This is a genomic window from Paraburkholderia caledonica, from assembly GCF_000383275.1.
Lineage (GTDB): Bacteria > Pseudomonadota > Gammaproteobacteria > Burkholderiales > Burkholderiaceae > Paraburkholderia > Paraburkholderia caledonica.
On record NZ_KB911054.1, the window covers coordinates 1 to 57,671 of the forward strand.

Annotated in this window: 47 protein-coding genes and 6 pseudogenes (1 of these 53 running past the window's edge); 30 read left to right on the forward strand and 23 right to left on the reverse strand. The window is 58.7% G+C overall.

The annotated features are described in order from the left end of the window. A partial coding sequence (locus tag H281_RS0132895) for an NIPSNAP family protein (RefSeq protein WP_020071204.1) occupies positions 1–524 on the forward strand: 524 nt, incomplete at its 5' end. Positions 525–822: 298 nt separating this feature from the next. Here H281_RS0132895 and H281_RS35520 read toward each other — a convergent pair. From H281_RS35520 to H281_RS37135, 6 genes and pseudogenes are all read right to left on the reverse strand, one after another. After that, positions 823–2,015: pseudogene (locus H281_RS35520) on the reverse strand (acyltransferase family protein). Next, positions 2,012–2,884: a class A beta-lactamase gene (bla, locus tag H281_RS0132905; RefSeq protein WP_027805148.1), complete on the reverse strand. Its 873-nt coding sequence runs from the start codon at positions 2,882–2,884 to the stop codon at positions 2,012–2,014. The pseudogene H281_RS35520 and the gene bla overlap by 4 nt, the downstream one beginning before the upstream one ends. A gap of 46 nt (positions 2,885–2,930) precedes the next feature. Beyond that, positions 2,931–4,691: a M56 family metallopeptidase gene (locus H281_RS36300; RefSeq protein WP_020071382.1), complete on the reverse strand. Its 1,761-nt coding sequence runs from the start codon at positions 4,689–4,691 to the stop codon at positions 2,931–2,933. Further along, the gene (locus tag H281_RS0132920; RefSeq protein WP_020071383.1) at positions 4,688–5,071 is read right to left on the reverse strand and encodes a BlaI/MecI/CopY family transcriptional regulator; all 384 of its coding nucleotides are present in this window, start codon (positions 5,069–5,071) and stop codon (positions 4,688–4,690) included. Before H281_RS0132920 ends, H281_RS36300 begins: the two co-directional genes overlap by 4 nt. A gap of 375 nt (positions 5,072–5,446) precedes the next feature. Continuing rightward, positions 5,447–6,466, reverse strand: a complete 1,020-nt coding sequence (locus H281_RS0132925) for a LacI family DNA-binding transcriptional regulator (RefSeq protein ID WP_027805149.1) — start codon at positions 6,464–6,466, stop codon at positions 5,447–5,449. A gap of 190 nt (positions 6,467–6,656) precedes the next feature. Continuing rightward, positions 6,657–6,851, reverse strand: coding sequence for a hypothetical protein (locus H281_RS37135; RefSeq protein ID WP_206362287.1), 195 nt, complete (start codon positions 6,849–6,851; stop codon positions 6,657–6,659). Positions 6,852–6,954: 103 nt separating this feature from the next. Here H281_RS37135 and H281_RS37140 point away from each other — a divergent pair, with 103 nt between their 5' ends. From H281_RS37140 to H281_RS0132955, 6 genes are all read left to right on the forward strand, one after another. After that, the gene (locus H281_RS37140; protein ID WP_020071385.1) at positions 6,955–7,488 is read left to right on the forward strand and encodes a tetratricopeptide repeat protein; all 534 of its coding nucleotides are present in this window, start codon (positions 6,955–6,957) and stop codon (positions 7,486–7,488) included. An 812-nt stretch (positions 7,489–8,300) separates the two neighbouring features. Next, the gene (locus H281_RS0132935) at positions 8,301–9,245 is read left to right on the forward strand and encodes a 50S ribosomal protein L11 methyltransferase (RefSeq protein WP_020071386.1); all 945 of its coding nucleotides are present in this window, start codon (positions 8,301–8,303) and stop codon (positions 9,243–9,245) included. A gap of 77 nt (positions 9,246–9,322) precedes the next feature. Further along, the gene (locus H281_RS35165) at positions 9,323–10,294 is read left to right on the forward strand and encodes a hypothetical protein (protein ID WP_020071387.1); all 972 of its coding nucleotides are present in this window, start codon (positions 9,323–9,325) and stop codon (positions 10,292–10,294) included. Between the two features lie 15 nt (positions 10,295–10,309). Further along, positions 10,310–12,133: a class I adenylate-forming enzyme family protein gene (locus H281_RS0132945; RefSeq protein ID WP_020071388.1), complete on the forward strand. Its 1,824-nt coding sequence runs from the start codon at positions 10,310–10,312 to the stop codon at positions 12,131–12,133. Between the two features lie 322 nt (positions 12,134–12,455). Next, positions 12,456–13,370 (forward strand): adenylyl-sulfate kinase, encoded by a 915-nt coding sequence (cysC, locus tag H281_RS37400; protein WP_408735254.1) that lies wholly within the window; start codon positions 12,456–12,458, stop codon positions 13,368–13,370. A gap of 8 nt (positions 13,371–13,378) precedes the next feature. After that, a complete protein-coding gene (locus H281_RS0132955) occupies positions 13,379–14,239 on the forward strand; it encodes a DMT family transporter (RefSeq protein ID WP_164701975.1) in 861 nt (286 codons plus the stop codon). Positions 14,240–15,129: 890 nt separating this feature from the next. Here H281_RS0132955 and H281_RS0132960 read toward each other — a convergent pair. Further along, positions 15,130–16,056 (reverse strand): hypothetical protein, encoded by a 927-nt coding sequence (locus tag H281_RS0132960; protein WP_206362288.1) that lies wholly within the window; start codon positions 16,054–16,056, stop codon positions 15,130–15,132. Here H281_RS0132960 and H281_RS35175 point away from each other — a divergent pair. Next, positions 15,991–16,434, forward strand: a pseudogene (locus tag H281_RS35175) (zinc-binding dehydrogenase); the annotation flags it as partial. The gene H281_RS0132960 and the pseudogene H281_RS35175 sit on opposite strands and share 66 nt — an antisense overlap. Positions 16,435–16,755: 321 nt before the next feature. On the opposite strand, the gene H281_RS0132970 reads toward H281_RS35175, so the two are convergent. From H281_RS0132970 to H281_RS0132980, 3 genes are all read right to left on the reverse strand, one after another. After that, positions 16,756–17,805: a PDDEXK nuclease domain-containing protein gene (locus H281_RS0132970; protein ID WP_020071393.1), complete on the reverse strand. Its 1,050-nt coding sequence runs from the start codon at positions 17,803–17,805 to the stop codon at positions 16,756–16,758. A 325-nt stretch (positions 17,806–18,130) separates the two neighbouring features. Next, a complete protein-coding gene (locus H281_RS0132975) occupies positions 18,131–18,604 on the reverse strand; it encodes an RES family NAD+ phosphorylase (protein ID WP_020071394.1) in 474 nt (157 codons plus the stop codon). Further along, positions 18,601–19,029, reverse strand: coding sequence for an antitoxin Xre/MbcA/ParS toxin-binding domain-containing protein (locus H281_RS0132980; RefSeq protein ID WP_027805151.1), 429 nt, complete (start codon positions 19,027–19,029; stop codon positions 18,601–18,603). Before H281_RS0132980 ends, H281_RS0132975 begins: the two co-directional genes overlap by 4 nt. Before the next feature lie 464 nt (positions 19,030–19,493). On the opposite strand from H281_RS0132980, the gene H281_RS37080 reads away from it, so the two are divergent. Next, positions 19,494–19,649 carry a hypothetical protein gene (locus H281_RS37080; RefSeq protein WP_020071396.1) on the forward strand — a complete coding sequence of 52 codons (156 nt, stop codon included), beginning with the start codon at positions 19,494–19,496 and terminating at the stop codon, positions 19,647–19,649. 854 nt (positions 19,650–20,503) lie between these two features. After that, entirely contained in the window at positions 20,504–20,974 is a 471-nt protein-coding gene (locus H281_RS0132990; RefSeq protein WP_020071397.1) for a hypothetical protein, read from the forward strand. Positions 20,975–21,449: 475 nt separating this feature from the next. Here H281_RS0132990 and H281_RS36310 read toward each other — a convergent pair. Then, positions 21,450–21,711, reverse strand: a pseudogene (locus tag H281_RS36310) (transposase); the annotation flags it as partial. Between H281_RS36310 and H281_RS35180 the strand changes: the two are divergent. Further along, positions 21,697–22,971 carry a methyl-accepting chemotaxis protein gene (locus H281_RS35180; RefSeq protein ID WP_084690244.1) on the forward strand — a complete coding sequence of 425 codons (1,275 nt, stop codon included), beginning with the start codon at positions 21,697–21,699 and terminating at the stop codon, positions 22,969–22,971. The pseudogene H281_RS36310 and the gene H281_RS35180 sit on opposite strands and share 15 nt — an antisense overlap. A 797-nt stretch (positions 22,972–23,768) precedes the next feature. Here the strand turns inward: H281_RS35180 and H281_RS35685 are convergent. Further along, positions 23,769–23,993 carry a hypothetical protein gene (locus H281_RS35685; protein ID WP_164701977.1) on the reverse strand — a complete coding sequence of 75 codons (225 nt, stop codon included), beginning with the start codon at positions 23,991–23,993 and terminating at the stop codon, positions 23,769–23,771. Positions 23,994–24,137: 144 nt separating this feature from the next. On the opposite strand from H281_RS35685, the gene H281_RS0133015 reads away from it, so the two are divergent. After that, a complete protein-coding gene (locus H281_RS0133015; protein WP_020071400.1) occupies positions 24,138–24,344 on the forward strand; it encodes a DUF6494 family protein in 207 nt (68 codons plus the stop codon). 54 nt (positions 24,345–24,398) lie between these two features. Here the strand turns inward: H281_RS0133015 and H281_RS0133020 are convergent, their stop codons facing one another. Then, a complete protein-coding gene (locus H281_RS0133020) occupies positions 24,399–25,376 on the reverse strand; it encodes a LysR family transcriptional regulator (protein ID WP_051121065.1) in 978 nt (325 codons plus the stop codon). Between the two features lie 729 nt (positions 25,377–26,105). On the opposite strand from H281_RS0133020, the gene H281_RS35195 reads away from it, so the two are divergent. Then, positions 26,106–26,495, forward strand: coding sequence for a DUF1345 domain-containing protein (locus H281_RS35195; RefSeq protein WP_084690246.1), 390 nt, complete (start codon positions 26,106–26,108; stop codon positions 26,493–26,495). 333 nt (positions 26,496–26,828) lie between these two features. Here the strand turns inward: H281_RS35195 and lon are convergent, their stop codons facing one another. Continuing rightward, positions 26,829–29,207: an endopeptidase La gene (gene lon / locus H281_RS0133035; protein ID WP_027805154.1), complete on the reverse strand. Its 2,379-nt coding sequence runs from the start codon at positions 29,205–29,207 to the stop codon at positions 26,829–26,831. A 33-nt stretch (positions 29,208–29,240) separates the two neighbouring features. After that, positions 29,241–29,645, reverse strand: coding sequence for an Hsp20/alpha crystallin family protein (locus H281_RS0133040; protein WP_027805155.1), 405 nt, complete (start codon positions 29,643–29,645; stop codon positions 29,241–29,243). Between the two features lie 832 nt (positions 29,646–30,477). On the opposite strand from H281_RS0133040, the gene H281_RS0133050 reads away from it, so the two are divergent. The 5 genes from H281_RS0133050 to H281_RS0133070 all read left to right on the forward strand — a co-directional run bounded on the left by H281_RS0133050 (position 30,478) and on the right by H281_RS0133070 (position 37,646). Beyond that, positions 30,478–30,903 (forward strand): TOBE domain-containing protein, encoded by a 426-nt coding sequence (locus H281_RS0133050; protein WP_020071408.1) that lies wholly within the window; start codon positions 30,478–30,480, stop codon positions 30,901–30,903. 747 nt (positions 30,904–31,650) lie between these two features. Beyond that, positions 31,651–33,927, forward strand: a complete 2,277-nt coding sequence (locus tag H281_RS0133055; RefSeq protein WP_027805156.1) for an FdhF/YdeP family oxidoreductase — start codon at positions 31,651–31,653, stop codon at positions 33,925–33,927. Positions 33,928–34,190: 263 nt separating this feature from the next. Then, positions 34,191–35,579 (forward strand): cytochrome ubiquinol oxidase subunit I, encoded by a 1,389-nt coding sequence (locus tag H281_RS0133060; RefSeq protein WP_020071410.1) that lies wholly within the window; start codon positions 34,191–34,193, stop codon positions 35,577–35,579. 4 nt (positions 35,580–35,583) lie between these two features. Next, positions 35,584–36,591: a cytochrome d ubiquinol oxidase subunit II gene (gene cydB, locus H281_RS0133065; protein WP_020071411.1), complete on the forward strand. Its 1,008-nt coding sequence runs from the start codon at positions 35,584–35,586 to the stop codon at positions 36,589–36,591. A gap of 143 nt (positions 36,592–36,734) precedes the next feature. Further along, complete coding sequence (locus H281_RS0133070; protein ID WP_020071412.1) at positions 36,735–37,646, forward strand: bestrophin family protein; 912 nt, start codon at positions 36,735–36,737, stop codon at positions 37,644–37,646. A 52-nt stretch (positions 37,647–37,698) separates the two neighbouring features. On the opposite strand, the gene H281_RS0133075 is transcribed toward H281_RS0133070, so the two are convergent. Then, a complete protein-coding gene (locus H281_RS0133075; protein WP_123282732.1) occupies positions 37,699–39,339 on the reverse strand; it encodes a methyl-accepting chemotaxis protein in 1,641 nt (546 codons plus the stop codon). A gap of 437 nt (positions 39,340–39,776) precedes the next feature. Between H281_RS0133075 and H281_RS0133080 the strand changes: the two genes are divergently transcribed. Next, positions 39,777–40,700, forward strand: coding sequence for a bestrophin family protein (locus H281_RS0133080; RefSeq protein WP_020071414.1), 924 nt, complete (start codon positions 39,777–39,779; stop codon positions 40,698–40,700). 18 nt (positions 40,701–40,718) lie between these two features. Then, positions 40,719–41,585 (forward strand): formate dehydrogenase accessory sulfurtransferase FdhD, encoded by an 867-nt coding sequence (fdhD, locus tag H281_RS0133085; RefSeq protein ID WP_020071415.1) that lies wholly within the window; start codon positions 40,719–40,721, stop codon positions 41,583–41,585. Positions 41,586–41,589: 4 nt separating this feature from the next. Here the strand turns inward: fdhD and H281_RS0133090 are convergent, their stop codons facing one another. After that, positions 41,590–41,883, reverse strand: a complete 294-nt coding sequence (locus tag H281_RS0133090) for a helix-turn-helix domain-containing protein (protein ID WP_020071416.1) — start codon at positions 41,881–41,883, stop codon at positions 41,590–41,592. 130 nt (positions 41,884–42,013) lie between these two features. Further along, a complete protein-coding gene (locus H281_RS0133095) occupies positions 42,014–43,441 on the reverse strand; it encodes an aminotransferase-like domain-containing protein (protein ID WP_020071417.1) in 1,428 nt (475 codons plus the stop codon). A 201-nt stretch (positions 43,442–43,642) separates the two neighbouring features. On the opposite strand from H281_RS0133095, the gene H281_RS0133100 reads away from it, so the two are divergent. The 7 genes from H281_RS0133100 to moaD all read left to right on the forward strand — a co-directional run bounded on the left by H281_RS0133100 (position 43,643) and on the right by moaD (position 51,994). Then, entirely contained in the window at positions 43,643–45,970 is a 2,328-nt protein-coding gene (locus tag H281_RS0133100) for an FdhF/YdeP family oxidoreductase (RefSeq protein WP_020071418.1), read from the forward strand. A 72-nt stretch (positions 45,971–46,042) separates the two neighbouring features. Then, complete coding sequence (locus tag H281_RS0133105; protein WP_020071419.1) at positions 46,043–47,437, forward strand: cytochrome ubiquinol oxidase subunit I; 1,395 nt, start codon at positions 46,043–46,045, stop codon at positions 47,435–47,437. A 42-nt stretch (positions 47,438–47,479) separates the two neighbouring features. Further along, positions 47,480–48,466 carry a cytochrome d ubiquinol oxidase subunit II gene (gene cydB, locus H281_RS0133110; RefSeq protein ID WP_020071420.1) on the forward strand — a complete coding sequence of 329 codons (987 nt, stop codon included), beginning with the start codon at positions 47,480–47,482 and terminating at the stop codon, positions 48,464–48,466. 143 nt (positions 48,467–48,609) lie between these two features. Beyond that, positions 48,610–49,824, forward strand: a complete 1,215-nt coding sequence (locus H281_RS0133115; RefSeq protein ID WP_020071421.1) for a molybdopterin molybdotransferase MoeA — start codon at positions 48,610–48,612, stop codon at positions 49,822–49,824. 189 nt (positions 49,825–50,013) lie between these two features. After that, the gene (gene moaA, locus H281_RS0133120) at positions 50,014–51,117 is read left to right on the forward strand and encodes a GTP 3',8-cyclase MoaA (RefSeq protein WP_020071422.1); all 1,104 of its coding nucleotides are present in this window, start codon (positions 50,014–50,016) and stop codon (positions 51,115–51,117) included. 42 nt (positions 51,118–51,159) lie between these two features. Next, on the forward strand, positions 51,160–51,717 hold the full coding sequence (locus tag H281_RS0133125) for a molybdenum cofactor biosynthesis protein MoaE (protein ID WP_020071423.1): 558 nt from the start codon (positions 51,160–51,162) through the stop codon (positions 51,715–51,717). 19 nt (positions 51,718–51,736) lie between these two features. After that, positions 51,737–51,994 (forward strand): molybdopterin converting factor subunit 1, encoded by a 258-nt coding sequence (gene moaD, locus H281_RS0133130; protein ID WP_020071424.1) that lies wholly within the window; start codon positions 51,737–51,739, stop codon positions 51,992–51,994. 76 nt (positions 51,995–52,070) lie between these two features. Here the strand turns inward: moaD and H281_RS37085 are convergent, their stop codons facing one another. Next, the gene (locus H281_RS37085; protein WP_020071425.1) at positions 52,071–52,229 is read right to left on the reverse strand and encodes a hypothetical protein; all 159 of its coding nucleotides are present in this window, start codon (positions 52,227–52,229) and stop codon (positions 52,071–52,073) included. A gap of 94 nt (positions 52,230–52,323) precedes the next feature. Here H281_RS37085 and H281_RS37710 point away from each other — a divergent pair. Continuing rightward, positions 52,324–52,534 (forward strand): annotated as a pseudogene (locus H281_RS37710) (IS630 family transposase); the annotation flags it as partial. A gap of 202 nt (positions 52,535–52,736) precedes the next feature. Here the strand turns inward: H281_RS37710 and H281_RS0133140 are convergent. Both H281_RS0133140 and H281_RS0133145 read right to left on the reverse strand, forming a co-directional pair. Continuing rightward, entirely contained in the window at positions 52,737–53,195 is a 459-nt protein-coding gene (locus tag H281_RS0133140; RefSeq protein ID WP_027805157.1) for a phosphate-starvation-inducible protein PsiE, read from the reverse strand. Between the two features lie 94 nt (positions 53,196–53,289). After that, positions 53,290–54,207 carry a LysR family transcriptional regulator gene (locus tag H281_RS0133145; protein ID WP_027805158.1) on the reverse strand — a complete coding sequence of 306 codons (918 nt, stop codon included), beginning with the start codon at positions 54,205–54,207 and terminating at the stop codon, positions 53,290–53,292. A 253-nt stretch (positions 54,208–54,460) separates the two neighbouring features. Between H281_RS0133145 and H281_RS36315 the strand changes: the two are divergent. Beyond that, positions 54,461–54,896: pseudogene (locus H281_RS36315) on the forward strand (aminotransferase class I/II-fold pyridoxal phosphate-dependent enzyme); the annotation flags it as partial. Between the two features lie 90 nt (positions 54,897–54,986). Here H281_RS36315 and H281_RS37405 read toward each other — a convergent pair. Next, a pseudogene (locus tag H281_RS37405) lies at positions 54,987–55,188 on the reverse strand (PLP-dependent aminotransferase family protein); the annotation flags it as partial. Between the two features lie 227 nt (positions 55,189–55,415). Here H281_RS37405 and H281_RS0133155 point away from each other — a divergent pair. Then, positions 55,416–55,631 carry a hypothetical protein gene (locus H281_RS0133155; protein ID WP_020071428.1) on the forward strand — a complete coding sequence of 72 codons (216 nt, stop codon included), beginning with the start codon at positions 55,416–55,418 and terminating at the stop codon, positions 55,629–55,631. A gap of 39 nt (positions 55,632–55,670) precedes the next feature. On the opposite strand, the gene H281_RS0133160 is transcribed toward H281_RS0133155, so the two are convergent. After that, on the reverse strand, positions 55,671–57,671 hold the 3' portion of the coding sequence (locus H281_RS0133160; protein ID WP_020071429.1) for an ATP-dependent Clp protease ATP-binding subunit. The gene runs 777 nt beyond the window's last position; only the last 2,001 of its 2,778 coding nucleotides appear in the window; its start codon lies beyond the right edge, outside the window — the gene reads right to left on this strand; it ends in the stop codon at positions 55,671–55,673.

Below are 57,671 nucleotides of genomic sequence, written 5' to 3' on the forward strand. Positions count from 1 at the left end.
CAGGCAGGCTGCTCGGAGCGTGGCGCACGGAAATCGGCGAACTGTCGCGCATTATAGTGATGCGCGGCTTCAAAACGATGGATGAGCTGCAACATGATCGAAATCGCGCATTGACCTCCGAACAACCCTTCGGAATTGAAAGCGCGTGCGTTCAGTTCACCATGGAAAGCTACGCTCTTTTTCCCTTCTTGCCGGATATCGAGCCGCCGGCGACCTTTGGCAGCTTCTACGAAATTCGCCGTTATTGGCTAAAAGCCGGAGGGGTGGCACCGACCATTACCGCATGGGAACGCGCGCTGGGTCCGGCCGAAGCCTACACATCGCATCTCATTGGCAACATGTACGCACTCGATGGACCACCGCGCATTGCGCATATCTGGGGATTCTCTAGTCTTGAGGAGCGAATGACCTTGCGAAGGCAGCATTACGCTGAAGGCCTTTGGCCGCCCAAAGGCGGTCCGGAACAGATTACAAACGCAACTTCGGCGATTTGCCTGCCGGAGGTGTGGTCGCCTCTGCGTTAAATGCTCGTTGGCGCAGCGCTCCTGAGCGGATGGACAGCTTCACGACGCACCAAACGTGTTCTCACGCCTTCGGCTTGGCGTAAAACCCACACGGCATGTGTTGGCCGTACAAGAGAGGCATAAATGTCCGCTCCGGAGGACGACGACCGACCGTTTCGGGTCGCGTGCCGCCGGTCGCCAGATCGTGAGGTTCGAGCCAAATATGCACCTTGCATGAGGCGGCACCCGGCCAAACTCGCACATTGGTGCGGTAACGGGACCGGTCGCACCCCGACCAGAAACCAGTCGCTCAGCCTCTTCACCCGATTCGAGATGGCGGGTGTTCGACGTCAGGTTGGTCCCGCTCGCAGTACTCGCTTTTAGTTTGAGATCTTCTCGGAATCAGCCAATGGCGCACAATGCGACTCGACGGCTCAGCGTACATTCTCGCGATGAATAGGCTCAGACAGGTAGAAAGCAACAGATAGCCGCCCAGAACCACCAGTTTCTCGTCACCCTCCACGCCGGAAGGTGGGAAAATCGTGCGCAGCAGGCCCAGCACGATAAGGTGAAACAGATAGAGTTCATAGCTAAGCCTGCCGAACCCTTTCAGCACTGTGAACACACGCGTGCCTCGTACTTTTGATTCGTCCAGCCGATCACTCGTGCCCAGTAGCAAAACCGCAGTGCCGAAGGCCATTGCCGTGACACCGAACACGTTGCTTTCGCGGATCGGCCAGGACAGATAGACAAACGTCATGGCCAGCGCCGTCGGCCACGCCAGCACGCTCCACGCGCGGCCACGCCACACGCCGCGTCTTGCTAGCAGCGCCGCGCAACAGCCGGTGACGATTGCGTCGAAGCATGCGAAATACGCGTAGAGATAACCACCCTCGTCGCCTTGGTGCAGGAGACGGTAAGCCGGACCAACGAAAATGCATGCCAGCCAGAAAGCAATCAGCTGCGCCTCCCTGCGAAACGCGAGACAAAGCAGAGGAAACGAAAGGTAAAACACCTCCTCGACGGAAGCGACCACAACACGCCGAGTGCATAGTTGGTCCATCCGTGCGTCCCGATGAGCACGTTCATCCAGAACGTCAACGAAGCCAGGTTCACAAGCCAGAATGAAACCGGTGTGCCGGCCGGCGAGTGGTTCTGGAAGATGACAATGCCAGCCATTGCAAGCGCGTTCACCACAGCCAGCAGCAGCAACAGGCACGGAACGATGCGCGCGATGCGCAAGCCGTAGAACACCCTGACATCAACATGACCGAGTTCGGACCAGCGGCGAGTTGCGTTCGCCGTTATCAGATATCCCGAGATCACAAAAAACATCGTGACGCCATAGTTGCCGTTTCGTGCAACAGCCCGGACCGCTTCCCAGCCGAATACGCGCGACAGAAAAGTGTCGTCGAGCCGATAGGCGATATTGAAGTGGTGAAACAGCACGAGCAGGATGGAAACGCCACGGAGTACATCGATCTTCCGGTTTCGCGTGGGGGCCTCGGTCATGCCGCGCTCGTGGCCCACTGCACGAACGCCGTGCCCGCTGCGCGCAAAACGGCCTCGCGCGCTTCCATGCTGACTCCAGGCGCATCGTAGTAGGCAGCAACGAGCAACGGCGCGCGCCCGGGCGGGCGCACGAGCGCGTAGTCGTTGGTCTCGCTTTCGACGCTGGTGCCGGGCCGGTCGGCGGCCTGCCAACCTGCGGGCAGCACGGCGCGAATCCGGTTGAGCCCCGGCTTGCAGTCGGCCATGCCGCGCTCCAACTGTGCGCGAGAACTGGCGCTCAGGGCATCGCCAAGCAGAAGGCGCTGCGCCGTGGTGGCGATGGCCGTCGGTGTCGTGGTGTCGAGCACGCCGCGATAGCGGTTCGATTCGGGCTCATAGCGGTCCGAGCGCGTGACTGTATCGCCGAGTCCGCGCACGAACCGGGTCAACGCCGCGGGACCACCGGCGCTGCGCATCAACAGGATAGCGGCCGTGTTGTCGCTCTCGACGAGGACTGCCCGGCAGAGCGCGTCGATCGGCAACGCACCCCGCGCGACGTTGGCCTTGGTCACAGGCGACGTGAAAACAAGATCCTTCTCCGTGTAGTGAACGAGTCGATCGAGCCGCTCCGCGCCGCGATCGACGCGGGCCAGTATCTGCGCTGCGAGCAATCCCTTGAACGTGCTGCACATCAGGAAGCGCTCCTCGGCGCGGTGGCTCAGTGTGCGGCCCGAGCCGGTATCGATCGCAAACACACCGAGGCGGCCTCCATTGCGCCGCTCGATATCGGAGAACGGTGAATCGGCTGCCCGCAATGCGGGAGCCACGCCCATGCCGGCGAGCAAGGGCAATCCAATCAACAGCTTTCGACGCGTGATCGAGTGAGTCAAGGTCAGGTCCAGTCAGAGTGAAAAAACGCGGTGCGCGCGACTAACGTCAAGCCAGCTTGTGGGCAAGCAGGAGGCGACGGATGTTGATCGCGTCACGCGCAGGGAACGCAGCGGGCCCGGCATCCAGAAACACCATCGTGACGCTGTCCCGAACCGAGTGCAGCCGCATGATCAGGCAACGTCCGGCCGCGTCGGTAAAGCCGGTTTTCGACAAGGCAATGTCCCAGCCTTTCTGCCCGACGAGCGGATTCGTGTTCTGGTACGCCACGAGCTTGCCGTCGATCGGGACGACGCTGCGGGGGGCAGTCGTGGCGCGCGCGATGGCCGGATAGCGGGCCGCCGCGTTCACCATGACCGAGACGTCGCTTGCCGTCGACGTGTTGAGCGGCGAGAGGCCGGTTGGCTCGTCGATCGTCGTGTGCTTCAGCCCGAGCGCGGCGATCTTGGCACGCATCGCAGCCTGGAACGCCGGGAAACCGCCGGGATAGTCATGCGCCAGCGCATATGCCGCGCTGTTATTCGACGACATCAGAGCGAGTTGCAGCACCGCATGGAGGGGCAGACTCGCGCCGGCCGGCAACCCCGTGCGGCTTGGCCGAAAAGCTTCGGCGTCGCTGTCGTCGATGCGAATGGTCCGGTTCATATCGGGCCGGGCATCGAGCACGACCATGGCCGTCATCAACTTCGTCAACGATGCGATCGGCACGACATCGTCGGGGCGCTTCTGGAACAGGACCTGACCGGAGTTGTCGTCGATCACCACGACGTGGTTCGATGCGAGCAACCCGACAGGCACGATGCCCGCTGCGTGTTGCGACACGGGCGCGTGCCACAGTGTCTGCGTAGTCACGTACAACGCGACGACGCAAACCGTGATAGCCGGGACGTACGCGACCCAGTGGGGCGAAGGCGGGACGGGGTGGCAGAGGCGCTTGATGCGGTCTAGCAAGTGACCACCCCGCGCCGATTGCGCGACTGGCGCGTATCCAGCACTCGTCGATTGAAGAGCGTCGAGCTGCTCGAGCGCAAGTGCCAAACGTCGTGGGTTTTGAATAAGCGTACCGGCGATTTGATCAGCGACGCATTCGCGCTCAATACGAATTTGTTGCGACAGCCACCACACTGCTGGATGAAAAAAGAGCAGCGCCTCGATCACGCTTTGCAGGAGGTTGACCAGATAGTCGGCGCGCTTGATATGCGCAATTTCGTGCGCAAGCACCGCCTCAAGCAGATCGGCTGGCATGTGCGTCAGCAACGCAGCCGGAACGAGCACGAGCGGTCGCCACCAGCCGATCGTCAGCGGGCTTGCGAGATGCGTTGGAACGCATAGCGTTACCGGACGCGACAGCCCGCAACGCACGGCCAGCGCCGACACGTAGTCCTGGCACCGGGAATCTGGCCAATCGGGAAACGCGTGTCCGATCCGACGCACCCACAACAAGCCGGCGGTCAGCCGGCACGACATGGCGGCGACACCGACCAGCCATGCCGCAACCAGCCAAGGCAGGACGTTCTCAATCGTGAACGCTTCGCGTGTGTGTTCCGTTGGCACGATCAGGGAGTCGGTCGCGCGAAACCAGCCAGATGGCCGCGACGCCGTTTCGATACCGCGGTACGCATCGAACACTGGTATCGCGAGACACAAAAGAAGCGAAAGGCAGAGGAGCGCATAGCGACTTTGCGGACTGGCGTTACGCATTAGCCGCAACGAGAGCGCCGTTGCCACGCCGATCAAGGCACCTTTCCATGCGAAACAAATGAGCGCCCAGCCCAATGCCTGAACAAGCGTCCAGGCAAATGGGCTCATCGCTTATCTCCATGGAGAAATTTGCGAATTTCCTCTCGTTCCTCCTGACTAACGTGCTTGCGCAAAGCGGCCATGACAAGTGCCTTGCCCGAACCCGAGAACGCCTTGTGGATCAGTTCCTTCAGCAGGCTGGTTTGCAGCATGTTCTGGCTTTGCGCAGGCGCGTAGACGTGGGAACGTTCACTTTCGTCGCGCGTAAGTAGCCCCTTCGCATGCATGACCTGCATCTGGCGCAATACGCTGGCATAGGTAACGTCCGCACGTTCCTCATGCATGGCCTCATGGACCTGCTTGACGGTGGCGGGGCCGATTGGCCATAGAACCCGCAGGAGTTCGAGTTCAGCCGCGGTTGGCCTCGTCGCGGGAGTGGCTTTGGTCATGACGACACCTTCGTGCAGAGACGGGATGATGTAGATTAATTTGTCTAGACTGAATTGTCTACATTGACGTGATCGTGTCCTCACTGCCGACGTCTGTTCACGGCTTCCCTTGCGTCATTCGAGTCGCGCTCGTGACCGACGCTTCAGGGTCTCGTCCTGCCGATCGCGTCGGCAGCAGTCGGCCATCAACGGCCGTTGGGCGAACTTGTCGGAGTGTCCGCTCGCAGATTGTCAAGAGACGACCGATGAAAGCTGACCAACGCGTTTCCCAAGGTGCGGCGGTCAGTGCGCGACAGCGTATTTTTTCGGAACAAGTGCGACGCGCAAGACTGAAACGCACGGAGGAAGCTTGCTGCGCACGGCACAGGTTTGCTACTACAACGAGTAGCGGGAATAGGTCTCGATTGGAATAATTGCCTGAGCGGGAACGTCGCCCCCAGCGCGGGCCGTTCTCAAATGTTCGACCGCGGTGCGAAGCAGGAGCCGAAGATCCTGTGTGAGCAAATAGTCGATGGTATCGGCACGCAATAGCGGCTCTGTTATCCGGTTCACTTCGTGCGTGATATACACCGTCCGGCCCACAAGATCATGTTCGCGCAGCGCCGCAGCCAATCCTTCGTTGCCGCCCGCCACGTTGTAGATGGCGTCGAGCTTGCCGTGTCCCTGTAGAAAGCGCATGGTCGCCTCATAGGTCGCAGCGCCGGAATCTGCGCCTTTGATCACCTCCACGAGGTTCACGTTCGGGAACCGTTGTCTTAGCAACGAACGGAAGCCAATCTCGCGGTCCTCGTGGCACGTATAGGAAAACGTGGCGACGACCACTGCGACGTCGGGTGCGGTGTGCGCCTGCAGATGTCGTCCAATGAGGAACGCCGCAGACTGACCCGCCGCGCGGTTATTGACGCCGACATAGGTGTGACGGGCGTCGGCATCGACGTCGGTGATCAGTGTCACGACCGGTTTGCCGGCAGCCATGCATTTGCGCAATGCTGCGGTCGTTGCAGCCGTGTTCGTGCAGATGATCGCGATACCGTCTGCCTCATCGGCAGCCGTGTGTACCCTCGCTGCGACTTCGTCGTCAGGTACCCCCACGCAACCCTCGACCTCCAGGCGTACGCCCGACGCCGCGAATTCCGCTTCGAGTCCGGCCGCGCTGCGCGTCAACTCCTCCGTGAACGCGTCGCCTGCCTGCGACAGCAACCTGAACACGCAGCTGCGCTGTCCCACCGGAGATGCCGGGCGCACCGGCGTCTCCGAAGCCAGTTGCCTTACCGCTGCATCGATAGCACTGCGCGTGCGCGGATGCACCCCGGGTCGGTTGTTCAGCGCGCGATCGATTGTCGCCCGGCTGAGCTGCGTCATTTCCATCAGTTGTTTCAGTGTCGGCTTGCCCATCGTCGCCCGGTCCTGGTCGTCGCAGCGCGGCATTGCCGCGCAGGCATCATTTTGCCTCAAAAATGAGTCTTTTGAGGCTTAACCGGCGGTGCACCGTCAAATCCGGCAAAGACTGGCTTTCGTCTCGGGGAATACCCTTTATGGCTCAAAATGAGGCAATTTGGCGTTTGACCATGGCTCAAAAAGAGCCTTAAATGCGCTCAAGGATGATCAATGCATCACGCAGCTCATCACGACGGTCAACATCAGGCACAGGGTGCGATTCATGTCCAACCAGCAAGACAGCAGACAAACGATCACCATGGACGACTGGTATAAATGCCGGCTCGACAGGAAGGTGCTCAAAGAGGTCACGCGGCGTAACGACACCGCCGCGTTGCTGCATTTTGGCGGTTTCATTGCGTTGGTGGTGGCAAGCGGGGCGTTCGCGTGGCTGTCGCTCGATACTCCCTGGTGCGTACCGGCGTTCCTTCTTTACGGAACGTTCTATGCTGGCCTATCGCGAGGCGCTCAAGGAACTCACCCGCGACAAGGTGCCGCTCGAGTGGGCCGCGACGCAGCACAACCTCGGCAATGCGCTCGAGACGCTCGGGGAGGGCGAGTCAGATCCGTCGCGATTGCAGGAAGCGGTGCTTGCCTATAGTGAGGCGCTCAAGGAGCGCACCCGCGAGAAGGTGCCACTCGACTGGGCGGAGACTCAGAACGCGCTAGGCCTGGCTCTCGCGGTGCTCGGGGCGCGCAAGACGGACACGGCGCTGCTGCAAGAAGCGATGGTCGCCTACCGCGAGGCACTCAAGGAGCGCACCCGGGAGAAGGTACCACTCGATTGGGCGATGACGCAGACTAACCTGGGCATCGCGCTCCAAACGCTCGGAGAACACGAGTCGGACCGGAGGCTGATCGAAGAGGCCGCCGCCACTTACAAGGATGCACTTGCCGTATTTCGTAATGCGAAAGCTGGCTACTATGTTGATTTGGTCAACCAAAAATTGGAGTTCATCCAGTGGCGCCTGGCGCAATAGCGGTCCCCCTGTGGTGGGCATCGGAAGGGATGGTGGCCCGAGGTTCCCGCGCTCAATGGGAATCACGTAGGTGGGGCGTAAATCGGCTTTGAGACTAATTGAGGTTGGGGCGTGTTACCAATTGATCCCGCGTTTATCCATTTGCAGAAGGAGATCAATGGTATCCAGGAAGCTGACGTTGAAGTGGCGTAGGTCCCAACGTCAGCAACGGGTCGGAAGTACGCGCTGACAACCGTCCGCTCCCGGGTCGCGCGATTCCACTGGCCGCTTTCCGGCGATGAAATTGAAGAGCGGACTGACGCAGCACGACCCACAGCCGCCTGTCGCACTGTTGGCACATGAACGGCAGCTAAAAGAGTGTTCCAGCCATCCGAGTCAGCAACTCGGAGTCCGCATAATGGTCCATGGTTAGGCAACGACATTCTCCAGAGCAGCAGGGAGCAATTCTTCTGCCCAAGGATACTAGTGGTGCATCGCTTGAATCGCGTGGCATCGGATGCTTGATTTTTCGCGTCAAGCCTGCCTTAGACCTCCTGAGCAGCCGACCCGCTTACGCAGTGATCTGGGTGGGCGAACATAATTGCATGCGTCTTGCATTATAAACTTAAATGCCGCATGTAGTTTGACGGTATGCGAACCGAATATGCGAGGCGAATATTATATTTTAGAAAGAATTACCTAATATTTTTGTAAATAAAAAGCTATTGAATGTCAGTTGATAGTGATGTAAAAATCTGTGTCCGGATAAAAATCTGTTCGTGAAAAGTTCGCGCTTCAGTTAATTTCCAAACCAGCAACGTGGAGGCAACGCAATGGGCGATCGGATGTATTTCGACTACGCTACGGATTCACATCTACGGCTTCTACTCCGGCTAGACCGTGGCCAAGCGGTTCGACGGGCCATCCAGCGCGTAGTCAAGCCGGGCCACCGCGTGCTGGACGCGGGTACGGGTACCGGTCTACTGAGCTTTATGGCGCTTCAATGCGGTGCTTCCGAGGTTACCGCCGTAGATAACGCAAACCTCCCGATTGCAACCGCATTAGCGGAAGAAAACAACTACACCGCTAAAATCAATTTCGTCGAAGCGGACCTGTTTGATATAGAAATTCCCCAAATCAAGGGGAAGTTCGACACTATCCTTGGCTTTATGTATATGAACAACATACTTCTGGACGAGGAACGCGCAGGAGTGGTGTTTAAACTGGCTAAGCGTTACGGAACCCCAGATGTCAAGGTAATCCCGAATGGCATTCGGTACTCGGCGCAGCTTGTCGAGTTTCCCGGGCAGGACGTGATTACGTATGAGTCGGATCTGGACGCTGCCGGGGTTCAACTCGAGTCGACGTATGGATTGAAATTCAATTCACTAATTTCGAAAGCGAAGGACGAAATCCCTGTTTATCTCGCTTGTCCGAACTATCACGGCCACTATTCGTGGCAGCCGGGCCAAGCCAGCGCGAGCGCGCGCTTCGAGCGTGGGGCATTCAGATCACTATCAAGGTCACGAGTCTTTTACACCTGTGGACTTGAAGATTTTGAAGCTCCCTTTGAGCGAGTGCCACAAACGGCTTCGCTCATTGCGGATCAGGGTGGCAAGGCAGACGGTGTTATTTGGCAGCAGGAACTCATCTATGAGGACATCGTCATCTGGACCACTGAGACCTTCAGCCCTTTCAGGGTGCCTCGCATGGTCTCTTCCGGAGAAAGCGTAACGCTCGATCTCGATGATCAATGGAGGTCGTCTAAGTTTCTGTAGTACGGGACTATTCCGGCGCCGTTTTAGCAGAGTACAAGCCGCGACGTACATTAGGATCACTAAGTTGAGGACATCGTATGCAGGACTTTGAAGCTCTCGCGAGAATGATCATCAACGATGATCCTCAACTTGATACTCTGCATTTACCTGCAGACGGCACTTTTCAAAAAGTACCTACTACGCTAGAGGAACTCACTTGTAATGTTGCTGCCGACCTAGCGGACCTGCTAGGAGCGCATGCGGGGCAGGCACCAACGCTCACATTTCTATGGGGCCCCTGCCGGGTGGGCAGTACCGCGCTTCTAAATGTCTTCGCTGAGTCCGGGTTCAAAGCTATCTACCAGCCTATAAAGAATTTACTTCGCAGCAGGCTCAACGAACAATCGAAGTCCGACCTTAGCGAAATCACGTCGGTATTTTCGCTGACCCCGCCTCGGACGGTCGTAAAAGAGACCTCTGGGCCATACACAGTGGCGGAGTGCCTCTTTAACCCTCTGGACGCTCTTCTGAGGTCTGGCTTTCCTCCCTCCAAAGTTCAACTGATCGTTCTGTCTAGGGAACCTACCGATATGCTCGCTTCATGGACCAGGAAGTGGTCTTCCCGAGTATCGACCGGTGATCTGCACGCACACTTCCTGCTTGCCAGACTGAACGAACGACGTATTCGACGCGCTGCGGAGCAAGCATCGATTCCTGTCTTTAACTTTACGTCAACCCCGGGGCGTGAAGCGGTTTCGGCGGTCAGGAATTTATTTGAGGCTATCGACCTGGCAGACCGCTTTGAAGCAACAAAACTGGAGGGTTGGGCTGGAAGCGACCCATTATGCGGGTCATTCTCGTCTGTCGTGTTCCCACGCGAACCCGGAGCGTTCGAGTTATCGAACCTTCACGATCCGTTACCCGGCTATGGCATGGGCAAACTTAGCCTAGACAGGCCATCGGATTTTCGAACCCACGAACGAATCTTCGTTTCGCACGGTCTAGGTAAGCTCTTCGGTTTGGCGGTGGAAACACTAAGCGCCGAGCGCGACGCCCGAAAGGGCGGTTGATGATGGGGACGACGAGTGCCTGAAACGATCCAACAGTCGTTATCGCGCATTGCCTCCCAACAGCCACAGGCTGTCGCGATAGCTACGCTCGAGCAACAATGGACTTATGCCGAACTGGACGCGTTTGTCCGCGGTGTTGAGAACTCGATCTTCTCCACCGGAATCGATAGACAATCGATCGTCGCCGTAGCGGCTCCTCGCGGCCCGCTTGGAGCACTATTTGCAATCGCCTCAGCGGGGAACTACACGGCGCTGCCGATTCCGGCAGGTACGAGCCCGGATGTAATCACGGCGCTCCTGCGCGACCTGCAAGCATCCTGTCTCGTTGCCGAAATCTCCCAGATTGGTGCGATTACTGCGGCTGAGTCGCTCGGTATGGGGCTCATTGTTTTGTCGAGCAGCGGGGAGCTTATCCGCGTGAAAGTTCAAGCACCGAGCAGTCGAAGGTGCGTGCCAGTGACGTCTTCAGCTCTCATCGTACCGACCTCCGGTTCGACTGGAAGGCCAAAGTACGTCCCGCTGACTCATGAGAATATTATCGCAGCGACGAAAGGGATCACCGACTGCTACAGACTCGGGCCGCACGACCGATGTCTAAACCTAATGCCGATGTTTCATGTTCACGGGCTGATCAGCGCCACGCTGGCCGCGCTCCTGTCCGGAGGAGCAGTATTTTGTGCGGACGGACTTGACGTCGCGCGCACAGTTCAAGCCCTCAACCAATGGCTGCCCACTTGGTGGACAGGCGTGCCGGCTTTATACGAAGCGCTGCTGGCGGCGGACGAGGCGGGGTCCCCGATTGAACAAGCGGCAGTGTCGAACGCTCGATTTCTACGTGTTTCATCCGCCCCATTCACAGACGCATTGCGACAGAGACTGCGTGCCCGAGGCTTCGAATGCCCGTTAGTTCACTCGTACGGTCTCACGGAGACCTCGTCGCTCATTTGTTCGTTGCCGCTACAGTGCGGCGATGACAAATGCGAGTCAGTTGGTTTGCCGGTGGGTGCGTCTATACGAATTGTCTCTGGAATTGGCCTCGTACTGGCCAAAGAGCAACGTGGCGAAATTCAAATCCGTGGGCCTAGCGTCATGTCCGGCTACATAAACGGAGGCGATTCTGAAAGTCCCTTTGCCGATCCAGGCAAATGGCTGAAGACGGGAGACGAGGGCTTCTTTGATGCAGATGGCTATCTGCATATAACCGCCCGATACAAACTTTTAATTCGCAGGGGTGGTCACAGTATTTCGCCGCTTGAGGTGGAGCGTGTCGTCTGTGGCTTGGACGACGTTTCCGATTGCGTCGTGGTCCCCGTGCCGCATTCAACACTCGGCGAAGATTTGGTCTGTCTCGTGACACTCCGTCACAATGCGGTTGATGTCGACGTGGCCAGAATGAGGCTTGAACTTTTTAATAGATTGGATGGGTACAAAATTCCAGCAGCGCTAGTAGCTGTACCTGCGATTCCAAAGAATGTCGTTGGGAAGACAGATCGCAACGCAGCACTTCAGGAATTAATGTGCTCGAAAATCTATGATTCCCTTCTTTCTGACAACACTCCACTCGAAGGGCAGATCGAACGAACGTTGAACGAACTGTGGCGCAATCATCTCGGCAAAGGCACCCCCGTACTTATCGGCGCAAATACCAACCTCCTTTTGGTAGGAGCTGATCCGCTCAGAGTTCGTGCCGTTAGTTTCGAGCTTGCGTCGCGCATGAATCAGTCGCTGAGCAGTAAGCAGCTTTTCATGTTTCCGACCATCCGGGGGCAACGGATGCAGATTGAAGCCCAGACAAAGGGAGATATCGCAGATGCACGCGTCCTTGACTATCGCGACTAATGAGCATCAACCGCTAATAGATGCATTTTTGAAGTCCATGCCGACAGACGAGCGAGCCAATTTCGTCGGCGACCTCGCGCAGTATTGCGCTCAAAGCGCGAAGGCCGGATCCCTATTCATTGTGATCACGGGTGAAGTTATCGTCGCGATGAGTTCTCTGTCGCCCCTTACTTCGAATCTGGTGGAGACGAGAACATGCTTTGTTGCGCCCGAGTATCGTGGGTTTGGTTTGCAACGCCTTATGCACGAGGCAAGAGCGGTCGCGATTCAGCAGCGATGGGGACTGGGGTGCGCGGCTGTGTCGGCCGTAAAACGGACGACAATGGCCACTGTAGAAAATCTCCTCGCGCTAGGCTTTAAACCATGGGAACAACCACACCCTTCCGTTTTCGATCCCTGTCACGCTTGTGACCAGGCGCACTCGGACGCGGCATGCTGTTGCAACTTCTTTCTTTGCGAGAGCCAAGGCCTATCTGCGCTTTCAGGGTCACTGAGACGGTCACCGATCAGAAAATTGACTGGTAGCAGAGGGCGCGTCTTGGTCGTAGATTGTTCATCGATCACACTGCGGACGTCAGCTTCTCCGTTTGCAGCTGCCGGATCTAGCGCTGCAAGTGGTGGGCCCCCACCGGCGGTGTTCTGGCTTACCGGCATATCCGGCGCGGGAAAATCAACCATAGCACGCTCAATGGAACGATTGTTTGGCCGCTTCGGCTGGCAACTTTGCGTTCTCGATGGCGATGATCTCCGAGCTAAACTTAACGCGGACCTTGGGTTTTCCGACGAGGATCGCGCTGAAAATGTGCGTCGGATCGCTGAAGTCGCGGCACTGATGGCAGATGCGGGTTTGCTTGTTGCCGTCTCGTGCATTTCACCTAAGGCTTCCTTCCGTAAAGCGGCCCGGCGAGTGATCGGTGATGCACGGTTTATCGAGGTATATGTCGATACTCCGCTCGCTGTCGCGGAGGCTCGCGATCCCAAAGGCCTTTACGGTTTAGCTAGGTCCGGTAAGATTATGGGATTCACTGGTGTGCACGCTTCGTATGAAGAGCCTTCCTTGCCAGAAGTCCGAATCGACACAATGCAGTTCAGCAGTGACGAAGCCGCCGCCATTACCCACGAATACTACGTAACGACCCGCATCGCTGGCGGCAGCCTTGCCCCCAGACGCCAAGCCGAGAGTCAACAGGTGCCAAGTCGCTCAGTAGACCAAGCCATTTCAGGAGATAAGTTGTGAGTGAGTCAATGAGCGTTGCAGCCGCGCCGAAGCAGTCCGTGGGCGTCGCGTTCTACGTTTTTGCGATCTTCCTGCTGGCAGCGATGGATGCCAGCGCCAAATGGCTTACCAAAGGATATCCGATCGGGGAGATTGCGTTCTTCAGGGCCGTCTTTGCGTTTGCCCCTCTCATCGTCGCGCAAGCCCGCGAGCGGAAGTCGCTCGAATTGCGCTCGAAGGTCTGGCCGCTCCATCTTCTCCGCGGGGCGCTCGTTATGGGTACTGTCGTTACCTTTTTTTTCAGCGTCAAAGAACTGCCTCTCGCCACAGTCACTGCAATTTCCTTGGCGAACCCGTTTTTTATGGTGCTGTGTAGTGCCCTCCTCTTGAAGGAAGCAGTGTCAACTTTGCGATGGGTCTTGATTTTGCTGGGGTTCGTCGGCGTTTTGGTTGCAATCGGTGGTGTATCGTTGACAGCATCGTTATTTACGGCGGTGGCGGTACTTTCCGCTCTGCTATACGCACTCGCGGCCGTGCTGACGAAACATCTCGCGCGAACGGAATCGGCGGTACTGATTGCTGCTTATACGAATGTGTCGATGTTGGTTCTTTCGCTTTTTAGCTTGTCACCAAGTTGGACTCTCCCAGGATGGCATGACTTCCTCCTTTTTGCGCTGATGGGCTTGGCAGGAGGACTGAGCAACTATGTGTTTACGCTGGCATTTAGGTTCGCCGAGGTCTCAACCGTTGCTCCGATCGAATATACGATCCTTGTATGGGCCGCCCTTTTTGGTTTCTTTCTGTTCAGTGAGATTCCGACCACGCTAACGATAGTCGGCGCGCTGATAATTGTTGTCAGTGGCATTGCGAACGCGCGACTGAGACGGTGATGCAGCCGACTTCCTAAAGGTCTGAACGTCGCGAGACAGCCTCCGCGGCAAAGCGCAGTTCGCAGAATCACTCGGTCGCTGGCTGCATGGCTTTTGCGAGGAGGGCGACCGTCCGCAGCAAACTCCTTCGTCGCGGTCCGTTCCAACCGGTATCGATAGGCATCAGCGCTAACCGCCTCGGGAATTGAGTTCGGCGCATCTTTCGTGTCAGTATTTCGGTAGCTGAACGTGAGCGCAAGGCCGACATCCCATAAGATCAAGGACTTCATAGTCCTTTACGTACACCCGCATGACGGCACGTCCTCGGCTTTGCCATTCCCAATGTGCAGGAACAGTACGCTCTGTCCCATTGGCCTCACCAACTCGGGACTCGATGCCTACGCAGTTGATAATCTCGTAGCCAGCGTACAGATTATGAAAACTACGACGACGTAGTAAAACGAAACGACGACGCCGGCGGTGATACCCCCATTCTCAAATGCGCGAAATGGGAGCAAGAGAAGACTTGCGAAATGCATATCTAATTCATGCCCGAGCATCAAGTGACTACACCGTCTCTACGGCAACTGAGCGTGATCCTTGATAGGCCGACTAGGGGACCGCTTTCGGAGATGCAGCAGCCGCTTGAATGGCCGGCCGATGCTTCCTGTGACCGTCGCTTCATGGCCGCACAGAGCCCCATGCCAACGGCGGACGATCGCCTCAGGTACGGGCCTTCATGCGAGAGGCATGCATCGACCCACTCCGGCCGTTGAAGGCAAAGTTGGTTGAACGGCAGGTATTCGAGTGAAGCGGCCAGCCATTGTGACTGCTCGGGGGCAAGGTCGGCTAAAGCCGACCTTTGGATTGACTTGCAGAACCACAACAACGGCGTAACGTAATTCACTGCACTATGCCGCCCCTCGTCTCCGCGAATACTCTCGGATCCGTAGGTAGCGGACATCTTGCGCAAGCTGTGGCGAAACTTGCACGATCACGTCCAAACATTGCCCTAAGTCCTGAGGGGCCCATTGTTGGTCGGCAATCACGGTGTCGAGCAGTTGCAGAGCATCCGCTGGGAATCGGGAGCATAACCCCGATTCGTTCAGCAGATGCACGACGTAGTGCGAGTGTTCGATTGGTTGCAGCCAGTCTTGCATCGCCGCCAAAGCAGCAGAAAATTCAGATCGGGCAGCAATGATCAGCCGGGTCAATGATTCGGCGATCCGCGGCGTGGCCAAGTCACGGGACTTCGGCCAAACGAACTGCCAGAACGTCTGGACACGGTTCCTCCAATAGTCCTCGCGCTGATCGGCGGCCCCTTCAAGAGCCTGAGAGAGCGCCTGTGCGGATTCCTCGAGCCCTTCTTGAGGCATGGCTCCAATGGCAGATCGGAAGTCATCGACGGTGTAGCCATCGGTCGGCCCCAACGCTGCGTAAGTCAGGAGTGCTGCGAACTGCTGGCGGTGCTCACCTAAGTCGGTGTAGCGGTTCGCGGTCTCCAGGAAGTGCAGTTTGAACGCAATCAACAGGGGCTGGTACAAGCGTGGCGACCACAGAAAGCCTTCCCACACGGCTTTCGCTTCAGCCGTATTGTTCCAACTGAACAGCGGCAGTAGGTTTTGCTCGGACCAACTTGGATCAACGCGGAAAAGGGCGATCAGTTGCGAGCCCAACAGAACCCGTCCGTGACGGAATCGATCTGCCAGCACGTCACAGAGCCCCGTGAAAAAGGGCTTAATATCTGCTGGAAGCTGATCGTTGTCGTTAGGCTGGCGAAGAAGTTTGGCGTGACGCACTTCATCAACCCGAACGAAGTCGAGAACGTGGTCGATCACATCGTGCAACTCACCGATGGCGGCGCGGACTATTCGTTCGAATGTATCGGCAACACAAAGGTGATGCGTCAGGCGCTCGAATGCACGCACAAGGGCTGGGGCCAGTCGTTCATCATCGGCGTGGCGGCGGCGGGCGAAGAGATCAGCACGCGTCCGTTCCAGCTGGTGACGGGCCGCGAGTGGAAAGGCTCGGCATTCGGCGGCGCGCGCGGCCGCACCGATGTGCCGAAGATCGTCGACTGGTACATGGAAGGCAAGATCAATATCGACGATCTGATTACGCACCGTCTGCCGCTCGAACGCATCAACGAGGGTTTCGATCTGATGAAGAAGGGCGAGTCGATCCGCTCGGTGGTGTTGTACCAGGCGACGCGCTGACCGTCTCGCTTTGCTTGAACAGCCAGGTATCAGTTCGCTGGTGGCTCCACCTGCTAGCGATTTATCCCATGAAGTGTTGAGTGGGCGATATGAGCCCAGTGCTCATATCGTTTTTCTTCGCGTAGTACCGCGACTGGCCCAAATACAACCGGTTTCAGCCCATTGATCACAGCTTTTGAGGGGCTGAAATGGGTCGATAGCACGCGTTCGTTGGCTCGGCAACGGTCCTTCGCCGCAGCACTTCGGCGAAGGACCGCTGACGCGTCGCAGGCTTGAGCCGTTGCTTCTCGGTTCTACATATCCAGCGGTCCGTCCTTTCCACTACACCGTGGCGTCTGGCAGGTCGGGACGCAGCTCCGCTTCAATCTGGTCAATACTTGGCAGTTCCGCTTCCAGCGGAGCCGGGACATCCCGTATAAGCTGATATTCGGCAACGCCCATGGGTTTCGCCACACCACGCAGCGCGTATTCGGCCACGAGCCGGTTTTTCTCCTTGCACAACAGTAAGCCAATTGTTGGCTCGTCATCGGGGGCTTTGACCTGTGCGTCGACAGCGGAGAGATAGAAATTGAGCTGGCCCGCGTATTCCGGCTTGAAAGGCGAGGTTTTCAGTTCGACGACGACGTAACAGCGAAGCTTCAGGTGGTAGAACAGTAGATCGATAAAAAATTCGTCGCCTCCAACCTCCAATCGGTACTGGCGTCCGACAAACGCAAAACCGGCACCGAGCTCAAGCAGAAAACGCGTAATGTGTTGCGTGAGTGCGCGCTCGATGTCGCGCTCCTGCGCGTTCTCCTTGAGACCAAGAAAATCAAAAACGTAAGGGTCTTTCAGGGCATCGCGAGCGAGATCTGATTGTGGTGGTGGGAGCCGCTCGGCGAAATTCGTCACAGCGTTGCCGGCCCGTGCATGGGCGGCCGTCTCGATCTGCATGGTCAGGACATTGCGCGACCAGCCGTGCTCGAGCGCTTTGGCGGCGTACCAGTCGCGATGCCCGATATCCTTGACCTTGTCGAGCAGCGTGCAAAGGTGAAACCACGGCAATTGTGCAGCAGGCTGCTGCACAAATTGTGGCTCCGGCCAGGCTTGGGCGAGGGCGCGCATGTATTTCAGGTTACGAGGCGAGAAACCCCGCATATCCGGAAATGCGGATTTGAGATCACGCGCCAGCTGGTCCACGACGGCCGCTCCCCATCCCTGTTGCTGCTGCCGCTGAAGGATATCGTTCCCAATCTGCCAGTACAGCCCGATCAGTTCCCGGTTCGCACTGGCGGCCGCGCGCTGTCGAGCGCGCTCGACGCGCTGCTTCAGGTCGGACAGCCAGCGGCGGTAGTCTTCGCTTGTGGAGAGATTTGTCAAGTCATTTGTCATGCATCGCGGGTGCTACGCACCGGTTATCAGCGCCATCAGCGCTCGATTATCGTTGGCGACAGTGGTCGACACAATCTGTGTTCGGCGCGTCGACTATAGCATCACACGACATCCATTCCGTTGATAATTTATGTTATGTCAAATGTCCAAGCGATTAACAGAAACTGAAAGTCGTGTCGGCTTTGGCAACCAGACATAGAGAATATAAGAAGGCGCTGCACTGGGCAGTGCGAGTGGCCAGTGCAAACTAAACTAGAAGCCACGTCCCATTATCTCCGCTGAGGAGCAAAGCGTCGAGGCGAAGCTAGCCGACCACCATCGTAATCTAGGAGTGTCCGACCGTCGGCATCACAAAGAGGCGTTCGTCCCACACCACGGGTTGTGGCTCGGTCACGACAATTCGCGTCGCGTCGGGGTGTGCGGGATTGACGAGCACGTTGAACTCTGCCCGGACGACGACGGAAGGTACGATCAGGATCACAGTACGCGACTCTGTCAGCCAAGCGTCGCCGAACTCCTTTGCCGCCTGATGTGCTGGCGCATCCCATCCTCCTGGCAATGATTCGGCCGAATGGAGTTCGACGCGAATATCGTCGGGAACCGTTGCTTCAACCCATCCGTGTGTGTTCGGTACCTTGCCGATGCGCGCATGAACAAGAACCTCGAGCATCGCACCGGCGAAGGTCGACGCGGCGTAGATGACCGGTCGCCCCGGGCTATTGAAGCGGCCGCCCACCAGCATCGCGCCGGTGCCGCTCCAGACCGTATGTCGAGTGTCGGCGATTCGAAACAACTTCACGCCGGCAATCCATAAAACAGTTTCCAGAGCAGCTCTTCGACCCGGCGCGCGCCGAGTTCGGTCAGCGCAACATCGAGTGGCGCCCGCCCCTCGAGCTCCGGGTGCGGCGTCGACAGGAATTCCCGCGCGTCCTCTTCGTCGTTCCAGACGTAGGCCGCCGTCGCTACGATCCTGGCCAGCCGCTCAGTCTTTTCCGATTCGTCGGGCGTCAGCCGGTCGCGACGCCGCTTATAGGTCGCTTCGGGGATGATGCGGGCAAGTAGTGAACGCCGGGCGTCAGCACCCTGCGTCGCATGTTCGACGCCCGCGCGCAGCGCAGACTTGGGCAGGCCGTCGCGGACAAGTGCCTCGAGTTCCGCGAGCGTGTGCGGGACCTGCCGCAGTTCCATAACCGCGGCCACTGCCTCAGGCGTAATCAGTGACATGCGACTCCCGGCTTAAGTATCAGTTGATACCAAATTATATCGCAATTGATACTCTCCGCAAACCCATTTTCAACCAGCAGGCTCCAGCGGGGAGACTGCCGAGGCGGCCTCCTCGACATCGTCCGTGCCTGCGAGAATCGCCCACATAGCGTGACGGCACGTCACGTGCCTACAGAAGTCTTTCATACACGAATGCTTGAGCAATTAAGCATCCACTCGCGACGGGATGTCACACCGGGCATACGAATAAACGTTTATAGTGCACTGCACAAGCACGGGGCATCTGTAGATGCGAGCAGACGGTTGTGTTATATTGCACTGCAACACATTCGTCCGATCGGCAAGCGCAATCGGACGACCGCGTCCGGCGTTGCCGGGTTGCGTACCGAGATGCCGCTGAAGTTAAGTCGACACGCCCGCCAGCTGCGTCCAGTTTCTCTCTAAATCAACAAAACGAGGTCCCTGTGAAATACCTTACCCGCATCGCCGCGTCTGGAGCACTCCTGGTCGTCGCTCTCGGTATCGTCACCTTCGCCCAGATCAAGTTCGCGCCGCAATCGGCAGACAGCAACCCGGTCGCACGGATCGTCCTGAACGTCGAATCGCAACTGAACGGTTGAGCGGCTCCGCCGCCGTATGTAGCTCGCGCCCGACAGGCAAAGAAAAACCGCCAGGCTCCGAAGAGAACTGGCGGGTTGAGCTACTGATTTCAGATTCACATACCAGACGATGGTAACGGAGTTGACGCCTGCTGAGGCTCCTCCAGCGACCAGTCAGCCTCCACGGCATCCAACACCTTGGCAGGTCACCAACTGTCAATTCGAGACGCTTCATCGTGGCCTCGTGAGACAGGCAATCTTTCCCCTTCGACGTTCCGATTATCAGAAACTTGAAGAGCGTGTCGCCACACTGATCCAGCGCAAGCCCAGCCCTCCCCGCCCTGCGCAAATTGTCACCGCGCAACCTGAACGCATGGGCGAATCCAGAATGTGTGAAGCAGCCTCCTGCACAAATTGAAGCCTTTTCGACTTGGTAAATATAGGAATGCGAAGTAACTTTCGATCATTATATTTATGTAAAGTACATTGTTTTGCCGATTATCCGCCGTAAGCCAGCCCGCGACGAAGGCGTCTATTGGCGTCTGATGACGATGACCGTTGGTTGCGCGCATTCGAAGGCGCGAAACGGTCCGAAGCCAAACACTGCATTAGGATACGCCGCGGGAAGATACAGATATCCTCACTAATTAAACCAATCCACTGCGCCCAGACGACCTTCTCCAAACCGGTCAGTCAGCTAAGTTCAGTCCTTGCCAACCGGAGTGGCTATAAGCGGCCGCCGGCGTGATCGCTGGCAGATTAAAAGGCGGGGGTCCGAGATTCGTCGCGATATTGGATGGACCGCATCCTAAAGTTATCGGCAAACCTGTCGTAATTCTGAGGAGAATAATACGAATACGCATAGGCCAGATCGAATGAAAAATCCCGCCGAGCTCCAAATTGGACAGGTACTACGGAACCTTACGCTTCCTCAAATATTTGGTATCGCTGCAACGGCGGTAACCATAGTTGCAGGGAGCCTGACTATTGGTTGGCGCCTCGGTCAATTACAAGCGCAGGCTGCAGACGCCAAGTCCCTCACCGATATGTCAAATCAACTAGCTAGCGCCACCGAAAGCGCCAAAGCAAACTCAGCTGCATCGCAGGCTTGCACCGTCAACTTGCGCGATACGCAAGCGTCCTTGGCAAAGCTTCAGATGACGGCAAGCGCGGCAAGTGACAACGCCTTCATCCATAAACAAATAACAGACACCGAGAGTCAGATTGAATCGACTAAGTCAGCCGACCTCCTTTATGGCTTCGCCGCGTCCGTTGATAGTGACGTTGCCCCGCTTCAAGAACGACTGAAAATACTTCTGTCGTCGCTGAATGGATGCAGCAGGTGACGGACCGCGGTACATTTCATTCTTCGACAAGCCTCTTCTTCCACAGGCATCGGCGTACCAACGAACGAGTTGACAGATGCGTGCGATCTGCCTTCCGGCTTCTCGGTGTTCGCCGCATATGGTGACTTCGCAACGGGCGTGCTGGCGCTACTGGCACTGTTCGCAGCACGCAGCGCCCACCCTCCTGATTGTTCTTGTAGCCTCCAATCTTGTGGGTGCGATCAACCTCATCCTCGACTACTACCGCGCTACCCCAGCCGATCTTAACGCGCGTGCTGGAGAGTTGGGCGACATGTGAGCGATTCCGATCATCTGCGTACCTGTGCTGGCGATTACGCATGCTGCCGCCTTATATCTCCTGCTGCCACCGGTTCCGGCCATAATTGCAACTGAGACGATTTCGCGGATACCCGACATCTGAACTTGGAGTGATCAATTCGGGTGATAACTTATGTCCACAGCATGCGCGGCCCGCTCAGTGGCACTCGGTAAGGGTTTTCAGTTTTCGCCAGCAGATGATGCAGCAGGCGCTTTTTCATGAAGGCTTCATGGATGAATGCAAGACGTTCGAAGCGGATGCGCAGTCGCCGAAAGTTATGGAGCAGTGAAATGGTGCGCTCGACAACCCAGCGTGTTTTGTCCAATCCGCTGCCGTGTGGGTCGCCGCGTCGGGCGATCTCAGTCACGATGCCGGCTGCGTGTAGCGGACGGCGGTATTTGTCGTGATCGTAACCCTGTCCTACTACAGGTGGCCCAAGCCCGGCCAGACTGTCCCGGTGCGAAAAATGACCGTTTCGAACGTGCTTCCCGGCTGGGATTGGCACGTTTATACCGGAGCGTACCTGGACGATATCGACGACGCCTTTCGCGCAACGCTCATCCGTTCGCTAAGCGCGGTGGCTATTATCGGCGCGCTTCTGACCACGTTCATGGCGTTCATCATCCGTCAGGTTCTCCGCAACCTTGGCGGCGATCCCGATTATGCGAAGGATGTATGCAGCCGCATTGCGACGGGAGATCTGCTCACTCCGGTGCAAACGAAGAGCGCCGACAGATCCAGCTTGCTCTTTTCACTGAGCTCCATGCGGGGCGATCTTGCACAAACTGTCAACGAGATCGTTCTGTCGGCTGAATCGATAAAGAGGGCCACTAGCGAAATCGCCGCGGGACATATCGACCTGTCGGCCCGCACCGAAGAGCAGGCAGCGTCGCTTGAAGAGACCGCATCCAGCATGACGGAGCTGACTCACACGGTTCGCCATAACGCCGACAGTGCGCGTCACGCCAATGAGCTCGCAGAACATGCCAGCCAGGTCGTCGGCAAGGGCCACGATGCCGTTCAGGGGATGGTTGCCGCGATCGGCGACATCAGCGACGGCTCTGCGAAGATCTCGGAAATAACGACCCTCATCGAAGGCATCGCATTTCAGACCAACATCCTGGCGCTGAACGCGGCGGTAGAAGCTGCGCGCGCGGGCGATCAGGGGCGGGGATTCGCGGTAGTTGCCGGCGAAGTTCGCACTCTGGCGCAGCGCTCGTCTTCCGCCGCGAAGGAAATCAAGGAGTTGATCGAAGAGTCTGTGAATAAGGTTGCCGATGGCGCAAGACGTGCTAATGACGTCGACGCAACCATGGGCGAAGTAAAGCAGTCGATCAGGGAGGTCTCGACCATCGTCAACCAGATTGCCGCGGCGTCCGAGGAACAAAGCACAGGTATCGAACAGGTGAATCGCGCGATCGTCCAGATGGACGAAGTCACGCAGCAAAACGCCGCCTTGGTCGAGGAAGCCGCCGCTGCAGCTCAGTCTCTTGAGGAGCAGGCCAGTAACCTGAAAGCGGCCGTTTCGATGTTCTCAGTGGCAGAGACAGCGCCCGTTATTCAGGCCCAAAGACCGACAACAGCGGGGAGCGCGCGCGACGCCGGTTCTAGCAAAAATGGCAGCGCCGGCCACCGGAACTCCATCTCGCGCAGAGCCGGAATCGCAACCGTCCGTTAAGCCGGTGATGTCGACAGCACGCCAACAGCCAACCGTTGACGTGCCGGCTACCGCAGTCGAGTGGCAAACATTCTGGGCGACTATCAAGGTGGGCGTTTCGGAGGCGCCAGGCGCATGCGGCAATGACTGCGGAAAGCGATCAATGACGAATACATCGTTGGCCGACTAGGACAAACTCGACAAGTCGAATCGACGACGCCCAATGCATCAGAGCGTATGCACGATAGCGACCGCCGCCGCGAGTTGGTTGGCCCCGGTCCGATCGGCATGGTCGACCCTTTAAGAAATCGCACTTTCCGTGCGAAATCTGGCGGCATGACCACGAAAATCCATCTTTATCAACGAGGCCCTTCATTTTCTAATAATTTCGCGCCGTGGCTTCTTTGGGGAAATTTAGAATGACGATCGTCGACCACCGCGATCGGCAGAGCAACGGCCAGCCTCTAGGACCCGCACCGGTCCTGCGCGCCTTCGGCTTCGGTTCCTGCCGCTGATTGGTTCGTGACGGTGAACCTGACGCGCGCCGGTTAGCGCGATTGGCGTGGACAGGTTCCGCGGTCTGCGGCAGCTGCCCCAGACCGCTTGTGATCGACAACCGTGCCCCGGTCAATCGCGAGAGCCGGTCGTAAGGCGTGCACGAAGGGCGACGCCACCCGCGCGGACCTCGTTACGCCCGTCCGCATACTCATACACATCGATGTAGCGGCCCACCAGCCTCCGGTTCGTGTCGGTGCCTTCAAGCAGGTAAATCAACCGTACCGCAGCGGCAGCGCGCGCGTGACGCGCCGCGGCCCGCGTCACGTCAGGATGGTGTCGAGGTTCTCATCGGTACGCAGCGGCCGCTGAGCGTCGAACGCGCTGCGTGGCACCTTGCTAAAGCGCGTGTTGTAGCCGGCGATGAAGTGGGGCGCGTAAGCGTTGGCCGCTTCCCGTGCGTCAATCTGGCGTAACCGTCGTTCCCTGATCAGACCGTCCTGCAATGTCAGGTTCGCGCGCTCGACACGCCCCTTGGCCTTCTGCATCTCGTGGTTCGTGGGCCCTAGTTTCGCCTCAACGCGCGTCCTAATTGCCATGACAGCAAGCCCGGTGACACACTTCATGTATCCGGTCGCATGTCGGCACCGTCAAAAACGATGCGGCGAATTGCGAGTGCAAAGGAGGATGACATGAATGACGAAACATTGAACATGAGTATCCGCAAGTTCCTTAAAACCGTCGGTATTGCTTCCCAACGAGAGATCGAACACGCGGTATCGCTAGCTACTGCCAGCGGTCTTGTCAACGACACCGAAAGCTTTCCAGCAAAGATGACTCTCGATATTCCCGGCTTGCAGTTGAATGTCGTTTTCGACGGCGAGATCAGGTTTGAATAGCGCTGCCCGATGCGCGAATGGTGATGTCCCGATGGGGTGCGCGAAGGTCGGGAACTACAGTTGCTGAGATGCGGCTCCCGCGTCGTCCAGAGCACTTCCAACGCAATTGGTGACTGCGCCGCAGTCGAAGTGCACCCTCTCCAGTATTTCGCAAGTGCACTTACGCAGCATTGCCGCAATTGCCCGTACCCGTGGCGGCAGCGGACGCTGCGCCTGAATCAGAACATTGAGTTCGAAGGGTGACACTTCGAATTGCGGCAGTATGCGGAGCAAACGGCCGTCCGACAGCGCGTCGATGCAGGCCGGTTCTTCCAGCACTCCAATGCCGACACCTGCGAGAATCATTTCATACATAGGCCGCCAGTGACTGGTTTTGATCGCAGTACGGATCGGCGCATTTTCAACTATGGTCTTGGCATGTTTGAGCGGCAACTGGTCTGTACCGAACATGCTGTGGAGCCGCATGAACGGGTGTTTTACCAGGTCGGACGGTTCGTTGATCGGACCTTGATGGCTCAGATAGCCGGGCGCTGCAACAAGAACGCGCCCTACTCGCCCCGACTGTTGGGCAATGAACGCGCCCTCTCCAAGTTGTCCAAGACGAAACGAGATGTCGACGCCCTCGGTGACAAGGTCGACAATCCTGTCGTTCAACACAAGCTCCAAATCCAGTTGTGGATACGTTTCGCGCACAAACGTCAACGCCTGCGGCACGATAGTCTCGCCGAAGCAGTGCGGTGCAGCAATACGAATCGTTCCCTTCAGTTCCTGCCCGTCGCTGGACACTTCGGCGATCGCCTGCTCGACGGCGTGCAGAATGCGCTTGCTACGGTCGTAGAAAGTCGCGCCTTCTGGCGTGCAGTTAAAGGCGCGTGCACTGCGCAGCAGAAGCCGGCAGCCGAGATATTTCTCAAGCCGTTCAATACGTTCGCTCGCGGCCGGCTGGCCTAAGTTGAGATCCCTCGCTGCGCCGGAGATACTCTCTCGCTCAACCACCCTGACGTAAATTCGCATGGCCTCCAGCAGATTCATGGTACCCATCCTCCATATCGCCGTTTCGCCCGAATCAAACCAATCCCAAGTAGGGAACGGCTCCGATTTGGCGGTCGGGCAGTGTTTAGCTGATGGAGTACAGATTAAGGTGGCGTTGGCTATCGCAGCGTGTACAGATCCGGCCGAGTGGAGTCAGTACAGTTCTGCAACGACTTCGCCCAAGTCGGCGAGCGCCGATTCGACTAGGCGCATCGGTCTAGCAGGCGCTTACTTGCCCACTTCGCGGCGGCCCCGCTCTTCGACCGTATAAATGGCCTCCGGCACGACCTCGAGCCGGGCCCTGGGTATGGGGTCGCCCCTTCCGTCGGGAAGCCCATACGTCCCTTCGTCGGCGTTCTGGAGCGCTAGCTCGATATCGGCCAATGCGCTGGTCGCTTACGTTTCGCAGGGACTGATTGACATCGTCCTGCGCCGACCCTTGAGCGTCGTCCTCGCGCTTCTTTGGCCTCGTCGCCGGGTTCTTCGTGAGATGCCCGTCGTCCGCGATGGTGTTGTCCCGGCCGCCGCGTAGCTCGCGCAGCACTGCGTCGAGACGCGTACGCTGCTGCACAATGAACTCGTCACTCAATTGAGTCCGTGCGGCAGGCATAAGTTTCTCCCATTCCTTCGAAACGCTTTATTCGCTTCCCATTTCGCTCTTCCATTCATTCACGCAATCAAATTCTCAATGACTAGAATGACGAACGGATTCCAAACGGACTTCATCCAATGAGCTTCTATCCCCAGGCGCTTCGCAATCGGCCCCATATGATGATCAGCTTTTCTCGTTGGACTTTGCGTCGCACTGTCCGCCCCCGGGTACACCGTCGCGGGCCGCGCATACTACTCGGTTGGGACGCCGCAGTCTGGACGTATCTTTTCATCATCTGGTTTCCTATGGCATTGGCTAGCGAGGAAGACGTACGAACCAATGCCCGGCGCGAGGACCAAAATGCGGTGACCGTGCCGACAGTGATCTGCACGGCGACCATTGCCAGCATTCTCGCGATCGTCGCTGAGTTGTTCGAAGATCTACCGGCGAGTGCGTTCGCTCAGATCCACGTGCACCATTCCCAGACGCTCTCGATAGGGAGCCTGAGTCGATTGAGGCGCAGCTAAAGCCGCCCCTGTTCGATGTATTCGCCAACTCCGCTTGGCAAACTTCTCGCGATCCTTGTCAGCATCGCCCCGGTGAATTCACCATTGACGAGTTCCTTCCAGGCATCTTTAAGACACGCGTGCGGCCACCGTCGGCCACTAGAAGCGAGGTAACATCGACCATCTTTCATCTCCAACTATGGTCTTAGCGGCACATTGGCCGTCACGATTTCTCCTGTTGCCGCAGTGTGAATGAATGGCGGTGCTTACAAGCTCCGAGTCTTCCCGAAGCCTCATCTCCCGTTCGTCTTTTTCGACTCATGGATCCACGTTGCGGTCCGCTTTAACGAATTCTTACTGGATAAGTTCGCGCATCGCATCGTCGACAGTCTCCAGCAACACGAATCGCATCTGGTTGCGTGCGTCCACAGGAACATCCTCCACGTCGGCCGCATTGCGCGCGGGCAGCAAGACTGTGCTGATACCGCCCCGCAATGCGGCAAGCAATTTCTCCTTGATTCCGCCTACCGGCAGGACAATGCCGCGCAGGCTGATTTCGCCGGTCACGGCACAGTCGCTGCGTACCGCTCGTCCCATGAAAAGCGAAGCAATCGCGACGAACATGGCGACGCCGGCGCTGGGTCCATCCTTAGCAACCGCGCCTGCAGGCACATGAACGTGAATGTCGCGTTTGTCGAAGCTCGAACAGTCGATATGCAATGACTCGCAGCGCGACTTCACGAGCGTCAACGCGGCTTGGACACTCTCCTTCATCACGTCGCCCAATTGGCCCGTCAGCACGAGCCTGCCGCTGCCCGGCGTGCTGCTTGCCTCGATGAAAAGCAGATCTCCGCCGACCGGCGTCCACGCAAGGCCGGTCACCACGCCTGGCAAGCTCGTACGCATGGCCACCTCGCTTTCAAAGCGACGTTGCCCCAGTATCGACGGCAATCGATCGGGCTCGACCCGTTCAGATATAGAAGGGTCTTCCGCCACGCGCAACGCGACGTACCGGAAGATTGCACCGATCTGCCGCTCCAGGGCTCGCACGCCGGCTTCACGCGTGTAGTCGCGGATGATGGCTCTCAGCGTTTCATCGGGTAGTTCGCATTGCGCGGCCGTCAAGCCACATGCCTCCAGTTGACGCGGAACCAGAAACCGCCGCGCGATCTGGAATTTCTCGGCCTCGGTATAGCCGGGCAGATCCAGTATCTCCATGCGATCCCTGAGGGGACCGGGGATGCCCTCGGCCTGATTGGCCGTGGCCACAAACACGACTGCCGACAGATCGAACGGCACAGCCAGGTAATTGTCCCGAAAAGACGCGTTCTGCTCCGGATCCAGTACCTCGAGCATCGCCGCTGCGGGATCACCGTGTATGCCCTGCCCGAGCTTGTCGAGTTCGTCGAGCATCATGACGCAGTTGCGCGCGCCCGCTTTGCGGATAGCTTGAATGATATTGCCCGGCATCGCACCGATATAGGTGCGCCGATGGCCGCGTATTTCTGCTTCGTCATGCACGCCGCCCAAGCCGACCCTTACAAACGGCCGCTCCAGTGCACGCGCGATGCTCTGGCCCAGCGATGTTTTGCCGACTCCAGGCGGTCCGAGAAAGCAAAGAATGGGCGCCTTGCCACCTGGATTGAGTTTTCTGACGCCGAGGTATTCGAGGATGCGGCGCTTCACCTTGTCCAGGCCGAAGTGCGCTTCATCGAGTGTCTGACGCGCACGAGCGATGTCAATAGGCGTTTGCGGGGGAAGCTGCCACGGAAGTTCGGTCACCCACTCGAGGTAGCTCACACTGATCGAATACTCCGACGAAGCCTCCGGCATTCGCTCCAGTCTGTCGAGTTCTTTGCGCGCATGAGACTCGACATCCGGCGGCATCTGTGCCGCTTGGATTGCGTCGTTCAGCTTGCGGACTTCCTCGCGGCTTTCGACAGTCTCGCCAAGTTCGTTCTGAATGGTCCTGAGTTGCTCGCGCAACATCATTTCGCGTTGGCGCTGGTCCAGCCGGCCACGCGTTTGCTCGCCAATTTCCTGCGACAGGCGAAGCACGTCGATGCGTGCCGCAACGGCGTCCAGCACTTTATCGAGCCGCTTGCAAACGTCGAGTGTTTCCAGAATCTCCTGTTTGCGCTCCGGTGGAATGTCGAGCAAGCCGGCAATGGTGTCGGCGAGCAGGCCCGGCGCCTCGATTGCATCCAGTGCCCTCACGAGATCGACACCCGCGTTCGGCAGCAGTCCGATCATTTCCCCCGCACGTTGCCTTAGAACAAGGGCCCGTGCATCGATGGCGGAGTTGCTAGGCGCGGTATCGGGCAACAAGTCGACCCGCGCGGCCCGGAATCCAAGGCCCTCTACTGGGGCAAGCAAGCGAAAGCGCTCGACGCCCTGACAGATCAGGTGATGGGCACCATCGTCTGGACTCGTGACGTAGCGCACCACGTTCGCCACCGTACCGATCGTGTTGAGACCATCGAAGCCCGGATCCCGTGCTTGAGGATCGAGTTGTAATACGATGCCCAACGGCTTCTGGCGTCTGACGGCGGCCTGCACGTCCTCCTTAGACTGTTGTCGCCCAGCGGTAAACGGCAACACCATGCCAGGAAACAGCACGGCGTTGCGCACCGGAAGCAGGATCAAGGTCTCTTCGGGCATCGCAGATGCCGCACTTATGGCCTGGCTCGCCGGGCCGGACTCGGAGGTGTCGCTGTCGCTATCCGTGGTCATCCTCGTCCCTCGAATTGACGGCGCTTGCCGGACTCAATCCAGCCTGTCAAAGGCCAGCACCAGACACCCGTGTTCGACCCCGCGTCGCGCCAGCCGATAGCGGCCGTGTGGAAGCTGAATGCGGCGCTCGAAACGGCCATAGGGAATTTCCATGCAATGGACCTGCCCAGCGGCGAAGGCGCGAGGCAGCTTTCTTTCGGCCGCGACGATCAGCGTTTCGCCTTGTAGGTTCAGACCGATCAGATCGGGAGAAACGCCCGGCAACGCAACCACGATCACAATCTGCGCGTCCTGCTCGAACACCTCGATTGGAGGCTCCCAAATGGGCGTTCGGGCGTGCTGACCTGCCAACCGGAAGAACTGCCTGTGCAACCGCTCCGCCCTTTCGATCGCGTCCACGGCGGCTTCCCACATGATTGTATGGCGAGTGAAAGTCACGGGCCGACTCCATGCCTGTTCGATCGGCGCAACTCTGCCGCGTCCATTCATCAAAGGCCATTGGTGCACGTCTGTCAAGTATGCCCGCGGGGCGTTAGCGCATAAGCGTCACCGGTACAAGAACGTTTTGTGGTCGGCACACACTTCACAGCGATTCGCGCAGTCACATATCGCGCCAGAGTCGCCGCAGTTCAGGCCGAAGCCAGTAGTTGCTTCCGATACAAAACATCGGAACATAATTTTGCTGTGCCCGCGTAAGCTGTATCAAGACGCAAACGTCTCGGCGTTCAAACGCATCGGCTCGCCGCGCAAGCCGCCCCGAGTCGCAGTCGCGGCCTTCTCATAAATCAGCTCACGGTGCTGCTCGAGTTCCTGCACCGGATCGGATTTGTGCTGTCCGGGCGAAGATAGCCTGCGCAGAACCACCTTGCTTAGGACGCGAAAATGATGGACGCTGTCGACGTTGATGCCCGAACCCTATCGTTTCGTGCCCGGCGATATGTGCGGCCTGGCTGCCTTCTAAGGTGTTGGTCATCTTCGTCTCCGTTTGCTGGTTGTGAAAAAAGACTGGCACGAAGAAACCCTGTCGATGGTGAATTTGCAGGGCAGTCGAAATGGGTTTCGTGCGCGCCAGACGAAACCTCAAACCCACCGGTGCAGCGACGTGCATGCGCTCCGTTGAATCGCGCAAACGACGGCTAGAATTTTTGGCGGGCGTCGGCCTCAAGCAGCTCTATTAAAGGTCTCTACTAAGCGCCCCTAACTCCGCCTATGCTATACCTAAGAAAGATCGGTACTTGCAAGAGGCGTTCAGACCGCATCGGAGAAAAGCATGCGAACCAGTGCACGTAATCATTTCGCAGGTCATATCGCCGACGTAAAGTCCGGCTCGATCAACGACGAGGTTATCCTTCGTACAGACGACGGTCTGGATGTCGTGGCGATCATTACGCTACGTAGCGCCGCGTCATTGGGGCTTGTGAGGAATTCCGCCGCATTCGCGCTCGTCAAGGCGTCGTCGGTACTCGTGCTCGTCGACTTCGACAGTCACAAGATATCTGCTCGGAACTGCATCGCAGGAACGGTTTCGGCAATCGTCAAAGGAGCCGTGAATGCAGAGGTTGAGATCAGTGTGCCACAGGGCGCGAAAATCACCTCGATCATAACCAATGAAAGCGTGGATCGACTGGGTCTTGCCGCCGGCAAGCCCGCGACTGCCGTATTCAAGGCGTCGAGCGTGATCGTCGGAGTGGAATAGGCTTCGATCTTCGCGATTCAGCCGAACCAGAATTGGAGCACAGGGAGTCGCAACCATGAAGCGAGAATCATCGAGTCGGCGTACAGGGTTCCTGAGTGACCTGAAGTGGATGGTGATTCTCTGGTGTCTGGGGGTCGGAGCCACCGGACTGCTGGTACTACCGATTCGCTTATTAATAGCAGCGGCGATGAGCAAATAGACTCTCGCCTTTCTTTGCGTGTGCGGTCGCACGCCGCGCAATCCGCCGACACCCACGAAGGCGCAGATTCAAGGGGCGATGTGAGCATATCACTCGTTCGTCGAGGAGTCGCCAGCGTCGACCACTCCAATAGAAGCTATCGGGCCGACATAGGTTAACAGTGGTTCGCCTTGTCAATAGAATTAAATTGAAGGTACCTCCCTGTGCTCGCAATTGCCTCGCATACGCATTGATGCCCTAACCCTGGCAGCTTCGATCTGCGTGGCCTACTTTGAGAGCATCAGGTCGCGCGTGATGTTTTGTAGGACGAATTGAGCCCGAGAACGAGGAGACACTCGACGATGACGAAGCCCCGTGATACCCGCCAGACAGATCGAATAGCGTGCGCCTCAGTCGCGCTTCACCATTTTTTGGCTTGCGCAGGACTTTACATTAACTAAACTAAGTCGCAGAACGAGCCATATCGTAAGCCGCGCAGCGGCACATTTCTGAAGCCGTAATTGGGTTGTGTCCGTGGAAGGGACTACCCTCGTTTATTGGAGGTTCATGTGGCCAAGCTACGCGACGTGCCAGGTATCAGGCCGTACGAAGGTCCCGCTGGCGGTTGGGGTGCACTCAGGGCGACCGCTCAGGCGATCCACAGTCAGATGGACAGCATGGAGGCGCCGATCACGCTTCTCAGAACGAATCAGCCTACCGGCTTCGATTGCCCGGGTTGCGCCTGGCCCGACAAGGAACATCGATCCACTTTCCAGTTTTGCGAGAACGGTGCGAAGGCGGTTACATGGGAAGCGACCACTAAGCGCGTGCTGCCAGAGTTTTTCGCAAGCCATACCGTCAGCTCGCTGCTGAAGATGACCGACTATGAATTGGAGGACATGGGGCGGCTCACGCACCCGCTCGTGTACGACCGTGCAACTGATACCTATCGCATCGTCGAATGGGAAGATGCGTTCGCCCGGATCGGCGAGATCCTCCGCACGCTGAAACCAGATCAGGTCGAGTTCTATACGTCGGGCCGTGCATCGAACGAAGCTGCGTATCTATATCAGTTGTTTGCGCGCGAATACGGCACAAACAATTTTCCCGATTGCTCGAACATGTGTCACGAGCCGACAAGCGTGGGATTGCCGCAGTCAATCGGCATCGGCAAGGGTACTGTATCGCTTGACGATTTCGATTCGACGGAACTCATCATTGCGATGGGCCACAACCCCGGCACGAACCACCCGCGCATGATGGGTACGCTGCATGAAGCTGCACGACGAAACGTGCCGATCATCGTCTTCAACCCGTTGCGCGAGCGCGCGCTGGAGCGCTTTGCCGATCCGCAGAGCATGTTGGAAATGGCGACCTTTGGGTCCACCCGAATTGCGTCGACATATTTCCAGGTCGACGCTGGCGGCGACGCGGCGGCGCTGAAAGGGGTGATAAAGGCGTTGCTCCAGATGGAAGCCGAGCAAGGAAACGTCCTTGATCGGGAATTCATTGCGGCACACACGGAAGGGTTCGACGCCTGCGCCGCGGATGTTGAGGCGACCTCGTGGGACGACATCGAAAAGGCTAGTGGTCTAGCACGCGCAGACCTTGAGCACGTGGCCATCGCCTACGCAAAATCGAACGCAACGATTGTGACCTATGGCATGGGCATTACGCAGCATAACAAGGGAACGGCGAACGTTCGGCTGATAGCCGATCTGCTGCTCATGCGTGGGAACTTCGGAAAGCCCGGCGCTGGGATCTGCCCGCTGCGCGGGCACTCCAATGTACAGGGCGACCGCACCGTCGGCATCACCGAAAAGCCCACCCAGGAGTTTCTCAAGCTCATAGAAGCGGCCTGCGGCTTCACCCCGCCTTCCGAGCATGGACACGACGCTGTCCAGGCCATGCAGGCAATGATCGATGGCACGTCGAAGGCGCTTTTCTGCCTCGGTGGAAATTTTGCTGTTGCGCTGCCAGACCCCGAGCAGTCTTTCCCCGCCATGTCCAGGCTCGACCTCGCCGTGCATATTGGCACGAAGCTCAACCGCACGCACCTCCTCGTCGCGAAGGAAACGTATCTGTTCCCTTGCCTTGGACGAACAGAGCTTGATATGCAGGCTGGAGGACCGCAGTCAGTGACGGTTGAGGACTCGATGTCGATGGTCCATGCGTCGTCGGGCAAGCTTACCCCCGCGTCGGAGTTCCTGCGCTCTGAGCCCGCAATCGTCGCCGGCATCGCACGCGCCACGTTGCCAAATACCAAAGTACCGTGGATGGACCTGATCGCCGACTACGACAAGATCCGTGACCTCATTGAACAGACCGTTCCTGGCTTCGAGGACTTCAATGCGCGTATAAGAGTCCCCGGGGGATTCAGGCTGCCGCTTCCGCCGACCGAGCGAAAGTGGCATACGCCGACCGGCAAGGCGATGTTCTCTGTGTACAGCGGCGTAAAAGAAGATGCCGACGTGCTCGGCGCCGAAAACGTGCTGCGCCTAATCACGATCCGTAGCCACGATCAGTACAACACGACCATCTACGCAATGGATGACCGGTATCGAGGCGTATTCGGCAGGCGAGATGTCCTTTTCATGAACCAGGACGACATGGCCGAACACGGGATCGAGCATGGCGACCTCGTGGACATCGAAACGATCACCTCTGGCAGGCCGCTCAAGCTGAGCAACATCACCGCGATCGTCTACAACATTGCAAAAGGTTCGGTCGCGGCGTATTACCCGGAAGCCAACGTTTTAGTCCCGCTCGACTATATCGACAAGGAGAGCGGGACGCCCTCGTACAAGTCGGTGCCAGTGCGGATAGAACGCGTTACGACGCCCTGACTCTGGACGATCCTGTTTCCCCGGTACGGCGGCGCATTGCCGCCGCTCTACCGGCACTCAGGCGGCCTTGGCCGGGCATGATTTCACCGGACGATACACGATCGCCTCGTGCAAAAAGTTGTCGCGGCGAGCCGTCAGCCGGGCTTTACCGTCACCAGAAATTGAATTTCAGACAGATCCAAATCAGCCGCGTCGTCGGTGCACGGCCACCTGCCGTTTGCCTTCATCCGCCCGCCGTCATCACGTGAAGCTATGGACCGATCATGGATATCTTCGACGCCTTTCATCTCGCCAGGCTGCAGTTTGCATTCACGGTGTCATTTCATATCGTCTTCCCCGCGATCAGTATCGGCATGGCCAGCTTCCTCGCCGTGCTGGAATGGCGTTTTTTGCTGACGGGCGACAAGGCCTACAAGGACATGTACCTGTTCTGGTCGCGGATCTTCGCCGTCGGCTTCGGAATGGGCGTCGTCTCCGGGGTTGTCATGGCGTACGAATTTGGCACGAACTGGAGCGGATTTTCCCTGATTGCGGGCAACATCACTGGGCCGCTACTGACTTATGAAGTTCTCACGGCTTTCTTCCTGGAGGCCGGCTTTCTCGGGATCATGCTGTTTGGATGGCATCGCGTCAGCCCCCGCGCGCACTTCTTCGCCACATTCATGGTCGCAGTGGGCACCCTGATTTCGACGTTCTGGATTCTGGCTTCGAACAGCTTCATGCAAACGCCGCAGGGTTTCGCGATTGAAAATGACCGCATTGTCCCGGTGGACTGGTTCAAGGTGATTTTCAATCCGTCGTTTCCGTTCCGTCTCGCACACATGACCATTGCTGCGTTCATCGTCGCAGCGTTCATCGTCGCCGCTTGCGGTGCCTGGCACCTGCTCCACGGACGGCGCGACGTTCCGGTCAAGCGCAGCTTTTCAATGGCGCTGTGGATACTGCTGGTGCTCACACCCATACAGATCCTGGTCGGTGATGCACACGGCCTAAACACGCGCGAACATCAGCCAGTGAAGATCGCAGCCATAGAAGGACTGTGGGAAACCGAGCATGGCGGCACCGCGCTGAACCTGTTCGGCCTGCCCGATATGGACGCCGAGGTCACACGCTACGCGATCCAGGTGCCTCATCTCGGCAGCCTGATCCTCACGCACAGCTGGAATGGGGAGATTCGCGGGATGAAAGAATTTCCACGGGAAAATCGCCCATATTCGCCGATCGTGTTCTGGACGTTTCGCATCATGGCGGGTCTGGGCATGTTGATGCTGTTGACCGCGGTCGTCGGCCTGCTGTTGAGGCGCAACGGCCGGCTCTACGAAACCGGCTGGTATCAACGATTCGTGTTGTGCATGGGGCCGTCCGGCATCGTCGCGTTGCTGGCTGGATGGGTCACGACGGAGGTAGGCCGACAGCCCTGGACTGTGTATGGCGTCGTGCGTACGGTCGACTCCGTATCGCCGATCGGCAGCCAGCAAGCGGGTGTCACGTTGCTGATACTGGTCATCGTTTATTTCCTTGTGTTCGGCACAGGCGTCTATTACATGCTGAAGATGATGAAGGCGGGTCCTTCCGCAGGCCTGGAAACACGCGAGTCATTGAAGTATCCACAATTGCACAATCGTGCGCTAGACGTGCTGGAAGGAGAATAACGTCATGCAAATCGATCTTCCTGTTGTGTGGGCGTTCATTATCGGACTTGGCGTCTTCATCTACGTCATGCTCGACGGATTTGATCTGGGCATCGGCTTGCTGTTTCCATTTTTTGAAGAGAAGGCTGATCGTCACGTCATGCTCAATACCGTCGCCCCCGTTTGGGACGGCAACGAAACGTTTCTGGTCCTTGGCGGTGCTGGACTCTACGGCGCATTTCCCGTTGTTTATTCGACGCTCCTGCCGGCCAACTATATGCCGCTGATCCTGATGGTGGTGGGTCTGATTTTTCGCGGCGCGGCGTTCGAACTGCGCGCGAAGGCGAAGCGCACGCAGCACGCATGGGATCTCGCATTTATTGGCGGCTCGGCACTCGCGGCACTGTGCCAGGGCATCACGTTAGGCTCGCTGCTACAGGGCATCAAGATTGTCGACTCCCGCTTCGTCGGCGACCCATTCGACTGGCTCTCGCCGTTCAGCCTGTTTTGTGGCATCGGCGTACTGATGACCTATGCGACGCTAGGGTGCGGCTGGCTTATCCTTAAGACGGACGGGGAATTGCAGCGCAAGATGCGCGAGTTGATGCGGCCCCTCGTGATCGCGCTGCTGGCGACAATTGGAATCGTCAGCCTGTGGACCGTTATCGGACTGCCTGCGGTGGAGAAGCGCTGGTTCGGAAGCGGGCAACTCGGGTGGTTCCTACCCGTGCCAATACTTGTTGTTCTCTGCGTCTGGGGCATTCTCCGCTCAGTGCGACTGCAACACGAAGCAATGCCATTCCTTCTCACACTAGCTATCTGTTTCCTGGGCTACACCGGTCTCGTCATCAGTATCTGGCCGTATATCATTCCGCCCTCGTTGACGATCTGGGATGCTTCGTCGAGTCATTCGAGCCAGCTCTTTGCGCTCGTTGGCACTGCCATCGTGCTGCCGGTCATTCTCGTCTATAACGCCATGCAATATCGTGTATTCCGTGGGAAGGTGCGTGAAGGAGACCCCGGATACCATTGACTCGTACCGCGCAGTGGGCGGTTACCTCGCGCCGAGCCGAACCGAGCCGAACCGAACCGAACCGAGCCGAGCCGACAGCCTATTGGAACGCTATCCGGCACGGTCCGAAAAATGCGCGGTTTGACACATAACAAGAGCACATCATGATCGTAAGGCCAAGTGAAAACTGGCTCCGCCTACTGTTCGTGTGGAACGGCTCAGTTCTTCAAGCGATCATTCCACAACTTGTTTTCATGGCTGCCGTCAGCACACTGGCGGTATTTACACAGGGGCGCATTTTTGGGGAAAAGATTCCGCTCAATACGGCACCCTTCACGTTGTTCGGCCTCGCCCTTGCTATCTTCCTGGCGTTCCGCAACAACGCGAGTTATGGCCGGTTCAGTGAAGCTCGTCATTTGTGGGGCTGCCTCCTGATCTCCGCACGAGCGCTGACTTCGCAAATGCTCTGTTACGTTCCGGAGCAGGAAAACAGACTCCAGATCGCTCAGACAATTATCGCCTTCATCTATGCGCTCAAGCACGAACTGCGCGGCACCGACCCGATGCCCGATATCGTGCGTCTACTCGGTCAAGAACAGGCCGAACTGCTACGAGTGAAGCAGTACAAACCCACAGCGCTTCTCAATGAAATCCGCTACGAACTTGCGAGAACAAAACGGCAGGCACTCATCGACGGGACAACGCTCTGGATGCTGGATGCGCAGATCAACGAGCTAGGTGCGGCCGTCGGCGGATGCGAGCGCATCGCCTCCACGCCGATCCCGTTTTCCTATAGCGTTCTGCTTCACCGGACGGTCTACGCTTACTGCATCATGTTGCCGTTCGGGCTGGTCGATTCGACCGAATTCTTCACGCCTTTGCTGTGTGTATTCATCTCCTACACACTGATCGCGCTCGAAGCGATTGCTAGTGAAGTGGCCGAACCGTTTAGCGTCGCGCCGAACGCGCTCGCCCTCAATGCCATGTCGCGTAACATCGAACGCTCCATTCTCGAACTGTGCGGCCGACCGCTGCCGGAAGCAGTCGTGCCGATTCGCCTTTATTACCTGACCTGAACAACGCATGCACGAGGCTTATGTTTGCCTTCCATTGTGCCCGGTCGCGGCTTCAAAATGCCGCCCAGTCGCGATCATTGACGCGGGTCGCCGTTTCTTTCCCGAGGTATCCGCTGGCAGGATGCTGCGCGACTGAAGCGGAGGAACTCATGTCGACGTCCTCTTCCATCTTGAAAACGGCGACGGTATCGCACAACGCTTGCGCCTGCTCCGCCATTGCATGAGCGGCAGATGCGGATTCTTCAACCAGTGCTGCATTCTGCTGCGTCACCTGATCCATCTGACAGACCGCGCGATGAATCTGTTCGATACCCTCGGTCTGTTCGTGGGAAGCCGCCGAGATCTCGCTCATTATTCCGGTGACCTGTTCGACCGAGTGAACGACGTCCCGAATCGTGCCGCCCGCGTCCGTAACGAGTTCCGCCCCTACCTTCACCCGTGCGACGGAATCTCCGATCAGTTCGGCGATCTCCCGTGCGGCTGTCGCGCTTCGTTGCGCAAGCGCGCGCACTTCCCCCGCGACCACGGCGAAGCCGCGCCCATCCTCTCCAGCGCGGGCGGCTTCGACAGCCGCGTTGAGCGCGAGGATATTGGTCTGAAAGGCGATGCCCTCGATAAGACTAACGATTTCCGCCACTCTGACCGAACTATCGGAGATCTTCTGCATTGTTTCGACGACGCGAGCCACTTCCTCACCGCCGCGCCGTGCGATATGCGAAGCGGCATTCGACAATTCGCTCGCTTGCCGCGCGTTGTCGGCGTTCCGGCGCACGGTCGCTGTCAATTGCTCCATGCTCGAAGCGGTTTCCTCCAACGAGGCAGCTTGCTCTTCAGTGCGCTGCGAGAGATCGATGTTGCCTGCTGCAAGCTGCTGCGTCGCGCTGGAAATCGAATTGCCGGCGTGCTTGACGTCGCCCACGATATTTGCCAATCGTTCGATCGCACGATTGACAGACGCGGCGAGAACACCCACTTCATCATGTCCGGATGCATCGAGATGGACCCGCAGATCGCCACGCGCGAGCGAGTTGGCTCCGTCCACCACATGTTCTAGCGGCCGAACGATCGAACGCGTTACTAACGTTGCTAGCCCGATCCCAACAAGCACGGCGACAACGGCAGTTGCCAAAAGCACTTCTCGCGCCGAATCGTATGCGTCCCTTGTTTCCTTTGCCGATGAGTCCATCAACGTTTGCACGTAATCGAGAAACTCGCGCTGCTGTTTAATGAGCGCATCCCGCATCGGCGCAGCACGTGAAAGAGAAGCGCGCGCGTTGGCGCTATCGTGCGCGATCAATTGCAAATAGACCGGTTGCATGGCCAATCCGTAGGCGGTATGCGCCTGCGCGACACGACTGAAAATGGCTCGCCCGGTATCCGTGTTTATCAGGCGCGGAATGGACTCGTAGATGAGATTGTCCTGCCTGATGACTGCCTGCGCCTGATCGAGCGCATCTCGTTGTTCCTCGGGCGTCTGCGCTTCGAGCGCCACATAGGCGAATTCGCTTACACGGAACGTCCCGGCTGCGAGCTGATTCGTGAGCTTCAATTCCTCGGAACGCACGTCGACAATTGCCTGTGTCGTCGCATCCATGCTCGCCATTTGCAGCGTTGCAACGAAACATACGACAACCAGGAACGCCAGGACCACTCCGAACGTGACCATCAATCTCGCGCCAATCTTCAACTTCACGTTCAATTCCCTCAACACGATCACTTCAAAATGCGGTTTATTCCGAACAGCCCGGCTGAAATCCACTCCGCCGGATCAGCTGTCGCCGGTCAAGTCCGCAAAAAAAGCCATACCTGCGCAAACTTCTAAGCGCGCATAGTCTAAGCGTTGAAGCATCGGAATTCGCCCCCTCGCAGTCCGATACTTCCAATCGCGCCGAACGGCGCGATAGCCGGCCAGCGCCAGCGCCGCACAGCGGGCATGTCCTCCAAGCGCTCGAACTGTACTCTGTGTTGCGACGACGAAGTGTGTGTGCCTGGGGGATACAAGCACGCGTATCTTCGTACCTTCGCCATGAGTGGATAACGATGTGAGTCATCAGAACACATCGCATCTGCGCATATTCACCCTAGATACACCGGACGCGCGCTCCCGCAGCCGCTTGACATCGACTCTTCATGATCATTCGCCCCGCGCCCAACTGGTTCCGCATGCTCTTCGTCTGGCATGGGTCCGTCCTGAAGGCAATTATTCCGCAACTGGCCTTTATGACGCTGATAAGTCTGCTTGCCATGTTCACGCATGGCCGCGTTTTCGGCGAAAAAGTCCCTCTGAATACGGTGCCGTTCACACTGTGCGGCGTCGCTTTAACGATCTTTCTCGCCTTCCGCAACAATGCGAGCTACGAGCGCTATTGGGAAGCGCGTCGTCACTGGGGCAACATGCTGATTGGTACGCGCTCGCTCATTTCGCAGCTACGCAGTTACGTGCCCTCACCCATGGCAGCGCCGTTCGAGAGCCGCCATCTCCCTCGTTTGCTCATCGCCTTCGTCTACGCCGTGAAACACCAGTTGCGCCACTCGGACGGCTCTGCCGATTTCATCCGCCTGCTTGGGGCCGACCGTGCAGCCGCGCTGGCGCCGCGCGTATTCAAGCCGATCGCGCTGCTCGACGAGTTGCGTCATCATCTGGCCGCGCTGAATCGAAATCGCGTGGTGTCCGATACGCAACTCTGGATGATGGATCATCAACTGAACGAACTGAGCGCCGCTGTAGGCGGTTGCGAGAGAATTCTCTCGACTCCAATTCCTTTCGCTTACGGCGTGCTTCTGCATCGCACCGTCTACGCATATTGCGCGCTTCTCCCTTTCGGCCTGATCGACTCAATCGGATTCGCCACCCCGCTTGTCTGTGTGTTCGTCTCCTATACGCTGCTGGCACTGGAGGCGATTGCGAGCGAGATTTCCGACCCTTTCGGTCTCGCGCCGAACAATCTCGCGCTTGACGCCATGACCCGCAACATCGAGCGATCCGTGCTCGAGCTGTGCAACGAACAACTGCCGCCTGCGACGCAGCCCTGCCAGTTTTTCCAACTTACCTGATTCGCAGTGGAGGCTCTCATGAGGTCTTGTTCAGACGCCGACCAAAGCACCGGCAGCGTGGTTCGCAACGTCTTGCGTCACAAGCGTGGCCAGTCGACCGCGACACTGGACCACGTGGTGGAAGAACTGCCTGTCGCGCTGGTCTTCAACGGACTCTCCCATGCGGTGATGATGGCCACACCGATCGATCTGGAATGCTTCGCGCTCGGCTTTGCGCTAAGCGAGGGGATCGTTGACCGGCCTGGCGACGTATTCGACATCGAAACCTTCATTCGCGCGGACGAAGCCGAGGTCCAACTGACGGTGTCACAACAGGCCTTTATGGAGCTCAAAGACAAGCGTCGCGCGCTTGCGGGACGCTCGGGCTGCGGCGTTTGTGGAATAGAGAGCATCGAACTGCTCGATCTGCGTCCCGAACGCATTGTCCCGTCGGGCACCGTTGCACTCATCAGCAACGAAGCTATAGAGCGCGCGGCACGCGGGTTGCCGGCGCATCAGCGCCTGATGCATGAGACCGGCGGTATCCACGCGGCAGCATGGTGCAGCGCGAGCGGCGACGTCCTCCATGGTTTCGAGGACGTGGGACGCCACAATGCGCTCGATAAACTCATCGGCCTGCTCGCGCGAGAGCATATCGATACGTCTTCGGGATTCGTGTTCCTTTCGAGCCGCGCGAGTTACGAACTGGTCCGCAAGGTTGCGCGCATGCGGATTCATACGCTCGCGACGATCTCAGCACCCACGTCGCTCGCCATTTCGATCGCCCAGCAGGCTGGAATTCGTCTGCTGAGCTTCTGTCGCGGCGACGGCTTCGTCGAATACCTTGCTGACGACAGTGCAGCAAGAGACAACGATACGACATTGAACCGCCCGCAAACCGCGTGATCTTTCAAGCATGGTTGTCCGACATGGCGGATAGAGCCTCGCAAAGCTCGGAACCATTGCCCGTGAGCGAGACAAATTCGCGTCCATTGCTATCGGCAGACACTTCCACGAGATCCGCCGACTTCATATGCGTCAAGGTGCGGCGCAATGTGCTCATCGGCAGTGCCGCCTGCTTTGACAATCGCCCAATGCTGCAGGGCTTGTCGGCGCGCTCTGCAGCTGTTCTCCAAAGCTGTTCCAGCACGAGGATTGTCTCCACGTCGAACTCATCGCGGCTTTCAAGATCTGGCGGATTCATAGTTCACCCCCAACTTCTTTCGGTTCAAGCGGGCGATTCTAACGGCGTCACCGAGCTCTGTGCGCGGCTTCCTGTCTGTCGAGTAACTGTGCTTCACGCGACATGAGCGATCTGTGATCGTAGGCCAGGATCACCGGGCACACGCCGCCGCCAGCTTGCCGACAGTAATGAGCGCCTGCTCCAGTTCATTCGACCACGGGCTGCTGTAGTTCAGGCGGATATAGCTTTTGTAGTTTTCCGGTGAAATCGAGAACATGCATCCGGGGCCGATTGTGATGCCTCGTTCCAATGCCATCTGATAGAGCTTCATCGAATCGACCTTGGCGGGCAGTTCGACCCATAGCACATAGCCGCCCGCCGGACTCGATATACGCGTGCCGGCCGGGAAGAACCGCGTGACCATCGCCTTCATCAGATTAGCCTGCTGCGCGTAGCTCTTGCGAAGACGCCGCAAATGGTGTTCGTAGCCGTCGCGTTCGAGAAACTCAGCGATGGCCAGTTGAGGAATGAGCGAGGTCGTCAACGTGTTGAGAAACTTCAGCCTCTCGACCTCGTCGCGATAGCGTCCGGGCAGAGCCCAGCCGACCCGGTAGGCGGCGGTGAGGCTCTTAGAAAAGGACCCGCAGTGCAGCACCATCCCGCCTCTATCATACGATTTCAACGTGGTGGGATGCGCGTCCCCAAAATAGAGTTCGTTATATACGCCGTTTTCGATCACCGGAATCTGCGCGTCGGCGAGCAGTTCGACGAGTTCGCGCTTGCGCTCGTCCGGCATCTGAAAGCCCAGCGGATTCTGAAAGTTCGGCATCACCATGCACGCGGCAATCGACTCCGATTTGATGATTTTGGCGAGCGCATCGATTTCCATGCCGTATTCCGGATGCGTCGCCACTTCGATGGCTCGCATGCCCGAACGCTCGATTGCGTGCAGATGAGCATAGAACGTCGGCGATTCGACGGCAATCACGTCACCCGCTTTCGCAACCGCCTGCAGGCACAGGTTAATTGCTTCCGTGGCGCCCACGGTGACGATAATTTCATTGGGATCCACCGATGTTCCGTTTTCCAGGTAGCGCCGTGCGATCTGCCGCACGAGTTCCGGCCGCCCTGGCGGCAACGCGTTCGTCACGCCCCAAAGGGCCTTGTTGCGCCCTATTGCCGACGCATAGCGGTTGAGCTTTTCATAAGGGAAGAACTGTGGATCGGGGTAAGGCGAGCCGAGGGGCACCGCCTCGTCCGCGCTAATCGAGCGCAACGTCGAGAGCACGAGACGGCTTATATCGACTGTGGTCGAGACCGCGATTGGCCGGCTGGGCCGTAATTCGTCCGCATGTCGATTGCCCTGGGCCATGCGCAGGCTGACAAAATAGCCGGACTGCGGGCGGCTTTCCAGCACGCCACGGCTTTCCAGCAACAGATAGGCTCGAATGACGGTTGTGATACTGATCCGGTGTTGCTGACTCGCCTGCCTGACCGAGGGAACACGGTCGCCGGGCCGATAGACACCGTTGCGGACCACTGTTTCGATGTCGTCCGCAAGCTTTTCGTAGAGTGTCAAGTTCTCCTCCCAAATGTCCGAGCCGCACAGCGATTCCAATCAACTGTACTGCGGGTAGCGAAACTGTACTCTAAGCGGGATGCGAATTCTGTGTGTCATTGCGACACTCCATAGCTTTTACTCTTGCGCATAACCAAGCACAGCGCCACACCGTCCGAGAGTAGACCGGCCGGGCGCGCAACGTCTACGGAGCCAAGGGTCATGGACAAATTAAAGCCGAAGGGAAAAATCGAGGCGTATCACCACCCGGCCGCGGGCTGGGGCGCCTTGAAATACGTCGCCATCAACCTCGTCAAGGAGCGCGTCTCGGGCGGCAACTATCGAGCGCTGTTCAAGCAGAACCAGCCGGACGGTTTCGATTGTCCGGGGTGCGCGTGGCCGGATCGCGAGCACGCTTCGACATTCGAGTTCTGCGAAAACGGCGTGAAAGCCGTCGCTGCCGAAGCCACCACGAAACGCGTGACGCCGGCCTTCTTCGAGGCGAATACCGTCGAGTCGCTGATGAAGCAGACCGACTACGAACTCGAACAGCACGGCCGCCTGACCGAACCGATGGTTTACGACGCGGTGACCGACCGCTACAAGCCGATCGCCTGGAAAGACGCCTTCACGCTCGTCGCGAAGCATCTCAACCAGCTTGATTCACCCGACGAGGCCGCGTTCTACACCTCCGGGCGCGCAAGCAACGAGGCGGCGTTCCTCTACCAGCTGTTCGTGCGCATGTACGGCACCAACAACTTCCCCGACTGCTCGAACATGTGCCACGAAGCGACGAGCCGCGGCCTGCCGGCCACCGTGGGCATCGGCAAAGGCACGGTGACGCTGGAGGATTTCGAGCTTGCGGACACGATCATCATCTTCGGGCAGAACCCGGCGACCAACCACCCGCGTATGCTGGGCGAACTGCGCGAGGCGTCGCGCCGTGGCGCCACGATCGTCTCGGTGAATCCGCTGCGCGAACGCGGGCTCGAACGTTTCACCAGCCCGCAGCATCCGGTCGAAATGATTACCTTCAGCAGCACGAAAATCGCGTCGACCTTCATTCAGCCGAAGCTGGGCGGCGATTTCGCGCTCATCAAAGGTGTCGCCAAGCATCTCATCGAACTCGACGACGAGGCGCTCGAAAACGGCACGGAACGCCTGCTCGATCTCGACTTCATAAACCAGCACACGCTCGGCTTTAGCGCTTTCGCCGATGACTTGCGCAATGAAAGCTGGGGTCTGCTGGAAACGGAGTCCGGCGTGGCGCGCGAGGACATTGAAGGGCTCGCGCGCATCTATGCGAACAGCAAGCGCGTGATCGCCACGTGGGGCATGGGCATCACCCAGCACAAGCACTCGGTTCAAACCGTGCACATGCTCTGCAATCTGCTGTTGATGCGTGGCAACATCGGGCGCGAGGGCGCAGGACTGTGTCCCGTGCGCGGCCACTCGAACGTGCAGGGGAACCGCACCGTGGGAATCGAGGAGCAGCCCTCGCAGGCGTTTCTGGATCGGCTTGGCAAGGTGTTCGACTTCGACCCGCCGCGCGAACACGGCCTCGATGTCGTCGAAACGGTGCACCATATGATCGAGGGGAAAGTGAAGGTGTTCATGGGCCTAGGCGGCAACTTCGCGATGGCCACGCCCGACACGTTGCGCACCTTCGACGCACTACGCTCGTGCAAGCTGACTTTGCACATCACCACCAAGCTCAACCGCAGCCACCTCGTGCACGGTCAGGAAGCGCTGATTCTGCCGACGCTCGGCCGCACTGAGATAGATGTGCAGAACGGCGTCGCGCAGGGCATCACGGTCGAAGATTCGATGAGCATGGTCCACATCTCGTACGGCATGAGCAAGCCAGCCTCGCCGAACCTGATGTCGGAAACGGCTATCGTGGCAAACATCGCGCACGCCACACTTAGCGACGACAAGGTCGACTGGCTTGCCTATGCAAGCGACTACGCGAAAATCCGCGACGCCATCGAACAGACGATCGAGGGTTTCGACGACTATAACGAACGCATCAAACACCCCGGCGGCTTTCACTTGCGCGTCGCCTCACGCGAACGCGACTGGCAGACCAGCACCGGCAAAGCTAACTTCATCGTGCACGCGGTGCAGCAGGACACGCCGATCGTGCGCGCCAAAGCGCTGCATGGCGAGCGCCTGATGACGCTCATGACCACCCGGTCCCACGACCAATACAACACCACCATCTACGCGCTCGACGACCGCTATCGCGGTGTGTTCGGCCAACGCCGCGTGGTGTTCATCAATCCCGCCGACATTGCCATGCTCGGCTTCAAGGACGGCGACTGGGTCGACATGACCACGGTGTGGGATGACAAAATCGAGCGTCGCGCGGATCACTTCCGGCTTGTCGAGTACGACATTCCGCGCGGCTGCATCGGCGCGTACTACCCGGAAACGAACCCGCTCGTGCCGCTCTCGAGCGTGGGCGACGTCTGCAATACGCCGACATCCAAGTCGATTCCGGTGCTGTTGCACCGGTCTTGCGAGCCGCTGGTGCTGCCCGTCTTCTGATTATTCGCCGACGAGCCGGAACGCGCCCTTTGCGGCGCCCGACCTGTTTTCAAACTCTGCCTGGTGATTACCATGTCTGTCGAAGCCTTGAATCTGGCGCGCGGTCAATTTGCCATGACCGCGATTTTCCACATACTCTGGCCGATCCTCACGATCAGCCTGTCCGCTTTTCTTCTCGTCGTCGAAACGCTCTGGGTCAAGACCAGCGACGTGGTCTGGTACCGCCACGCCCGCTTCTGGAGCAAGCTGCTCATCCTCAACTTCGCTGTCGGCGTGGTAAGCGGAATTCCAATGGAGTTCCAGTTTGGCACGAACTGGGGTCCGTTCTCGCAGTACACCGGCCAGTTCTTCGGCAACATTCTCGGCTTTGAAGGCGCGATGGCCTTCATGCTCGAGGCCGGCTTCGTGGGTATCATGATGCTCGGCTGGGACCGCGTGCCGAAGGGCGTGCACCTATTCGCCACCGGCATGGTCGCGCTGGGTTCGTCCATCTCGGCGTTCTGGATCATGGTCGCCAACTCGTGGCTGCAAACCCCGACCGGCGTCGCGCTGGTGGATGGCAAGCTCATTGTGACCGACTACGTCAAGGCCATCTTCAATCCGGACATGGCGTGGGGCGTCTCGCACATGTGGTTCGCCGCGCTCGAAACGGGTCTTGTGGTGATTGCCGGCATCTCGGCGTACTACCTGCTCAAGCGCCGTCATCCCGAATTCTTCGTGCGCTCGTTCAAGCTCGCATTGCTGATCCTCGCTTTCGTCGCCCCAGTGCAGATCTGGCTCGGCGACTCGAGTGGCGTGGATGTGTTCGAGACCCAGCCGGCCAAAGGCGCCGCAATCGAAGGTCATTGGCAAACCAACGCTCCGGGCACGGGCGCAAGCTGGTCGCTTCTTGCTTGGCCCAATGCTGCAAAGCAGGACAACGACTGGTCGCTTGAAGTACCGGGCATGTTGAGCATCCTCGGCACTCACAGCCTGCACGGAAAAGTGACCGGCATGCGCGACATTCCCGTTGCCGATCAGCCGCCCATGCTGCCGTTGCTCTATTACGCGTTCCGTGTGATGGCCGGCGTCGGGTTCCTGTTCATGCTGCTCGCCTTCTGGACCCTGTACGCATTGCGCAAGGCGCGTGGCCGGGTCGACGCATTGCTCGCTCAACGCAAGCTGCTGCTCGCATGGGTGCTGGCGATCCCGCTGCCATACATCGCCGTGGAATGCGGCTGGATCGTGCGCGAAGTGGGACGCCAGCCGTGGGTCGTGTATGGCCTGCTGCGCACCGACCACGCCGCATCGTCGATTCCGGCCGGCGCAATTGCGGGCAGCATGATCATGTTCCTGACGTTCTTCGTGGTCCTGATCGCGTCGTTCTTCGTATTTGCGCGTCGCTGGCTGCGCCGTGGTCCCGATCTTTCTCTGATGCCGCCGGTCGAACCAGCGCGCCACCCGGCTTCGCACGCCGTCGACTATTGAGCGCCGCCCATCCGGATCTGTATTTACTTCAAGGAACCAGAAATGACTCCCGCCTCAACTCAGGACCTGTTGAACCATGCGTGGTTCGGGCTCATCGGCCTGATGCTCTTGCTGTACGTCGTCACCGACGGCTTCGATCTCGGCGTCGGCATTCTCACGTTACTGCGCTCCCGCGAAGCCGACCGTGATCTGATGATCCAGTCCATCGGCCATGTGTGGGACGCGAACGAGACGTGGCTCGTCGCGCTCGGCGGCGCGCTGTTCGGCGCGTTTCCGCAGGCCTACGCGATGATCCTGTCGGATCTCTACGTACCCGTTATGGTGCTGATCGCAAGTTTCATCATGCGTGGCGCCGCCATCGAGTTTCGTCATGCCGCGCACACCAGCAAGACGGCGTGGGATCGTGTGTTCGGCCTCGGCAGCCTGCTTGCCGCCGTCTCGCAGGGCATCGTGCTCGGCAAGCTTCTCACCGGCTTCGTGCCCGGTCTCGCGAATACCGGCTTCGTGGCCATCACGGCCGTCGGCGTAGTGTCCGGTTACTGCCTGCTCGGCGCAACGTGGCTCGTGAAGAAGACCACCGGTTCGATGGAAAGCTCGTCACGCCGTCAAGCCATCATCGCCGTCTTTACCACCGTTATCGCGGCGCTCATCGTGTCGTTCGGCACGCTAAAACAGAGCCCGGTCGGCATCACGCGCTGGCAGGAACACGGCGTGTTCCATCTGTTGATTGCACTCGCCGTACTCGCTGCGCTCGCCTTCGTCTATGTGCTCTATTCGGTTCACATGCGCGGCGAACATGGCCCGTTCTTCGGCGCGACGCTGCTGTTCATGTTTTCGTTCGCCGGGCTGGCGATCAGCTTGTTCCCGTATATCGTGCCCGGCCAGCTGACCGTTGCGGAGGCCGCATCGGACAGTGCGACGCTCACATTCATGCTGTTCGGGATCGGCATCGTGTTCCCAATCATGGTCGGCTATAACCTTTATCAGTATCACCTCTTCCGCGGAAAAGTCGTGGCGATCAAGCACTGACACCTTCGCCGCTGTTCCGGGAGCGCTCATGGCATTGCGCGTCCACGACCGCAAGCAATGCCGTTTTCAGCGGTATAGTTGTTGCCAGAGAAGAGAAGCGCGCAAAGCAATCTCTCGGGCGACTCTAGAGGCCACTTCACGACATGACCGAATCAATCAGCTTCGAAGAAGCCCAGCAGCGCTTCATTCAAACCTTCGACTCGGTCGGCGCACCCGTGCGCGTTCCGCTCGACGGTGCAGTCGGCCGCGTGCTGGCCACGACCATTCACGCGACATTCGATCAGCCGCCCGCCGATCAGAGCGCCATGGACGGTTACGCGATTCGCCACGCCGATGCGGTTCCCGGAGTCGCGCTACGCATCCAGCAGCGCTGCTACGCTGGGGACGAACCGTTGCCGCTCGAACCCGGCTGTGCAACCCGTATCTTCACGGGCAGCGTGATTCCATGCGACGCGGATACCATCGTGATCCAGGAACACGCACGCGAGAGCGGCGAATGCGTGAGGTTCGAAGCGCTGGTCCGACCGGGTACGCACATACGTAGAAAAGGCGAAGAGTTGCGCACGGGCGAAAAGCTGGTGAATGCCGGCACGCGTCTTCAGGCGGCCCATATCGGGTTGATCGCTTCACAAGGGATTGCCATGGTCGACGTTCGTCACATGCTGAAAGTCGGCATCCTGACGACCGGCGACGAACTCGCTCCGATCGGCGCACGTCGCGGCGCAACGCAAATCTATAACAGCAACGGACCGATGCTGGCCGCGCTCGTATCGGGCTTGGGCGCGTCCGTCAGTCGTGTGGTGCATGCAATAGACAACCAAGGGGCACTCACGCAACTTTTGAGCGAACTGCGTGACGAATGCGACCTGATTTTGACGACCGGCGGCGCGTCAGTCGGAGAGCGCGATCTGGTGCGCCCCGCATTCGCTTCGCTCGGCGCATCGTTCGCGGTCAGCGGCGTGAGCATGAAGCCGGGCAAGCCCATTGCGCTTGCGCGTTACGGCACCGTGCCCGCCGTGCTGCTGCCGGGCAATCCCGGCGCGGTGTTCACCACGTTCGCGCTCCTCGTGACGCCATTGATCCGGCGCCTGCAGGGGCGAACCGAATGTCTGCCGCCCGCGATGCGTTTGCCGATCGATTTCGACGCCGGAACGGACGAGACGCGCGAGCGCTTCCTGCGGGTTCGCCTCGATACGTTGTCCGAGCGCGGGCCCGTGCTGCGAGTCGCCGGCGAACAGGGCGCGGGCAATCTGCTGACGCTCGGCGACACGAACGGGCTGGCCCAGCTCGCGCGCGGCCAGTCCCTCGCCCGATACGGTAGCGTGCCGTATTACGACTTTAGCCACTGGCTAGCCTGAAGGCGCGGTCCGGCGAGGCGATTTCGCGCAACTGTACTCGCACGTTCAGGCGCGGACTGTGCATCTGGCGCGTTCGTGCTCCGCCCTATCCTATGCACGTACCCGCGGCATTGCCCAGTCTGCGGTGCGTAGACCGAGGGAAAGCCGAGGTCTTTACTTTTTCCGCTCGCTGCCGCTCATTCGCAGATCATGAACGCCACCGCTCTAGCCGACACCTCCGACCCAGTACTGCCCGGGCACGCCCTCGCGGGCGCCGCCGCATCCGTCACGGACCGGCTCGACCGGCCGCTGCGCGATCTGCGCCTATCCGTGATCGATCAATGCAATTTCCGCTGTACGTATTGCATGCCACGCGAAGTCTTTGGCGCCCACTACCAGTTCCTGCGCGCATCGGAGCGGCTGTCGTTCGCTCAGATGATGAAAATCGTCCGGGCGTTCGTCGCGCTCGGCGTCGAAAAGATCCGTATCACGGGCGGCGAGCCGCTACTGCGACGTGGCCTCGAATCGTTCATTGAGCGGCTTGCGTCGCTGACGAGTCTGAGGGGTCAACCGCTCGACATTGCATTGACGACGAACGGTTCCCTGCTTGCCACTCGTGCGCGCGCATTGCGCGACGCCGGTCTCCGCCGCGTCACGGTGAGCCTGGACGCGCTGGACCAATCGATCTTCCGTCGCATGAGCGATGCCGACATTGCCGTGACGCGCATCCTCGACGGTATTGAGCATGCAAGTGCGGTGGGCCTTGCGCCCGTCAAGGTGAATGCTGTTATTGAACGCGGCGTCAATGACTGTCAGATTCTCCCCCTCGTCCGCCATTTCAGAGAGACCGAAGTCGCCGTGCGTTTCATCGAGTACATGGACGTTGGCGGCGCAACCGGCTGGTCGAAGTCGACGGTGCTCACAGCGCGCGAGATGCGTGCGATCGTCGAAAGCGAATACCCTCTGGTCGCGACGGATAGCGACAATGGCGCGGCCACGTCGGTCACCTACCGCCATGCTGACGGCAAGGGCGAAGTCGGGTTCATCGCCAGCATCTCCGAGCCGTTTTGTGGCGAATGCTCGCGTGCGCGCGTCTCTGCGGACGGACAGCTATATACCTGTCTCTTTGCCACCCAGGGCACTGATCTCAAACCGTGGCTAGGCGATGTCGTGCCGACAGCGCGCCTGATTGACGCGATCCATACACGCTGGAACACGCGCGACGACCGATACTCTGAACTGCATGCGGAGCGCCGTCGAACAGGAACAGGAAAAAGCTATCCTACAGTGCGCATGTCACTGGTCGGCGGCTGACCTGCTTTTACCTCTTACCACGAACTCATCAAAGAGCAGGACATGACGACACCGCATTCGGTCCACAGCGTAAATCTCGACGTTGAAACAGCTTTTGGCACGGAGGGCAGCGCATCGGAGTCATCGCCCGGGGGCTGCATCGCCGCGGGCTTCGAAGTTCGAGTACAGCAGTCTGCGATCGATGCCTTCGACGAAATCACGCCCATCATGCGCAATCCGAGAGTCGGCGCGATCGTCAATTTCGTCGGCATTGTGCGCAATAGCGGTGACGGCGACGACATCGTTGCACTGCAACTCGAACATTACCCGGGCATGACCGAGCAATCGCTCTGGAGCATCGTAGAAGAGGCTTCCGCTCGCTGGGTGCTTGACGCGGTGAAGATCGTGCATCGGGTCGGCCGCGTTGCACTCGGTCATCCGGTGGTCCTCGTTGCAGTGGCCGCACCGCATCGCGCGGCTGCCTTCGACGCGTGCGAATTCATCATGGATTTCCTTAAGACGCACGCGCCATTCTGGAAAAAAGAAATCCGGCGCGACGGCGTGGCTACGTGGGTGGAAGCGAAATCACGCGACCAGCAAGCCATGCTCCGTTGGGGCTGAGGCAAGAGGGAACAGGCACATGAAACTCACCATCAAATATTTCGCGAGCGTTCGCGAGCAGCTCGACGTTGCGCAGGAAACTATCGAAATAGACGCGCAGCACATCACCATTGACGGCTTACGCAAACGGCTTGTTGCGAGTGGCCCACGTGTCGCCGAGGCGCTTCGTGAAGACAAGCCAGTACGAGTGGCGGTCAATCAGGAAATGGTCACGAGCAGCTTCGTCATTCGCCAGGACAGCGAAATCGCATTTTTTCCGCCGGTGACCGGCGGTTAACACGTATGAGGCGCGTCGGCGATGCGCCTCCCATGGCGACGGGTTAGATGGACCGTGTTGGGCGCGACCCGGTGGGCTACGAAGCAGCGGCGCCGGTGTGGCGGCTCTCGATGACAGCGTTGGCGCGCTGTGAGATGCGTGCCGTGGCATCCATGATCGATCCGACGAGCCGGTCGAGATTGACGAACTCGAGGCGCTGAGTCCGTACGATCACCGAGCGAGCCGACTGTTTCACCCGCGTCGCCGTAAAAAGCAGCGAGGCCAGCGCGGAAACGCCACTTCGAGTTCGTCCTACGAGAGATAAAAGCCCGGCCGCCGGATCTTCAGCAGCCGACGGCTCGACGCACTGGAGCAGCCACAAGTTGGCCACGCAACCGGGCGTGCCCTTCTTGCCGGTACAACGTATGTGGCGCAAGCACGACGTTCGGTCATATCGTCTCGATTCCACATGGTGTCGAACTATTCCGGTTTTGGGCCAAAGCTGCCAATGCGATCGGCCTGTACCTGAACCCGCCGTCGCACCTGGCGATGGCACATTGTTGCGCGCCGGGAAGCTACAACTGTAAATATCATACAACGGTGAAATGGCGTTGGTCGCAATTTCACCGCCGCTATCGCGCCGACTGGCAGCATGCGGATGAGTTCGATCGCCTTCGCGCGCTGGCGAAGCGGAGAACCGCAAAGTTCGCCCTAGTGACGGGATCCCCGATGTGTCGAATTCGGGAGTGTCCACATCGGCGATCTATGATGACGGGCGGGAGTCAGAGACTTCATCGCGTCCCTCATCGTCGCGTGCGGGATATCGGTGTTGACCAAACCGTAGGACAACGGCGCTGATGGCCAACACAGCTATGCCGACCGTAATAATAAGGATATGCTGGTCCGCGCTACCGTCCCGGTTCAAGATGAGGTCTCGGGCCAGCGACGCCATGGCGATATAGAGCGGAAATCGAACCGGCAACTGCCCAAGACGTAGGTACCGCGCGTCCATTGCTAGGACTTCGAGATATAAGAACATCAGCAGTAGGTCCGTGAGCGAGACGGTGCCGGCCCTCAGGACTTTCCAGGTCTCCTGAGCCATGGCAAACGCGGTGGCGAGGCCGATTAGGATCAGCACCGTCAACTCGACTACATTTATCAGATGGTCGAATCTTCGTCGGATGCTTTCGGTCAGATTCTCCTTATCGCGGTATTCTTTCATCGATATCCCGAACATGATTGGAATTCAACGCCGCAACGCGACAGCTTCAGAAGTTTTGAAAGCTCATTGACGACTGGCGCTTCCTGGCAGTCATCTAGTTTGCGGCGATCGCCGTCGATCCTTTCCAGAGTCTTGGGACGCAAGTCTTCCGCAACGTCACGACCGCGCGCACCGGCGGCGGCACCAGACGTTGTGGTTGGATCGGGAGGTTCAGCTCGAAAGACGGTGCCTCGTATTGAGGCAGGATCCGGACGAGCCGTCCGTCTGCAAGCGCATCGACGCAAGCCGGAACATCGAGCGCGCCGATGCCGACGCCGGAGAAAATGATTTCGTACCCTGGCCGCCAATGACTGGCCCTGAGGGCTGTGTTAATCGAGGCGCTCTTCACGACGCTCGCGTCTTGCCGGAAAAGCACCTGCGCTGTACTGAACGCGCCCTGCGTCCGAATATAAGAATGCCCCAGGTCTGCTGGCTCTAGAAACGATTCGTGCTGACCGAGGTAGCTCGGTGCCGCAACAAGCGTACGCCCAATCCGCCCTAATCGACGGGCTATGAACGCAACCTCTCCAAGCGATCCAACACGAAACGAAATGTCCCCGCCCTCCGTCACGAGATAGACGATCCTGTCGTTGAGCACCAGTTCCAGTTCCAGATGCCGATAGGCCGCACGAATATGCGCCAACGTCTTAGAGACGACAGACTCGCCGAAGCAAGGAGGCGCCACGATCCGAATCGCCCCCTTGATTGCTTGCTCGTCACTCGACATTTTAGCCACCGCCTGTTCTACTGCGGAAAGAATCCTCTTGCTACGCTCGTAGAAGGCAATACCGTCAGGCGAGCAATAGAATGCGAGGGCACTGCGAAGCAGAAGCCGACAACCGAGATATTTCTCGAACCGCTCGATACATTCGCTCGCGATCGGGTGTCCGATGCCGAGATCTCTTGCCGCGCTGGCAATACTCCCACGTTCGACGACCCTGACGTATATGCTCATGGCTTCTGGCAGGTTCACCCTATTCGCCCCCCTTCGCTTCGGTACAGTGATTAGCCGTCCGGCGCACGGGCTGCCGATGTTTTACGCCGGTTAAATCCTTCCAATTCGCCTCTTTCATTCTCTGGCCTCAACCGTTGCACGCGGGTCACGAAGTCGGGATCCCAGACCATCTATTCATACAGAAAAGGCTACAACCGGAGCGTCAGTCTCGGAGTGCACAGTTCGGGGCGGTTCTTGTCATTACAGTTTGCTACGATCCCAGGACCATTCGCCGTCGAGACCGATCCCGATCTCGTCGCGAGTCGACGTCAGCCGACTGGTGCTGTCGACGCTGCGTCCATCGGCGTCGACGATGCGGTGCCTCCCGGCTCGCCCTACCCCGATCCAGTCTGTTTGCGTTCGAGCGGATCAATCGTTACGGCTATGGCGCCGGACGGAACAAGGCGCAGTGCGGCGCAGTGGCCGTGACCGATGCGCTGGCGCCGGTCAACGCGAAGCTCGTGCGGCAAATCGCGCGTCGCTACCGCAAGAACGACCTGACGGTCGATCCGAATGAGATCATCATTACGGTCGGCGCGACCGAGGCCATCAATCTATGTCTTCAGGCGGACGCAAAACCCGACGATGTAATCGCGGTCGCGTCACCGACGTTTTATGCGATGCCCCATGCGATCGAACGCACGGGCATGAAGACAATCAACGTCTCGCGTCGGTCGAACAACTGGCCGTGGCCATCCGCAGCCGCTGGGTTCAGCGCGATGACTGTTACTCCGACCTTCGACCGAGCGCAAAAGGGGACGGCTCGGCAACGCCCAGCCGATCCGGTACGCGAACGTCAGGTTCTTCCAGACCGAGGAGCAGTGAAGCCCCAGTCCCTTGGTATCGAAAGACCTCAACATGCTCGGGTGGGAGCGGTCGAAGTGCAGCTCGTTGCAGACGCCGTTCTCGATGACCGGGTTGTGCTGTGCGGTCGGGTGCTACAAGCTCCCGCTTACGCTCGGCGGCAATTGGGCATGACCCCTGCATAGCTGTCAGTATGGGATTACCAACGAGAGGGGGAAATGAAAAGGAAGCATGAGCAGTGCGGTGAAATTGACCCGGATGAGCCCTAGTGCCTAGGCTCGCTGGTACCTTGAGTGCGTAGGTGTTGCACAAAAAAATCACGCTTCGGCCGCAACGTGGCCTATGCTAAGTGAGTCGTCCGTTTCGCTTCCTGGAGGTCCCTTATGCAACAGCAACAGGCGGAGTTTGACTTCTACATCAACCTTACGAAACCGACGCTGGGACTCTATGTCCGTAAGGGTGCGGGTCTACCGGATTTCTCGGCGACCGAAGCAAGACAGTGGCAGTTTTCCGGGCATATCTGGCAAAGCGAACTATCGCCCGAGATCCTCAAGGAGGTCGATGCCAACGGCCATGCCTTTCAGGAGCTGGGCAGCTGATATCCCCGCCCCACTCCTTTAGAACGCCCACGCAACACCTTAAGATTCGTTCTTGGCGGACTCCTTCGCGCCTTCTGCTGACTTTAGCGCACTCTTCTTGCTCGCCGACTTTGCCTTCTTCTCCTTCGGCTTACCTTCCGATTCGACCTTCGTGAAGGCGACCTTGTCCGTCTCCTTGTCGTAGCTCACGTCCACCGTGTCTCCGGATTTGAGCTTGTCGCCGAGGATTTCCTTCGCGAGCCGCGTCTCCAGCTCCTGACGGATCTGGCGCTTGAGTTCGCGTGCGCCGAACTCCGGCCGATAACCGACATCGGCAAGGTGGTCGATGACGGAATCCTGCACCCTGAGCGTGATGTCCTGCGCCGCAGCCGTCCGCGTGACGCGCTCCATCTGGATCTGCACGATCGCCCGGATGTTCTCGCGCGAAAGCCCATGAAACACGATAATCTCGTCGATGCGATTGAGGAACTCGGGACGGAAGTGGCCTTTCAGCACGTCCATGAGTTTCTCGCGCATGTCCTTTTCCGAGTCGCGCTCCTTGTCGCTCTTTTCAAGGTTGTCCATGATGATGGACGCGCCGAGATTGCTCGTCGAGATGATAATCGTGTTGCTGAAGTCAACCATGCGCCCCTTGCCGTCCGTGAGGCGGCCATCGTCAAATACCTGCAGCAGTACGTTGTTCACGTCGGGATGCGCCTTTTCGATTTCGTCCAGCAGAATCACGCAATAGGGACGCCGGCGCACCCGCTCGGTGAGTTGACCGCCTTCGTCATAACCAACATATCCCGGCGGCGCACCGATCAGCCGCGCAACCGCATGCCGCTCCATGTACTCCGACATGTCGATGCGAACCACCGCCTGCTCGTCGCCAAAGACGGTTTCCGCGAGCGCTTTGGCGAGTTCGGTCTTGCCGACGCCGGTCGGCCCCAAGAAGAGGAACGTCGCGATCGGCCGGTGCATCTGGCCCATGCCCGCGCGCGCTAGTCGTACCGCGTCACTCACGGCGACCACTGCCTCGTCCTGACCGACCACACGCTCGCGCAGCTTGTTTTCCATCTCCAGCAGCTTCTGGCGCTCTTCCTGCGTAAGTTCGGTAACGGGAATACCCGTGAGACGCGAGACGACTTCTGCCACCGATGCGACCGTCACTTCGAGCGTCTGGGATCCGGTCTTGCGCTGCCACGCCTCGGTGAGCTCGTCCAGCTTCGTTTGCTTCTCCTTAATACGCTCCTCGAAGTTCTTCGCTTCGTCGAAACGCTTGCGCGACGACGCATAATCCTGCTCGCGCTTCAGTTGCGCAATCTCCGCTTCGAGTTCCTGAATCTCCGGCGGCCGCGAAGTCGCGCCGATGCGCACGCGCGCCGCGGCCTGGTCGATCAGATCGATGGCCTTGTCCGGCAGAAAGCGCGACGTGATATAGCGATCCGACAGTTCGGCCGCAGCGACGAACGCATCGTCCGCGAACGTGACCTGATGGTGCGCCTCGAGCTTGTCGCGCAGACCGCGCAGAATCACGATGGTCTGCTCCACCGTCGGCTCCGGCACCAGCACCGGCTGAAAGCGCCGCTCCAATGCCGCATCTTTCTCAATGTACTTCTGATATTCGTTGAGCGTCGTCGCCCCGATCAGGCTCAGCTCGCCGCGCGCGAGCGCCGGCTTCAGCACGTTGGCGATATCGAGACCGCCTTCACCCCCACCTTGTCCCGCGCCGACGATCGTATGCAGCTCGTCGATAAACACGATCAGCTGGTCCTGCTTCGCGGTGATTTCGTCGATGAGCTGCTTCGCGCGCTCCTCGAACTCGCCGCGATACTTTGCGCCCGCGACCATCGAGTTGATGTTGATCTCGACGAGCCGCTTGTTCCGTAGATCCTCGGGCACGTCATCGTTGACGATGCGCTGCGCCAGTCCTTCGACGATCGCGGTCTTGCCCACGCCCGGCTCGCCGATCAGCACCGGGTTGTTCTTCTTGCGCCGCGCGAGCACTTCGATCGTGCTCTCGATTTCCTGCGCGCGGCCAAGCACCGGATCGAGCTTGCC

Coding starts and splice junctions, on each gene's coding strand:
- H281_RS0133115 (WP_020071421.1), top strand. CDS start 48,610: ATGACCGAATCAATCAGCTTCGAAGAAGCCCAGCAGCGCTTCATTCAA.
- H281_RS0132955 (WP_164701975.1), top strand. CDS start 13,379: ATGAGCGTTGCAGCCGCGCCGAAGCAGTCCGTGGGCGTCGCGTTCTAC.
- H281_RS0133020 (WP_051121065.1), bottom strand. CDS start 25,376: ATGAATCTGCTGGAGGCCATGCGAATTTACGTCAGGGTGGTTGAGCGA.
- H281_RS0132925 (WP_027805149.1), bottom strand. CDS start 6,466: ATGGGCAAGCCGACACTGAAACAACTGATGGAAATGACGCAGCTCAGC.
- H281_RS37140 (WP_020071385.1), top strand. CDS start 6,955: ATGCTGGCCTATCGCGAGGCGCTCAAGGAACTCACCCGCGACAAGGTG.
- H281_RS35195 (WP_084690246.1), top strand. CDS start 26,106: ATGAGCTTCTATCCCCAGGCGCTTCGCAATCGGCCCCATATGATGATC.
- H281_RS36300 (WP_020071382.1), bottom strand. CDS start 4,691: ATGAGCCCATTTGCCTGGACGCTTGTTCAGGCATTGGGCTGGGCGCTC.
- H281_RS0133060 (WP_020071410.1), top strand. CDS start 34,191: ATGGATATCTTCGACGCCTTTCATCTCGCCAGGCTGCAGTTTGCATTC.
- H281_RS0132980 (WP_027805151.1), bottom strand. CDS start 19,029: ATGTCACTGATTACGCCTGAGGCAGTGGCCGCGGTTATGGAACTGCGG.
- fdhD (WP_020071415.1), top strand. CDS start 40,719: ATGAGGTCTTGTTCAGACGCCGACCAAAGCACCGGCAGCGTGGTTCGC.
- cysC (WP_408735254.1), top strand. CDS start 12,456: ATGGCCACTGTAGAAAATCTCCTCGCGCTAGGCTTTAAACCATGGGAA.
- H281_RS0133155 (WP_020071428.1), top strand. CDS start 55,416: ATGCAACAGCAACAGGCGGAGTTTGACTTCTACATCAACCTTACGAAA.
- cydB (WP_020071420.1), top strand. CDS start 47,480: ATGACTCCCGCCTCAACTCAGGACCTGTTGAACCATGCGTGGTTCGGG.
- H281_RS0132990 (WP_020071397.1), top strand. CDS start 20,504: ATGAAAAATCCCGCCGAGCTCCAAATTGGACAGGTACTACGGAACCTT.
- H281_RS0133100 (WP_020071418.1), top strand. CDS start 43,643: ATGGACAAATTAAAGCCGAAGGGAAAAATCGAGGCGTATCACCACCCG.
- H281_RS0133105 (WP_020071419.1), top strand. CDS start 46,043: ATGTCTGTCGAAGCCTTGAATCTGGCGCGCGGTCAATTTGCCATGACC.
- H281_RS0133080 (WP_020071414.1), top strand. CDS start 39,777: ATGATCATTCGCCCCGCGCCCAACTGGTTCCGCATGCTCTTCGTCTGG.
- H281_RS0133140 (WP_027805157.1), bottom strand. CDS start 53,195: ATGAAAGAATACCGCGATAAGGAGAATCTGACCGAAAGCATCCGACGA.
- cydB (WP_020071411.1), top strand. CDS start 35,584: ATGCAAATCGATCTTCCTGTTGTGTGGGCGTTCATTATCGGACTTGGC.
- H281_RS0132970 (WP_020071393.1), bottom strand. CDS start 17,805: ATGACAAATGACTTGACAAATCTCTCCACAAGCGAAGACTACCGCCGC.
- H281_RS35165 (WP_020071387.1), top strand. CDS start 9,323: ATGCAGGACTTTGAAGCTCTCGCGAGAATGATCATCAACGATGATCCT.
- H281_RS0132920 (WP_020071383.1), bottom strand. CDS start 5,071: ATGACCAAAGCCACTCCCGCGACGAGGCCAACCGCGGCTGAACTCGAA.
- moaD (WP_020071424.1), top strand. CDS start 51,737: ATGAAACTCACCATCAAATATTTCGCGAGCGTTCGCGAGCAGCTCGAC.
- H281_RS0132935 (WP_020071386.1), top strand. CDS start 8,301: ATGGGCGATCGGATGTATTTCGACTACGCTACGGATTCACATCTACGG.
- H281_RS37135 (WP_206362287.1), bottom strand. CDS start 6,851: ATGCAGCAACGCGGCGGTGTCGTTACGCCGCGTGACCTCTTTGAGCAC.
- lon (WP_027805154.1), bottom strand. CDS start 29,207: ATGACCACGGATAGCGACAGCGACACCTCCGAGTCCGGCCCGGCGAGC.
- H281_RS0133125 (WP_020071423.1), top strand. CDS start 51,160: ATGACGACACCGCATTCGGTCCACAGCGTAAATCTCGACGTTGAAACA.
- H281_RS35685 (WP_164701977.1), bottom strand. CDS start 23,993: ATGCAGAAGGCCAAGGGGCGTGTCGAGCGCGCGAACCTGACATTGCAG.
- H281_RS0133070 (WP_020071412.1), top strand. CDS start 36,735: ATGATCGTAAGGCCAAGTGAAAACTGGCTCCGCCTACTGTTCGTGTGG.
- H281_RS0133050 (WP_020071408.1), top strand. CDS start 30,478: ATGCGAACCAGTGCACGTAATCATTTCGCAGGTCATATCGCCGACGTA.
- H281_RS0133090 (WP_020071416.1), bottom strand. CDS start 41,883: ATGAATCCGCCAGATCTTGAAAGCCGCGATGAGTTCGACGTGGAGACA.
- H281_RS0133015 (WP_020071400.1), top strand. CDS start 24,138: ATGAATGACGAAACATTGAACATGAGTATCCGCAAGTTCCTTAAAACC.
- moaA (WP_020071422.1), top strand. CDS start 50,014: ATGAACGCCACCGCTCTAGCCGACACCTCCGACCCAGTACTGCCCGGG.